Origin of the sequence: Cyanobium sp. Cruz CV13-4-11 (assembly GCF_024346055.1) — a bacterium.
Taxonomy (GTDB): domain Bacteria; phylum Cyanobacteriota; class Cyanobacteriia; order PCC-6307; family Cyanobiaceae; genus Cyanobium.
The window spans coordinates 1-51,930 of sequence record NZ_JAGQCH010000023.1; the positions used below are offsets into that span (position 1 = coordinate 1).

The 51,930-nt window shown below is 68.0% G+C and carries 60 protein-coding genes and 1 pseudogene; 22 read left to right on the forward strand and 39 right to left on the reverse strand.

What is annotated here, in order from left to right:
• Positions 1-197 precede the first annotated feature (197 nt).
• The 9 genes from cpcA to acsF form a co-directional block, all read right to left on the reverse strand.
• Entirely contained in the window at positions 198-689 is a 492-nt protein-coding gene (gene cpcA / locus KBZ12_RS14815; protein WP_254958755.1) for a phycocyanin subunit alpha, read from the reverse strand.
• Positions 690-727: 38 nt separating this feature from the next.
• On the reverse strand, positions 728-1,249 hold the full coding sequence (locus tag KBZ12_RS14820; RefSeq protein ID WP_254958756.1) for a phycocyanin subunit beta: 522 nt from the start codon (positions 1,247-1,249) through the stop codon (positions 728-730).
• A 329-nt stretch (positions 1,250-1,578) separates the two neighbouring features.
• Positions 1,579-3,009, reverse strand: a complete 1,431-nt coding sequence (locus KBZ12_RS14825; RefSeq protein ID WP_254958757.1) for a cysteine desulfurase — start codon at positions 3,007-3,009, stop codon at positions 1,579-1,581.
• 289 nt (positions 3,010-3,298) lie between these two features.
• Complete coding sequence (locus tag KBZ12_RS14830; RefSeq protein ID WP_254958758.1) at positions 3,299-4,228, reverse strand: family 2A encapsulin nanocompartment shell protein; 930 nt, start codon at positions 4,226-4,228, stop codon at positions 3,299-3,301.
• Positions 4,229-4,379: 151 nt separating this feature from the next.
• Positions 4,380-5,384, reverse strand: coding sequence for a serine O-acetyltransferase EpsC (gene epsC, locus KBZ12_RS14835; protein WP_254958759.1), 1,005 nt, complete (start codon positions 5,382-5,384; stop codon positions 4,380-4,382).
• Position 5,385: 1 nt separating this feature from the next.
• Positions 5,386-5,790, reverse strand: coding sequence for a rhodanese-like domain-containing protein (locus KBZ12_RS18730; RefSeq protein WP_396101324.1), 405 nt, complete (start codon positions 5,788-5,790; stop codon positions 5,386-5,388).
• 62 nt (positions 5,791-5,852) lie between these two features.
• Positions 5,853-6,866 carry a cysteine synthase A gene (cysK, locus tag KBZ12_RS14840; protein ID WP_254958760.1) on the reverse strand — a complete coding sequence of 338 codons (1,014 nt, stop codon included), beginning with the start codon at positions 6,864-6,866 and terminating at the stop codon, positions 5,853-5,855.
• A 59-nt stretch (positions 6,867-6,925) separates the two neighbouring features.
• Positions 6,926-7,600, reverse strand: coding sequence for a long-chain fatty aldehyde decarbonylase (locus KBZ12_RS14845; protein ID WP_254958761.1), 675 nt, complete (start codon positions 7,598-7,600; stop codon positions 6,926-6,928).
• Positions 7,597-8,649: a magnesium-protoporphyrin IX monomethyl ester (oxidative) cyclase gene (gene acsF, locus KBZ12_RS14850; protein ID WP_254958762.1), complete on the reverse strand. Its 1,053-nt coding sequence runs from the start codon at positions 8,647-8,649 to the stop codon at positions 7,597-7,599. Before acsF ends, KBZ12_RS14845 begins: the two co-directional genes overlap by 4 nt.
• A 146-nt stretch (positions 8,650-8,795) precedes the next feature.
• On the opposite strand from acsF, the gene KBZ12_RS14855 reads away from it, so the two are divergent.
• The 3 genes from KBZ12_RS14855 to gorA are packed head-to-tail and all read left to right on the forward strand — an operon-like array spanning position 8,796 to position 11,114.
• Positions 8,796-9,101, forward strand: a complete 306-nt coding sequence (locus tag KBZ12_RS14855; RefSeq protein WP_254958763.1) for a metalloregulator ArsR/SmtB family transcription factor — start codon at positions 8,796-8,798, stop codon at positions 9,099-9,101.
• The gene (locus KBZ12_RS18435) at positions 9,079-9,759 is read left to right on the forward strand and encodes a pentapeptide repeat-containing protein (RefSeq protein ID WP_261360081.1); all 681 of its coding nucleotides are present in this window, start codon (positions 9,079-9,081) and stop codon (positions 9,757-9,759) included. The genes KBZ12_RS14855 and KBZ12_RS18435 overlap by 23 nt, the downstream gene beginning before the upstream one ends.
• Positions 9,756-11,114, forward strand: a complete 1,359-nt coding sequence (gene gorA, locus KBZ12_RS14870; protein WP_254958764.1) for a glutathione-disulfide reductase — start codon at positions 9,756-9,758, stop codon at positions 11,112-11,114. Before KBZ12_RS18435 ends, gorA begins: the two co-directional genes overlap by 4 nt.
• A gap of 13 nt (positions 11,115-11,127) precedes the next feature.
• Here the strand turns inward: gorA and KBZ12_RS14875 are convergent, their stop codons facing one another.
• The 3 genes from KBZ12_RS14875 to cysK (KBZ12_RS14885) form a co-directional block, all read right to left on the reverse strand.
• Positions 11,128-11,409, reverse strand: a complete 282-nt coding sequence (locus KBZ12_RS14875) for a 2Fe-2S iron-sulfur cluster-binding protein (RefSeq protein WP_254958765.1) — start codon at positions 11,407-11,409, stop codon at positions 11,128-11,130.
• Between the two features lie 95 nt (positions 11,410-11,504).
• Complete coding sequence (locus KBZ12_RS14880; RefSeq protein ID WP_254958766.1) at positions 11,505-11,930, reverse strand: hypothetical protein; 426 nt, start codon at positions 11,928-11,930, stop codon at positions 11,505-11,507.
• A gap of 21 nt (positions 11,931-11,951) precedes the next feature.
• The gene (gene cysK / locus KBZ12_RS14885) at positions 11,952-12,932 is read right to left on the reverse strand and encodes a cysteine synthase A (protein WP_254958767.1); all 981 of its coding nucleotides are present in this window, start codon (positions 12,930-12,932) and stop codon (positions 11,952-11,954) included.
• Positions 12,933-13,066: 134 nt separating this feature from the next.
• Between cysK (KBZ12_RS14885) and KBZ12_RS14890 the strand changes: the two genes are divergently transcribed.
• From KBZ12_RS14890 to KBZ12_RS14905, 4 genes are read left to right on the forward strand one after another with little or no spacing between them, the layout of a single operon-like run.
• Complete coding sequence (locus KBZ12_RS14890; RefSeq protein WP_254958768.1) at positions 13,067-13,564, forward strand: MotA/TolQ/ExbB proton channel family protein; 498 nt, start codon at positions 13,067-13,069, stop codon at positions 13,562-13,564.
• Positions 13,561-13,914, forward strand: a complete 354-nt coding sequence (locus KBZ12_RS14895; protein WP_254958769.1) for a hypothetical protein — start codon at positions 13,561-13,563, stop codon at positions 13,912-13,914. Before KBZ12_RS14890 ends, KBZ12_RS14895 begins: the two co-directional genes overlap by 4 nt.
• Entirely contained in the window at positions 13,911-14,276 is a 366-nt protein-coding gene (locus KBZ12_RS14900) for a biopolymer transporter ExbD (protein ID WP_254958771.1), read from the forward strand. The genes KBZ12_RS14895 and KBZ12_RS14900 overlap by 4 nt, the downstream gene beginning before the upstream one ends.
• Positions 14,273-14,989 (forward strand): hypothetical protein, encoded by a 717-nt coding sequence (locus KBZ12_RS14905; RefSeq protein ID WP_254958772.1) that lies wholly within the window; start codon positions 14,273-14,275, stop codon positions 14,987-14,989. The genes KBZ12_RS14900 and KBZ12_RS14905 overlap by 4 nt, the downstream gene beginning before the upstream one ends.
• Here KBZ12_RS14905 and KBZ12_RS14910 read toward each other — a convergent pair.
• The 7 genes from KBZ12_RS14910 to corA all read right to left on the reverse strand — a co-directional run bounded on the left by KBZ12_RS14910 (position 14,973) and on the right by corA (position 21,971).
• A complete protein-coding gene (locus KBZ12_RS14910; protein WP_261360083.1) occupies positions 14,973-16,175 on the reverse strand; it encodes an aminotransferase class I/II-fold pyridoxal phosphate-dependent enzyme in 1,203 nt (400 codons plus the stop codon). The two genes, KBZ12_RS14905 and KBZ12_RS14910, sit on opposite strands and share 17 nt — an antisense overlap.
• 1 nt (position 16,176) lies before the next feature.
• On the reverse strand, positions 16,177-17,277 hold the full coding sequence (locus tag KBZ12_RS14915) for a cell wall metabolism sensor histidine kinase WalK (RefSeq protein ID WP_254958774.1): 1,101 nt from the start codon (positions 17,275-17,277) through the stop codon (positions 16,177-16,179).
• Positions 17,278-17,970: a response regulator transcription factor gene (locus tag KBZ12_RS14920; protein WP_254958775.1), complete on the reverse strand. Its 693-nt coding sequence runs from the start codon at positions 17,968-17,970 to the stop codon at positions 17,278-17,280.
• Positions 17,971-18,014: 44 nt separating this feature from the next.
• Complete coding sequence (locus KBZ12_RS14925) at positions 18,015-18,647, reverse strand: Crp/Fnr family transcriptional regulator (protein ID WP_254958777.1); 633 nt, start codon at positions 18,645-18,647, stop codon at positions 18,015-18,017.
• A 77-nt stretch (positions 18,648-18,724) separates the two neighbouring features.
• Positions 18,725-19,684, reverse strand: coding sequence for a CHAD domain-containing protein (locus KBZ12_RS14930; protein ID WP_254958778.1), 960 nt, complete (start codon positions 19,682-19,684; stop codon positions 18,725-18,727).
• 18 nt (positions 19,685-19,702) lie between these two features.
• Positions 19,703-20,737 (reverse strand): PstS family phosphate ABC transporter substrate-binding protein, encoded by a 1,035-nt coding sequence (locus KBZ12_RS14935; protein ID WP_254958779.1) that lies wholly within the window; start codon positions 20,735-20,737, stop codon positions 19,703-19,705.
• 136 nt (positions 20,738-20,873) lie between these two features.
• The gene (corA, locus tag KBZ12_RS14940; protein WP_254958780.1) at positions 20,874-21,971 is read right to left on the reverse strand and encodes a magnesium/cobalt transporter CorA; all 1,098 of its coding nucleotides are present in this window, start codon (positions 21,969-21,971) and stop codon (positions 20,874-20,876) included.
• A gap of 147 nt (positions 21,972-22,118) precedes the next feature.
• On the opposite strand from corA, the gene KBZ12_RS14945 reads away from it, so the two are divergent.
• Positions 22,119-22,406 (forward strand): hypothetical protein, encoded by a 288-nt coding sequence (locus tag KBZ12_RS14945; RefSeq protein ID WP_315859320.1) that lies wholly within the window; start codon positions 22,119-22,121, stop codon positions 22,404-22,406.
• A gap of 29 nt (positions 22,407-22,435) precedes the next feature.
• Here KBZ12_RS14945 and KBZ12_RS14950 read toward each other — a convergent pair whose 3' ends face one another.
• Together KBZ12_RS14950 and KBZ12_RS14955 are read right to left on the reverse strand one after the other, a co-directional pair.
• The gene (locus KBZ12_RS14950; protein ID WP_254958781.1) at positions 22,436-24,259 is read right to left on the reverse strand and encodes a pyruvate kinase; all 1,824 of its coding nucleotides are present in this window, start codon (positions 24,257-24,259) and stop codon (positions 22,436-22,438) included.
• Entirely contained in the window at positions 24,256-26,196 is a 1,941-nt protein-coding gene (locus KBZ12_RS14955) for an NAD-binding protein (RefSeq protein ID WP_254958782.1), read from the reverse strand. Before KBZ12_RS14955 ends, KBZ12_RS14950 begins: the two co-directional genes overlap by 4 nt.
• A gap of 134 nt (positions 26,197-26,330) precedes the next feature.
• On the opposite strand from KBZ12_RS14955, the gene KBZ12_RS14960 reads away from it, so the two are divergent.
• Positions 26,331-28,856 carry a glycogen/starch/alpha-glucan phosphorylase gene (locus KBZ12_RS14960; RefSeq protein ID WP_254958783.1) on the forward strand — a complete coding sequence of 842 codons (2,526 nt, stop codon included), beginning with the start codon at positions 26,331-26,333 and terminating at the stop codon, positions 28,854-28,856.
• Positions 28,857-28,901: 45 nt separating this feature from the next.
• On the forward strand, positions 28,902-29,318 hold the full coding sequence (locus tag KBZ12_RS14965) for a cyclic nucleotide-binding domain-containing protein (protein ID WP_254958784.1): 417 nt from the start codon (positions 28,902-28,904) through the stop codon (positions 29,316-29,318).
• On the opposite strand, the gene KBZ12_RS14970 is transcribed toward KBZ12_RS14965, so the two are convergent.
• Positions 29,296-30,528 (reverse strand): FAD/NAD(P)-binding oxidoreductase, encoded by a 1,233-nt coding sequence (locus KBZ12_RS14970; RefSeq protein ID WP_254958816.1) that lies wholly within the window; start codon positions 30,526-30,528, stop codon positions 29,296-29,298. The genes KBZ12_RS14965 and KBZ12_RS14970 overlap by 23 nt on opposite strands.
• Before the next feature lie 108 nt (positions 30,529-30,636).
• Between KBZ12_RS14970 and KBZ12_RS14975 the strand changes: the two genes are divergently transcribed.
• Complete coding sequence (locus tag KBZ12_RS14975; protein ID WP_315859321.1) at positions 30,637-30,855, forward strand: acetyltransferase; 219 nt, start codon at positions 30,637-30,639, stop codon at positions 30,853-30,855.
• 35 nt (positions 30,856-30,890) lie between these two features.
• Complete coding sequence (locus tag KBZ12_RS14980) at positions 30,891-31,868, forward strand: cation diffusion facilitator family transporter (RefSeq protein WP_254958785.1); 978 nt, start codon at positions 30,891-30,893, stop codon at positions 31,866-31,868.
• Here KBZ12_RS14980 and cysW read toward each other — a convergent pair.
• On the reverse strand, positions 31,801-32,706 hold the full coding sequence (gene cysW / locus KBZ12_RS14985; RefSeq protein ID WP_254958786.1) for a sulfate ABC transporter permease subunit CysW: 906 nt from the start codon (positions 32,704-32,706) through the stop codon (positions 31,801-31,803). The genes KBZ12_RS14980 and cysW overlap by 68 nt on opposite strands.
• 36 nt (positions 32,707-32,742) lie before the next feature.
• Positions 32,743-33,594 carry a sulfate ABC transporter permease subunit CysT gene (cysT, locus tag KBZ12_RS14990; RefSeq protein ID WP_254958787.1) on the reverse strand — a complete coding sequence of 284 codons (852 nt, stop codon included), beginning with the start codon at positions 33,592-33,594 and terminating at the stop codon, positions 32,743-32,745.
• Positions 33,595-33,710: 116 nt separating this feature from the next.
• Here cysT and KBZ12_RS14995 point away from each other — a divergent pair, with 116 nt between their 5' ends.
• Positions 33,711-34,733 carry a sulfate/molybdate ABC transporter ATP-binding protein gene (locus tag KBZ12_RS14995; protein WP_254958818.1) on the forward strand — a complete coding sequence of 341 codons (1,023 nt, stop codon included), beginning with the start codon at positions 33,711-33,713 and terminating at the stop codon, positions 34,731-34,733.
• Here the strand turns inward: KBZ12_RS14995 and KBZ12_RS15000 are convergent, their stop codons facing one another.
• The 3 genes from KBZ12_RS15000 to KBZ12_RS15010 all read right to left on the reverse strand — a co-directional run bounded on the left by KBZ12_RS15000 (position 34,734) and on the right by KBZ12_RS15010 (position 36,164).
• Positions 34,734-34,994, reverse strand: coding sequence for a hypothetical protein (locus tag KBZ12_RS15000; protein WP_254958788.1), 261 nt, complete (start codon positions 34,992-34,994; stop codon positions 34,734-34,736).
• An 8-nt stretch (positions 34,995-35,002) separates the two neighbouring features.
• Positions 35,003-35,554 carry a Crp/Fnr family transcriptional regulator gene (locus KBZ12_RS15005; protein ID WP_254958789.1) on the reverse strand — a complete coding sequence of 184 codons (552 nt, stop codon included), beginning with the start codon at positions 35,552-35,554 and terminating at the stop codon, positions 35,003-35,005.
• Between the two features lie 178 nt (positions 35,555-35,732).
• Positions 35,733-36,164: an Rrf2 family transcriptional regulator gene (locus KBZ12_RS15010; protein WP_254958790.1), complete on the reverse strand. Its 432-nt coding sequence runs from the start codon at positions 36,162-36,164 to the stop codon at positions 35,733-35,735.
• A 207-nt stretch (positions 36,165-36,371) separates the two neighbouring features.
• Here KBZ12_RS15010 and KBZ12_RS15015 point away from each other — a divergent pair, with 207 nt between their 5' ends.
• Genes KBZ12_RS15015 through KBZ12_RS15025 form a run of 3 tightly spaced genes read left to right on the forward strand, consistent with a single transcriptional unit; the run spans position 36,372 to position 39,357 of the window.
• Positions 36,372-37,388, forward strand: a complete 1,017-nt coding sequence (locus tag KBZ12_RS15015; protein WP_254958791.1) for a sulfate ABC transporter substrate-binding protein — start codon at positions 36,372-36,374, stop codon at positions 37,386-37,388.
• 52 nt (positions 37,389-37,440) lie between these two features.
• Positions 37,441-38,505 (forward strand): sulfate ABC transporter substrate-binding protein, encoded by a 1,065-nt coding sequence (locus tag KBZ12_RS15020; protein ID WP_254958792.1) that lies wholly within the window; start codon positions 37,441-37,443, stop codon positions 38,503-38,505.
• 48 nt (positions 38,506-38,553) lie between these two features.
• Complete coding sequence (locus KBZ12_RS15025) at positions 38,554-39,357, forward strand: class II glutamine amidotransferase (protein ID WP_254958794.1); 804 nt, start codon at positions 38,554-38,556, stop codon at positions 39,355-39,357.
• Here the strand turns inward: KBZ12_RS15025 and KBZ12_RS15030 are convergent.
• Complete coding sequence (locus tag KBZ12_RS15030) at positions 39,354-39,707, reverse strand: hypothetical protein (RefSeq protein ID WP_254958796.1); 354 nt, start codon at positions 39,705-39,707, stop codon at positions 39,354-39,356. The two genes, KBZ12_RS15025 and KBZ12_RS15030, sit on opposite strands and share 4 nt — an antisense overlap.
• A gap of 410 nt (positions 39,708-40,117) precedes the next feature.
• Between KBZ12_RS15030 and KBZ12_RS15035 the strand changes: the two genes are divergently transcribed.
• Positions 40,118-40,498, forward strand: coding sequence for a rhodanese-like domain-containing protein (locus KBZ12_RS15035; RefSeq protein WP_254958797.1), 381 nt, complete (start codon positions 40,118-40,120; stop codon positions 40,496-40,498).
• Between the two features lie 328 nt (positions 40,499-40,826).
• Here the strand turns inward: KBZ12_RS15035 and KBZ12_RS15040 are convergent, their stop codons facing one another.
• Positions 40,827-41,174 carry a hypothetical protein gene (locus KBZ12_RS15040; protein ID WP_254958798.1) on the reverse strand — a complete coding sequence of 116 codons (348 nt, stop codon included), beginning with the start codon at positions 41,172-41,174 and terminating at the stop codon, positions 40,827-40,829.
• Here KBZ12_RS15040 and KBZ12_RS15045 point away from each other — a divergent pair.
• Positions 41,163-41,408: a hypothetical protein gene (locus KBZ12_RS15045; protein WP_254958799.1), complete on the forward strand. Its 246-nt coding sequence runs from the start codon at positions 41,163-41,165 to the stop codon at positions 41,406-41,408. The genes KBZ12_RS15040 and KBZ12_RS15045 overlap by 12 nt on opposite strands.
• Here the strand turns inward: KBZ12_RS15045 and KBZ12_RS15050 are convergent.
• On the reverse strand, positions 41,372-41,629 hold the full coding sequence (locus tag KBZ12_RS15050) for a hypothetical protein (protein ID WP_254958800.1): 258 nt from the start codon (positions 41,627-41,629) through the stop codon (positions 41,372-41,374). The genes KBZ12_RS15045 and KBZ12_RS15050 overlap by 37 nt on opposite strands.
• A gap of 36 nt (positions 41,630-41,665) precedes the next feature.
• A complete protein-coding gene (locus KBZ12_RS15055) occupies positions 41,666-41,872 on the reverse strand; it encodes a hypothetical protein (protein ID WP_254958801.1) in 207 nt (68 codons plus the stop codon).
• 169 nt (positions 41,873-42,041) lie between these two features.
• Here KBZ12_RS15055 and chrA point away from each other — a divergent pair, with 169 nt between their 5' ends.
• Positions 42,042-43,367 carry a chromate efflux transporter gene (gene chrA / locus KBZ12_RS15060; protein WP_254958802.1) on the forward strand — a complete coding sequence of 442 codons (1,326 nt, stop codon included), beginning with the start codon at positions 42,042-42,044 and terminating at the stop codon, positions 43,365-43,367.
• Between the two features lie 35 nt (positions 43,368-43,402).
• Here the strand turns inward: chrA and KBZ12_RS15065 are convergent, their stop codons facing one another.
• Complete coding sequence (locus KBZ12_RS15065; RefSeq protein ID WP_254958803.1) at positions 43,403-43,690, reverse strand: hypothetical protein; 288 nt, start codon at positions 43,688-43,690, stop codon at positions 43,403-43,405.
• Positions 43,691-43,736: 46 nt separating this feature from the next.
• Positions 43,737-45,179, reverse strand: a complete 1,443-nt coding sequence (locus KBZ12_RS15070; RefSeq protein ID WP_261360089.1) for an FAD-linked oxidase C-terminal domain-containing protein — start codon at positions 45,177-45,179, stop codon at positions 43,737-43,739.
• Positions 45,180-45,296: 117 nt separating this feature from the next.
• Here KBZ12_RS15070 and hemL point away from each other — a divergent pair, with 117 nt between their 5' ends.
• Positions 45,297-46,652 carry a glutamate-1-semialdehyde 2,1-aminomutase gene (gene hemL, locus KBZ12_RS15075; RefSeq protein ID WP_254958805.1) on the forward strand — a complete coding sequence of 452 codons (1,356 nt, stop codon included), beginning with the start codon at positions 45,297-45,299 and terminating at the stop codon, positions 46,650-46,652.
• 30 nt (positions 46,653-46,682) lie between these two features.
• On the opposite strand, the gene KBZ12_RS15080 is transcribed toward hemL, so the two are convergent.
• Positions 46,683-47,267 carry a hypothetical protein gene (locus KBZ12_RS15080; protein ID WP_254958806.1) on the reverse strand — a complete coding sequence of 195 codons (585 nt, stop codon included), beginning with the start codon at positions 47,265-47,267 and terminating at the stop codon, positions 46,683-46,685.
• Between the two features lie 62 nt (positions 47,268-47,329).
• Between KBZ12_RS15080 and KBZ12_RS15085 the strand changes: the two genes are divergently transcribed.
• Complete coding sequence (locus tag KBZ12_RS15085) at positions 47,330-48,340, forward strand: HEAT repeat domain-containing protein (RefSeq protein ID WP_254958807.1); 1,011 nt, start codon at positions 47,330-47,332, stop codon at positions 48,338-48,340.
• Between the two features lie 19 nt (positions 48,341-48,359).
• Positions 48,360-49,214, forward strand: coding sequence for a hypothetical protein (locus KBZ12_RS15090; protein ID WP_254958808.1), 855 nt, complete (start codon positions 48,360-48,362; stop codon positions 49,212-49,214).
• A 66-nt stretch (positions 49,215-49,280) separates the two neighbouring features.
• On the opposite strand, the gene KBZ12_RS15095 is transcribed toward KBZ12_RS15090, so the two are convergent.
• From KBZ12_RS15095 to KBZ12_RS15115, 5 genes and pseudogenes are all read right to left on the reverse strand, one after another.
• Positions 49,281-49,745: a hypothetical protein gene (locus KBZ12_RS15095; RefSeq protein ID WP_254958809.1), complete on the reverse strand. Its 465-nt coding sequence runs from the start codon at positions 49,743-49,745 to the stop codon at positions 49,281-49,283.
• Positions 49,742-49,870, reverse strand: a complete 129-nt coding sequence (locus tag KBZ12_RS15100; RefSeq protein ID WP_254958810.1) for a hypothetical protein — start codon at positions 49,868-49,870, stop codon at positions 49,742-49,744. The genes KBZ12_RS15095 and KBZ12_RS15100 overlap by 4 nt, the downstream gene beginning before the upstream one ends.
• Positions 49,867-50,445 (reverse strand): hypothetical protein, encoded by a 579-nt coding sequence (locus tag KBZ12_RS15105; protein ID WP_254958811.1) that lies wholly within the window; start codon positions 50,443-50,445, stop codon positions 49,867-49,869. The genes KBZ12_RS15100 and KBZ12_RS15105 overlap by 4 nt, the downstream gene beginning before the upstream one ends.
• Before the next feature lie 100 nt (positions 50,446-50,545).
• Positions 50,546-51,043: a hypothetical protein gene (locus tag KBZ12_RS15110; protein ID WP_254958812.1), complete on the reverse strand. Its 498-nt coding sequence runs from the start codon at positions 51,041-51,043 to the stop codon at positions 50,546-50,548.
• Positions 51,044-51,352: 309 nt separating this feature from the next.
• Positions 51,353-51,930, reverse strand: a pseudogene (locus KBZ12_RS15115) (IS630 family transposase); the annotation flags it as partial.

Genomic DNA, 51,930 nt, shown 5'->3' on the forward strand with positions numbered 1-51,930 from the left:
TCCTTGATCCGCAACGACAGAGGGGCGGGCATCGCAGGGCTCCAGACCGGAATCGGAACCCTGTTGTCGCGTCTTGAGACCCGCCTATGTAGTTGCGCGGACCCGCCTACCTAATCGTCGCCGAACACTGCCGGCGGCAACGCGATAAAAAAGGGGCCCAGATAGGGCCCCCGGGGGTCTTCCGTGGGAGGTGATCGTCAGATCAGGGCGTTGATCGCGTAGTCGATGTAGTTGTTGGCAATGACACCGGGATCTCCGGAGATGCCGTGGTTGGCCTTGATGTGGTTCAGGGCTTCCACGTACCAGGAGGGGGAGAGTTCGAAGGCACGGTTGATTTCATCGAGACCGGCGATCAGGTACTCGTCGAGGGGGCCGGTGCCGCCGGCAACCAGGGAGTAGGTGATGTGACGCAGGTAGTAGCCGATGTCACGGGAGCACTTTGCCTTGCCGCGGGCATCGGAGGCGTAGTTGTTGCCCTGCAGCTGGGTGGTGTAGGGGAACTTGTTGTAGACAGCCTGGGCAGCGCCGTTCACAAGGGAATCAGCATTGGCGGTCAGGGCACGGGCGGCTTCAAGGGCGTTCTTGGCGCGCTCGTAGCGACCGAAGGCGGCGTTCAGCTCGGTGTTGCTGAGGTACCGGCCCTGGGAGTCGGCGGCTGCAACGGCTTCGGTGAGAGGAGTCTTGGACATGACGGGAGGAATTGCGGAGGTTAATGGGTAGAACGCCGTCAGCTGACGGCGGCAGCGGCGCGGTCGAAGTAGGTGCCGATCTCGGAGGCCAGCGCGGAGCAGTCCCCCTGGGTGATGCCACTGCGGTCGAGCACCAGATCGATCGCCGCGCCCTTGATCAGGCGAACGCCTTCGGCCACCGAAGCTCCGGGCACTCCCAGGGCCAGATAGGTTTCGCGCAGCCCGTTGAGGCAGCGGTCCTCGAGGACCGAAGCATCACCGAGATAGACCGCGTAAGTGACATAGCGAAGGATGATGTCGAGGTCGCGCAGGCAGGCGGCGACGCGACGATGGGTGTAGGCATTGCCGCCGGGGGCGATCAGGGCGGGCTGCTGGGCAAACAGCTCGCGGGCGGCATTGGTGACGAGGGTGGAGGCACTGGAGGTGATCCGATTCACGGCATCCAGACGCTTGAAACTGTCGGCGACGACGCCGGAGAGAGCATCCAGCTGGCCGGAATTGAGGAACTCGCCGCGGACATCTGCCTGGGCGATGAGCTTGGTGAAAGCGTCGTAGGTCATGACAGTGACTACTTCTCCCGATGTGGGGATGAGGTTGTTTGAAAAGCACGCGTACCACTCAGGCCGAAAGGTCCGGCTAGAAGGGTTCATCGCGTACAGACATTCTCATCACCAAGGGACTGATCTTCCCCCACTGACTTCACAAAAGGTCATCGCAATCGTGGTCATTGTAGCTTCAATTACAACGGCGAATATGTACCCCATAGACTGCGCCAAAGATGGTTGTATAAAGTGGCGCCCGGATGTAGTCCTGACCACTCCATCTTGAACCGACGCTTACAACGACCAACCCGGATCTCCTGGCAGGCCGATCTTGGAGGGACGGCAGCTCAGGCCGCCAGCCGCCGCAGCGCAGCCACCAGGGCATCCACGTCGCTGTGGGTGTTGTAGAGACCCAACGTCGCCCGCACGGTGCTCTCCACGCCGAAGCGACGCAGGATCGGCTGGGCACAGTGGTGGCCAGCGCGGACGGCGATTCCCTCCTGGTTGAGGGCCGAACCCACCGCCTCGGGAGCCTGCCCATCGAGCAGGAACGAGAGGACGCCGGCCTTGTGATCGGCACGGCCGAACAACCGCAGGCCGGGAATGGCGAGCAGCAGAGGCGTGGCATAGGCCAGCAGATCCTGCTCCGCCCTGTCGATCGTGTGCATGCCGATCCTCTCCACGTACTCCAGGGCCGTGGCCAGACCCACGGCGTCAGCGATGTTGCCGGTACCGGCCTTGAAGCGCTGGGGCGGATCCTGGTAGAGGGTGCGCTCAAAAGTGACGTCGCGGATCATGTTGCCGCCCCCCTGCCAGGGGGGCATCGAGCGCAGCAGATCCCGCTTGCCGTAGAGGACGCCGATTCCTGTGGGCCCATAGATTTTGTGGCCGGAGAACACGTAGAAATCCACGTCCAGGGCCTGCACATCCACCGGCGTGTGGGCGATGCCCTGGGCCCCGTCCAGCAGGACCAGGGCGCCATGCCAATGGGCGATCGCGATCATCTCCTCAACCGGAGGGATCGTGCCCAGGGCATTGGAGACCTGGGTGAAGGCGACCAACTTCGTGCGGGAGTTGAACAGATGCTCGTACGCCTCCAGGATCACCTGGCCGGTGTCATCCACCGGGGCGATCCGCAGCCGGGCTCCCTTCTCATGGGCCAACTGCTGCCAGGGAACGATGTTGGCGTGGTGCTCCAGGTGCGTGAGAACGATCTCATCGCCCGTCTCGATGTGACGCCGACCCCACGACTGCGCCACCAGATTGATGCCTTCGGTGGTGCCTCGCACGAACACGATCTCCTCGCTGCTGGCGGCATGCAGAAAGCGGGCACAGGTGGCGCGGGCCTGCTCATAGGCCTCGGTGGCGCGCGCCGCCAGCTCATGGGCCGCCCGGTGGATGTTGGAGTTTTCGCTTCGGTAAAAGCGCTCCAGGCGCTCGATCACCGCCCGTGGCTTCTGGGTGGTGGCGCCGTTGTCGAGCCACACCAGCTGCCGCCCGTGGATGCGCTCCTGCAGGATCGGAAAGTCGCGACGCAGGTAGGCCGGATCAAGGGGTTGTGCCGCGTGGGAAGCCTGCGGGGTCAGATCCAGCTGCGAGAGCCCCGCTGGTGCCCCGGCCATGGCCTCGGTTTGGGGCACCTCCGAGGTGGGGAGCCGAGAGGGGGATGGGGCGCGCTCTGCCATGAAGTAGGGCAGGTCCATGGCCACGGGGAACTGGCTGATCACCCCCTGCAACGAAGGAAAGGAATGGGGAATCTCAATGGCAAGGGGCGTCAATGTGCGTGAATCGGCCCGTTCAGGCACCGCCTGGGGAGACAAATGGGTTGCGGAGACGTCATCGCGCAGTTGACGATCCACATGGAGCTCGGATCCTCCCGAATCTGCCTGGCTCAGTGGTGAGTCTGAGGAAAGACCTTCCGATGCGGCGGGAAGCTGGACAACGGATGCAACGGGTGGGGATGGATGGCCAGATAACTGGGCCTGGATCAGGTGGGCCAGACGAGCCAATTCCGCCTCACTTGGGAAACCATGTGGAATGCCAGCCTCGTCACCGACCCCATGGTGATCAGCGGTAGTCATGCTGGTAGTTATGGAATTTGTCCACTTCAACGTTTTCGAGCACGGCGATGGCGTCTTCTGTGAGAACGGCCAGTGAGCAGTAGAGCGAGATCAGATAGGAGGCGATCGCCTTGCGTCCGATGCCCATGAATTTCACCGACAGCCCCATCCCCTGTTCGCCGGGAAGGCCTGGCTGGTACAGACCCACCACTCCCTGGCGAGCCTCGCCCGTGCGCAACAGCAGAATGCTGCTGCGGCCAGCTTCAATCTTCAGCTTGTCGCTGGGAATGATCGGCAAACCTCGCCAGGTGATGAAGGGTGAGCCGAAGAGAGTGAGCGTGGCCGGAGGCACACCCCGCCGGGTACATTCCCGACCGAAGGCGGCAATCGTGCGGGGGTGCGCCAGGAAGAAGGCCGGCTGCTTCCATACTTTGGTGATGAGTTGATCAAGATCATCAGGGGTGGGGACACCACTGAGGGGCTGAAGACGCTGGGAGGGAATAACGTTGTTGAGGAGGCCATACTCCTTGTTGTTGATCAGCTCGCTTTCCTGGCGCTCCTTGATCGTTTCAATCGCAAGCCGCAGCTGCTGCTGGATCTGATCGTGGGGGTTACTGTAGAGATCGGAAATGCGGGTGTGAATATCGACCGTTGTCGTAACGGCACTGAGGAAGTACTCTCGGGGCTCTTCTTCATAATCAACAAATGTTTCCGGAAGCTCGATCTCATCACGCTGCGAACAGGCCGTGAGCACTCGTGATTCATCCTTGACCTTGTTAACCCTGTAGATACCAGCCTCAACCCCAACCCAGGACAGCATCGGAACCAACCAACGCGGCGATATGCCGAGCAGCTGCGGGACCGTCTTGGTGGCATTCGCCAACTGGCGTGCCGCTGCATCACCTAAAGCGAGATGGGACGATTTGCTGGTTGCCATGGAGATTCGATCAAGAAGTGGAAAGAACTAAACTCAGAAACCCGATTGGGAATAAAGGCCTGGGAAAGAGATGACCTCGGTGGCCAGAGCCGCCATCACTCAGGGATAGGGAGGCTCTTCGCCATCACATGGATGAAGACGAAGGATGTTTTCAGATGCCGCCCCCCTCTCCAAAGGTCTCAGAGAGAGCCTTGGCCTGGGTGATGGTGGTGCCTGGCGGGACGCTGCTTGTCAACCAGACATTCCCACCAATCGTGGATCCTCTTCCGATGGTTACCCGGCCCAGGATCGTTGCTCCAGAATAGATAACGACATCGTCTTCAACGATCGGATGTCGGGGCTCACCCTTAACAAGATGTCCATGCTCATCGACGGGAAAGTGCTTGGCACCCAAGGTGACGGCCTGATAGAGGCGCACATTATTGCCAATGATGGACGTCCCCCCGATCACAACGCCCGAGCCATGATCGATGAAGAAGCTGTCACCGATGGCAGCGCCGGGATGAATATCCACGCCCGTGTCGGAATGGGACAGCTCAGCAATGATGCGAGCCACCACTGGTGCGCCGAGTCTGTGTAGGGCATGGGCAAAACGATGGTCGGTGATGGCCTTCATCCCTGGGTAGCAGACAAGCACCTCCTCGATGCTGCTGGCGGCAGGGTCGCCTCGGAACGCCGCATGGAGGTCGGAGTCGAGCTGGGAACGAATGCGCGGAAGCTGGTGAGCAAAAGCGTAAACAATGTCCGTGGCCTGCTGATCAAGAGTCGGATCCTGCCTGTCTCCATGGGGCAAGGATCGACGGGCCTCAAGCTCAATGCGGACCTGATGACGAAGTTCCCGAAGGCTGGTGTCGAGGGTATGGCCGACGAAGCAGTCCGTGGCCGTCGAAGAGCTTGGTACACCCATCCGATCGGGCTCCGGCAACCCGAGGCGATGGGGATAGAGGGAGGCTCTCAGGCCGACGAGCACCTTTTTGAGAGCATGGGTTGAAGGCAGGGGAACCAGGGTGTTCGGATGTTGCCAGAGGAGAGAAGACTGCACCCGAATAGCACGGAGAGAGTCGACTATTCCTGCCAGATTCAAGTCGTGATCTCCCATTCCTTCATGCTCATCGAGAAGGAAGATGGTGCGACCGTTTTGCACAGATGTGATCACGTCAGCATCCAGCGGGTACAGGACGCACCAACGCCTCCGGCCAGTCACGCAGTCCCGCCTGCAACGAGGCAACGGCTGTGTAACCGAGAGCCTGCAGTTCGAGGGCTGCAATGGCGCTTCGGTTGCCACCGGCGCAGACCACCACCAGCGGATGGGATCGATCCTTGAGAATCCTCGGGGCCTGCTGGGAAAGGATTGAAGCCCTCACATTGATGGCACCAGGGATGTGCCCAGCTTCAAACTCCTCTGGTTCACGGACATCGATCACTGTGGCTCCATCAGCGATCAGATGCTTCACGCCCATGGCATCAACCTCCCGGATCTGCAAGCGCGCCGCCGCCGCTGTCTGAAGGGAATCCGAGCCATGCAGAAGAGACATGTGGCCGCTGCGTGATCCATTGATCATCCCTTGATTGGTGTGCCTGACAACGTAGTTTCAGCCACATCGATGGGTACCTGCGACTTCAATCAAAGCGCCAGGCCATGCTCATTGAAGAGTCCTTCAAAAAGCGCTGAACTCAGATAGCGTTCGCCGGAATCCGGCAGCACCACCACGATCGTCCGACCGGCAAAGGCCTCCTCATGGGCCAGCCGCACCGCCGCTGCAGCGGCGGCACCACTGGAGATGCCTGACAGGATCCCCTCTTCGCGGGTGAGGCGCCGTGCAAAAGCCACAGCGTCTGCACTGCTGACCTGCTCAACCCTGTCGACAAGATCGAGATGCAGATTGGCTGGAACGAATCCAGCCCCGATCCCCTGGATCTTGTGGGGCCCAGGCTGAAGCGGCTGACCCGCCAGGGTCTGGCTGATCACCGGACTCTCCACGGGCTCCACCGCCACCGACACCAAGGGCTCGCCGAGCGTTCGCTTGATGTACTGGCTGACGCCGGTGATCGTGCCGCCGGTACCAACACCTGCCACCAGCGCCGCCACACGACCGCAGGTGGCGGCGCAGATCTCCGGACCCGTGGTGTCATGGTGAATGCGCGGGTTGGCGGCATTGGCGAACTGCTGCAGAAGCACGTAGCGCTGGGCATCCGAGGCGGCGATTTCCTGAGCCTTGGCAATCGCACCTGGCATCCCCTTTGACCCTTCGGTGAGCACCAGCTTCGCCCCGTAGGCGACGAGCAGTTTGCGCCGCTCCAGGCTCATGGTTTCCGGCATCGTGAGAGTGATCGGGATTCCCCGAGCCGCGGCCACAAAGGCGAGGGCGATGCCTGTGTTGCCGCTGGTGGGTTCAATGATCTCCTTGCCGGGCCCCAACAAACCGTCCTTTTCCGCCTGCCACACCATCGCGGCTCCGATCCGGCACTTCACCGAATAGGCAGGATTGCGTCCCTCGATCTTGGCGTAGACGATGCCCTTCGCCTCACCGACGACGCGATTGAGGCGAACCAGAGGTGTGTGGCCGATCGAGAGACTGTTGTCCTCAAAGGCGGGAAGGGCTGCCGTTGCTGTGGCAGCAAAGCCGGTGGAGGTCATGGCAGGGCAACCAAAATCCAGACCTAGCCACGGACCTCTCAACCCCGTCGTGGTGGCGATTACACCCCCACCGCCACCGCCTGGCCCGCCAATCGCGCCACCAGCCCCCGGGCCTGGCGCGGCTCGAAGCCGACCATCTCGATCGCCGCCTGGAAACAGCCCACGAACTCGCCCACCAGCTCGCCCGGGTCGATGCCGATGGCGGTGAGATCGGCACGCACGGCGTTGAGCATCGCCAGCACGATCGGGACGGCGCGCCCACAGCAGGCCTCGATCGGAGCCGCCACCTCGGGGAACCGGACGGCCAGCCAACGCTGGCCGTACTGGAGGTGCTGGGCCTCATCGTCCAGGACCATCTGGAGGATCGGGGCGGCGTAGGCATCGGCCACCGGCTGGTAGCAGCGGTAGGCCGCCACGGCGAAGCTCTCCACGATCAGGCACTGGATCACCAGGGCGCTGAGCCGATCCCCCGTGCGCACCGCCTCGCGGAACAGGCGATGCAGGGGCGCGAACAACCGCTGCGCCAGCGGCAGGTCCGGGCGGATCCCCAGCTCCCTGCCACAGCCGGCGAAGTCGCGGGCATGGCGGCCCTCCATGGCCGCGAGCCGCATCAGGTCGTCCCTGTCCTCCGGCAGCAGGCCGGCCAGCAGGCGGAAGTGGCTGTCCGCCAAGCCCTCTCCCACGATCACCAGGGCGTTGATGCGGCTGTAGGCGACGCGGTAGGCGCAGTTCATGCCGTTTCCACCCGCACCATCGGCTGGAAGAACTGGCGCCACAGCAGAGCGCCGAAGCGCAGCTTCAGGCCGAACTGGCGCAGCGGAGCGGCCCCTTCCCGGCGGGCGGCGCCCATCTCCTGGAAACAGGCCACGAGCCGATCGCGCAGGGCGATGAACTGGCCGTTCTCCAGATCGAACACCCAGGGGAAGGCCCGGCGGGCCGTGCGGTTGGTCTGGCGCATCACCTCCGCATCGAACCGTTCCGGATCCATGCCCAGGATCCGGTAGAACTCGCCGCGCTCACACACCGTGAGGCTGTGGGTGAGAAACACCGACCAGAGGAAGAAGCGACTCAGCAACTTGCCGCGAAAACCCTGCCGCAGGGCAGGCCAGCAGCGGATCAGCATGTTGAAGATGTCGCCATGGCGGTTCTCGTCCTGGCACCAGGGTTCGAAGAAATCGAACAGGGGCGCGACGTTGCTGTCGGGGTGGGCCTTGAGATGGCGGTCGATCAGGATGTAGCGCCAGTAGCCGATCTTTTCCGACAGGAAGACGCTGTAGAGCAACCAGCTCAGGGGGAACCAGGTGATCGGCCGCTTGGTGCTCAGGCTGGGCAGGTCGATCTCGATGCCTTCGGCCACCAGCGCCCGGTTGAGAAAGCCGGCATGGCGGGCCTCATCCCGGGCCATCAGCTGGAACAGCCGCCCCATCTCGGGACGCTGCGCCTGGAGGAGCCGGCGGGAGAGCTCCTTGAACAGCAGGAAGCCGGAGAACTCCGACACGCAGGAGCGCACCAGGTAGCTCTCGTAGGCCTGCTTCTCCTCCGGGCTGAGATCCCGGAGCCGGTCGAGCGGTGCCTTGCGATCGAAATGCTCCCGGTTGTAGTCGGCCTCCATTTCGGCCAGCATCGCGTCGAAGGCCGGCCGTTGCGGCTCCAGATCCGTGCGGGCCGCCTTGGCGATCTGGGTCGTGTAGAAGCGCGGCGTCAGCAGGTCCTCGCGCAGGTGCGGGGCGGCCGGCGCGGCAACGGACGGGGCCGCGGCACCGGAGGAGAGGGTGGCTGTCATCTGGCGGGCGACGTGCTTCACGTCATAACGACAACGTGATACTACATGACCCGTGTAACGCAGGAAGCTGCTTTAGTGATTCTGCATGACTGGCTTGAGACGACAGCGTGGTACCATCTAGACGATCCGAGGCTCTGGAGCGGTCGATGGAATCCCTCGCCGACTATTTCAAGGTGTTCTCCGAACCCAACCGCCTCACCGTGCTCGAGACCCTGCGTACGGGACCGCTGAATGTCACCGCCGTCGTCGAGAAGACCGGTCTCAGCCAGGCCCTGGTGTCCAAGCACCTCAAGCTGCTCACGATCGCCGGCGTGGTGCGCCGCCGTCCCGAAGGCAGCCTGGTGTTCTATGAAGTGATCGACAAAGGCGTCTTCCAGCTCCTGGCCCAGGCCAGAAAGCTGATGCTCGCCTCCCGCCGCCAGCAACTCGATGCCCTTGCGGCCATCCTCTGACCTTCCCGCCGACCTGCCGGGCGACCTCCCCGCCGGCCTGGAGGCCCTCAAACGTGCTCTGGCCGGGGGCCGACGGGACTTCGCCGGCCTGCGGCTGGGGGATCTCGATGGGGTCGCACTGGATCTCACCGGCTGCAACCTGAGCGGTGGCTGCTTCAAGGAAGGGCGCTTCGGCCATGCCCGGCTGGCGGAAGCCAACGTGGAGGGCGCCTGCTTCCAGCAGGCTCTGCTCTGGGGGGCCGACCTCTCCGGTCTCAAGGCCAGCAGTTCCTTCTGGCACGACGCCGACCTGTCGGCGGCCCGGCTGCAGGGGGCCGATTTCGGCGGCGCCCTGATGCACCGCTGTTGCCTGCGGGGGGTGCTGGGGGCCCACAGCCGCTGGCGGGCCGCCCGGCTGGTGGAGGCCGACTTCCGGGGGGGGCTCGACCAGCGCACCGACCTGGGCGGGGCCGATTTCCAGGGGGCCGACCTCAGCTTCGCCCTGCTGCAGGGGGCCCTGCTGCAGGGCAGTGACCTTCGCGGCGCCTGCCTCTACGGCACCAACATGGGAGGCGCAGATCTGCGCGACGCCGACCTGAGCGGCTGCGACCTGCGGGACACCGATCTCCGGGACGCCATGCTGGATGGCACCCTGCTCCACGACGCCCTGCTGCCATGAGCGACTGCTTCGATCTGATCGTGCTGGGGGCAGGCTCCGGTGGCCTGGCCGCCGCCAAGCGGGCGGCCTCCTACGGGGCTTCGGTGGCGATCGTGGAGGGCGACCGGGTGGGGGGCACCTGCGTGATCCGCGGCTGCGTTCCCAAGAAACTGCTCGTCTACGGCTCGGCCTACCGCCACCTGCTGGCCGATGCGGCCAGCTACGGCTGGCAGCTGGATGGCTTCCGGCCCGACGCCTCGGTGCTGCTCGCCAATGTCCGCCGCGAGGTGGACCGGCTCAACGAGCTCCACATCAGCCTGCTGGAGAAGGCGGGCGTCGCGCTGGTGCGGGGCTGGGGCCGGTTCGCCGATCCCCACCACATCGACGTGGTCCAGGGCTCCGAGGATACCCGTCGACTCCGGGGGGAACGGATCCTGATCGCCGCCGGCGGCCGCCCGCACCGGCCAGCGTTCCCCGGGGCCGAGCTGGGCTGGGTGAGCGACGACATGTTCCTGCAGGAGCGCTTCCCGGACCGGGTGGTGGTGGTGGGGGCGGGCTTCATCGCCTGCGAATTCGCCTGCATCCTGCATGGCCTGGGAGTGGCGGTGACCCTGCTGGTGCGGGGGGATCACCTGCTGCGGGGCTTCGATCGGGAGGCCTCCAGTGCGGTGCAGGAGGCCATGGAGGCTGAAGGCATCGAGATCCGCTTCGCCCACAGCCCCGCCGCCATCACCGGCAGGCCCGGAGCCCTGGAGCTCGTCACCCAGAGCGGTGAGGTGCTCCCCTGCGGCGGCGTGCTGCTGGCCACGGGCCGCCGGCCCTTCCTCGAGGGGCTGCAGCTGGAGTGCGCCGGGGTGGCGGTGGAAGGCCACCGCATCCCGGTGGATGCCGACCAGACCACCAACGTGCCCCACATCCATGCGGTCGGCGACGTGACCGACCGGGTCAACCTGACGCCGGTGGCGGTGGATGAAGGCCGCGCCTTCTCCGACACCGTCTACGGGAACAAGCCCCGCCAGGTGAACCACGACCTGGTCGCCAGTGCCGTGTTCAGCCAGCCGGAACTGGCCGGGGTGGGGCTGAGTGAGGAAGCGGCGATCGAACGCTTCGGAGCCGACGGCATTCGCGTCCACCGGGCCCGCTTCCGGCCCATGGCCCAGGCCCTGCCGGCCCGTGGCCCCCGGGTGCTGCTGAAACTGATCGTGGAGACCGCCACCAACAAGGTGGTGGGCTGCCACATGGTGGGCGAGCACAGCGCCGAAATCATTCAGATGGCGGCGATCGCCATCGGCATGGGGGCCACCAAGGCCGACTTCGACCGCACCATGGCGCTGCACCCCTCGGTGGCCGAGGAGTTCGTCACCATGCCCGGCTGATCAGCGGCGCGGCTCAGAGATCCTCTTCGACGCCCGGCTTGATGGTGCAGTCGGAGAGGGGGTAGCTGACGCAGAGCAGGGCGAAGCCTTCGCCGATCTGCTCATCGTCCAGGAAGCTCTGGTCGGACTGGTCGACGCTGCCGGAGAGGATCTTGCCGGCACAGGTGCTGCAGGCTCCGGCCCGGCAGGAGTAGGGCAGATCGATGCCCTGCTCCTCGGCCGCATCGAGGATGTAGGTGTCGTCAGGGCAGGTGAAGGTCTTGCCCCCTTCCAGACTGATCGTGAAGCTCGCCATGGCGCCGCAGCAGGAATCGCAGGAAATCCTTGGGGAGCCTGGACCTGGGGGGTGTATCGAGGCGCACAGCGTGCGCGAGCGGGCACAGTGCCGCCTCAGGCGGATGGTGGCTCCACGGGAAAACCCCACGCCCGCCGCAGGGCGGGATCGGTGAGTTCCCAGGCGTGCTCACTGGCCACGACGGCGGCCCGCACTCCATCGCCTCCCAACCCCCGCTGCCGCCGGCAGAGCTCGAGACGCTGGCGAAAGCACAGGCTTTCCTGCAGCAGCGCTTCGACCCGTTCGCCGCCACCGGCACTGGCCAGCATGGTGGGCTGGCTGCCACAGAGTTCGAGGGTTTCGATGTGCTGATCCAGCCAGGCAGCCTCGTACAGGAGCATGGCGTCGCTGCAGGCCTCAAGCCTTGCGCCGTAGAGGGCCAGATGCTCTTCAAGCCGGCCCTGGGACTCCCCCCGCTCCGCCGTCGGCAACGGGGTGGAGCGGTCGTGGAGCCGCTGCATGATCTGGCGCAGATAACTCATCGGCGATGGCCTCGAAAGGGGTCAAACGGCAGCCAGGCCCCGTTCGTTGAACATGCCCTCGAACAGAACCGAGCTGAGGTAGCGCTCACCGGAATCGGGCAGCACCACCACGATCGTGCGGCCCGCGAAGGCCTCCTCCCTGGCCAGCCGCAGGGCAGCCACGGTGGCGGCCCCGCAGGAGATGCCGGCCAGGATCCCCTCCTCCTTCATCAGGCGGCGGGCCATCGTCACCGCCTCCTCGTCGCTGACCGCCTCGACCCGATCGACCAGACTGAGATCCAGGTTGGCGGGCACGAATCCGGCGCCGATGCCCTGGATCTTGTGGGGGCCGGGCCTGAGGTCCTCGCCGGCGATGGTCTGGCGGATCACGGGGCTGTTGAGCGGCTCCACCGCCACCGACACCAGGGGCTTGCCGAGGGTGGTCTTGATGTAGCGGCTGACGCCGGTGATGGTGCCGCCGGTGCCCACGCCCGCGACCAAGGCATCCACAACACCATCGGTGTCCTGCCAGATTTCCGGCCCTGTGGTGTCGTGGTGGATGCGGGGATTGGCCGGGTTCATGAACTGCTGCAGCATCACCCAGCGGTCCGGATCGGATTCGGCCAGCTCCCGGGCCGCGCCGATCGCCCCGCCCATGCCGAGCCGACCGTCGGTGAGGACCAGGTTGGCGCCGTAGGCCGTGAGCAGCTTGCGCCGCTCCAGGCTCATCGTCTCCGGCATCGTGAGGGTGAGGGGGATGCCCCGGGAGGCCGCCACGAACGCCAGGGCGATGCCGGTGTTGCCGCTGGTGGGTTCGATCAGTTCCTTGCCGGGCCCCAGCAGTCCATCCTTTTCCGCCTGCCAGATCATCGCCGCGCCGATGCGGCACTTGACCGAATAGGCCGGGTTGCGGCCCTCGATCTTGGCGAGCACCCTCGCCCCGCATCCCTCCGTGACGCGATGCAACTCCACCAGCGGGGTCTGCCCGATGCTGAGGCTGTTATCGGCGTGGATGGGGCTCATGGTGCTCCCTGTGGATCCGGTCCATGGGCACCTTAGACAGCGTTCGCGCGCCGAAGACTGTCAAGCAGCTGGGGCACGTCGCGCCGGCGACACCGACCCATACGATCGGTTTCAGCCATGGAACGTCGCCAGGGGTGAAGACACCGATCCCCGGGATCAATGGGCCCGTCGCCCTGCTGCTGCTGCTGCTCTCCATCGCCGTGGTCACCGTGGCCCTCGACCGGGGCCGCTACTGGTGGCAGTGGTGGCGCAGCCGCGCCTCCCGCCGGCAGCAATGGGAGCGGCTGCTGGCGGAGCAGGGGGCGTCTGCCGCGGGGCGGAAGCTGGAGGATTGGGACCTGGAGATGCGCTTCGGGGAGCCGCTGCTGCAGGCCGCCGTCGTGCTGGCCCCGTTGCTGGGGCTGGTGGGTACCGTGCTCGGCCTGATGCAGGTGCTCGCCAGCCTCGGCCCCCAGTTGCTGCTGCCGGCGGGCGCCAACCTGGCCGGGTTCGGCCAGGTGCTGCTGAGCACGGCCATCGGGCTGATCGTCAGCCTGATCGCCAGCACGAGCCTGGTCGCCAACCAATGGCTGCGGCGTAGCCAGTGCCTGCGGCTGCAGCGCCTCGGCCATGCCTGGGCCCCCCCGGCATGACCTACGCCCTTGCCTCTCTGGTAGGGCTGACCCTACTGCTCTGCGGATCGGTCGCGGCCCTGGCGGACCTGGCCCGGGAACGCCAGCCGCGGCTGCGCCCCCAGGGCGGGGAGGCCCTCAGCGGGGCCCTGTGGATCGTGCAGGCGGCAGAGGATCGCTGGTTCGTCAATGGGGAGCCGGTGTCGCGCGGCCGGCTGGCGGACCTGCTGGCTTCGCAGCCGGACAGCACCGAGATCCGCTTCCTGCCGGCCGGCACGCTGCCGCTGGGGCAGGTGAGCCGCTCCCTGGCCCAGCTGCGCGCGCTCAGTCCCCGGCCGGTGGTGCTGGCCTTGCCGGGCAAGGCGCCATGAACACCGAAACCGACCCCAACGGGCCCTGGTTGCCATCGCTGGACGCCCTGGCCCTGGGGGCGATGGCCACGGGACTGGCCCTGCTGACCCTGGCGCTGATCCTGGTTCCCCAGCGGCTGGCCCAGCGGCCGGCCAGCCAGGGGATCGTCAGCCTGCACCTGGCCGCCGACGGGCAGGTGCGGCTGTGGAACCAGCCGGTCCCCAGCGGCCAGCTGGTCGGCGTGCTGCAACGGCTCAACGCCGGCCCGGGCCGTCCCACCCTGCGGTTGGTTCCCGACCGTGACGTGCCCTGGGGGCTGGTGCAGCGGCTGATGGGGCAGCTGGGCCGCTCGGAGCTGCCCCTGGAACTGCAACTGCCATGAAAGTCAGCCTGTCCTTCCCCCATTGGCGCCATCTCCAGCTGCCCCTGCTGGTGGCCCTGGCCCTGAACGGGCTGCTGCTGCTGCCGGCCCTGCGCCCCTCCCAGCGGCCGGTGGCCAGCAGAGCCGCCGTCCCGGCGGACGACACCCCCGAGCTGCTGCGCTTCAGCCGCCAGCAGGCCCGGGAGCCGTCCTTGCCCCTGCTGGCCCTGCCTTCCCTCAGCACCCTGCCGCCGCCACCGCCGACGGATCTGCCGGCCGAGCCCCGCGCCGGGGCGGCCAGCGGCCGGCGTGGCAACGACGCCCGCCCCACCAGGTCCCAGGACCGGATGGCGACGACCGCCACGGCGGCGGAGCGGGGGGCCGCCCAGGACCGTCCCCTCTCCAGGGCCGGCGCGGAACCCACTGCGGCCACCAGGTTGCTCGCCCTGGCCCTGCAGGCCCGGCCCGTCGAGCCGTCCGAAGCCACGGCCCTGGCGGGTCTGTGGGAGCAGGCCACGGCCACAGGGGAGTCTCCCGACGGGATGGCCGTGCCGGCGGACGGCCTGGAATGGCGGCGGTTGCCCCTGGCCAAGGCACGCGCCGCCGGGCTGCCCTTCAGTGATCCCCTCGCCGTCGTGTCCGCAGGCAAGCTGCTGCTGCTTTGGCCAGAGGGGACGGCCTTCTGGATGCTGGCCGCCGCGGGCAACAGCAAAACGGTCAGCGCGACCCCCTGAACGGCCCCAGAGCCTGGAACAGGCGCCGCAGGGCCTCCTCCAGATCCGGGGCTTCGAGCATGCCGTAGCTGAGCCGCAGCAGGCCCAGCCCGTTGGCCGGCGGCAGGCCGAAGCTATCGCCGGGCAGGGCCGCCACCCCGTGCTCCAGCACCAGGTGCCGCATCAGTGACTCCCCATCCAGGGCACAGGGGAAGCGCAGCAGGCCATAGAAGGCCCCATCCGGGGGACCCAGCAGCTCCACCGCCAGGCCGCCGTCCCGGGCCGCCGCCACCGCGGCGAGCAACTGCCGGCGCCGCTGGCCGAGGGCCTGGACATGGGGGCGGCTCCAGGCGGGTCCGGCCTCCAGGGCCGCCAGCGCCGCCCGCTGGCTCACCTGGGGCGGACAGATCAGCACCGTGTCCTGAACCTTGGCCAGGGCACCCATCAGCTGGCGGGGCACCGCCGCGTAGCCCACCCGCCAGCCCGCCATGCCGTAGGCCTTGGACAGAGAGAACAGGGACACCGTGTGGCCGCCGCTGCCCGGCAACCGGCCAGGACTTGCATGGGGCACCGACCCATGGACGAAATCGGCATAGGCCTCGTCGCTCACATGGACCAGCCCGTGGCGGTGGCACAGGGCGTTGATGGCCGCCAGCACCTCCGGCGGGGTCACCAGGCCGCTGGGGTTGCTGGGGGAGATCGTCACGATGGCGCGGCTGCGGGGGGTGATCGCCGCCGCCAGCCGGTCGGGATCGGGCACCAGCCCCGCCGCCACCGGCACGGGCACCCCACCGGCCAGGCGGATCGCCATGGCGTGGTTGAAATAGAACGGCAGCGGCAGCAGCACCTCGTCGCCGGGGTCGCAGAGCACCTGGGCGATGGCGTTGAAGGCCATGTTGCTGCCCGCCGTCACCAGCAGCTCGCTGCCCTCCAGATCCAGGCCGCGCCCCTCGCTGAGCTCCCGGCGCACGGCCTCCAGCAACTCCGGCTCCCCCTGCACCGGCCCATAGCGATCGAGGCGCCGATCCGTCTGGGCGAGGGCCAGGGTCACGGCCCGGCCCACCCCCGGCGGTGGCGCCCAGGCCACCATGCCCTGGGCCAGGGAGAGGGCTTGCGGGCGCTGGCGCATCAGGGCGCCCACCTGGGCGATGACCGGATCGGCCACCGCCGCCATCCGTCCTGCCGCCATGGGGAAAGCGTCCGCCATCTCAGGCGCTGGCCGGCAGCAGCAGTTCCATCACGGCGCCACCCTCTGGGTGGTTGGCGGCCTGGATGCGTCCGCCGTGGGTGACGGCGATCTGCTGGACGATTGCCAGACCCAGGCCGCTGCCGCCCCGGTCGCTGCGCACCCGGGAGGGATCACCGCGGTAGAAGCGCTCGAACATGTGCTCCAGGTCGTCCTCACTCAGGCCCGGGCCCTCGTCGCGGATGGTCAGCAGGCACCACCCCGCCGTCACTTCGATCTCCACCCGCAGCGTGCCCCCGTCCGGGCTGTAGCGCAGGGCGTTGTCGAGCAGGTTGAGGACGGCCCGGTGCAGCCGCGAGACATCGCCCATCACGCCCAGGGGGGACTCGGCCGCCAGCTCCAGGCGAATGCCGCGGCGCTCGGCCAGGGGGCGCAGACCCAGCCACACCTGTTGCACCAGCTGGGACAGATCGACGCGGCTGCGCAGGCGAATCCCTTCCGGCAGGGAGTTCTCCAGCCGGGACAGTTCCAACAGATCACCGACGAGCCGTTGCAGCCGCAGCAGTTCCCGCTGCAGCCGTTCGACCAGCACCGCATTGGCGTCATTGACGTGGGCCGACAGGCTGTCGCCCACCAGCAGCAGGGCCGTGAGGGGCGTCTTGAGTTCGTGGGCCACATCGCTCACCCAGCGCTCCTGCTGCTCCAGCTGGGCTTCGATCGACCGACGGCTCTGGAGCATCACCGCCACCCAGCCGCCATCGCCGGGCAGGACCACCACCGCCAGTTGCTGGTCGCCCGGCTCCCAGTCCAGCCGCTGGGGCCGCTCCCGTCGGCGGGCGTTGCGGATCCCTTCGAGCAGCTCGGTGGACTGGCAGAGATGTTCAAGCGGTTCCTGACGGCGCAATCCCGCCCCGGGGACATCCAGCAGCCGTTCAGCCCGCAGGTTGATCAACTGGATGCGATCGGCCTTATCGAGGATCAACCAGCCATCGGGCGCTTCGCCGATCCAGCGCAGCAGCTGGCGCAACGAAAGCCCGGAGAGGCCATGGCCGGGGCGGCGGCGGCGGCGTCCCAGCAGCCAACCCAGGGCAAGCCCGAGCAGCCCGGCCAGCAGCACCCCCATTCAGCCGAAGCGGTAGCCGAAGCCCCGGACGGTGATCAGATGCTCGGGGGCCGAAGGATTGGCCTCCAGCTTTTCGCGCAACCAGCGAATGTGCACATCGACGGTTTTGCTGTCACCGAAGTAGTCGTAACCCCAGACCCGCTCGAGCAACTTGTCGCGGCTCCAGACGCGGCGGGGGTTCTGCATGAACAGCTCCAGCAGCCGGTATTCCTTGGGGGAAAGATTCACCTCGAGGCCATCGCGGGTGACCCGGCATTCCTCAGGGAAGAGGCTGAGGTTGGCATGGTGGAACACCTTGGCGGTGACCTCCACGGAGCGGCTGCGGCGCATCAGGGCGCGGCAGCGGGCCACCAGTTCCCGCAGGCCAAAGGGCTTGATCAGGTAGTCGTCGGCGCCCACCTCCAACCCCAGCACCCGGTCGGTCTCGCTGTCGCGGGCGCTGACCACCAGGATGGGGGTCTGGTTGCCAGCCAAGCGCAGCTGGCGGCAAAGATCGAGGCCGCCCAGGCCCGGCAGCATCAGATCCAGCACCACCAGGGAAAACTCCTCACCCGGCGGGCATTCCTGCAGGGTGCGCAGGGCTTCTCGGCCATTGCCGCAGGCTGTGACCGCGAACCCCTCCAAGACAAGGACGTCCCGGATGGTCTCGCGGATCGTGTCGTCGTCCTCGACAACCAGGAGGGGGGGATGCATCCCGGCATTATCAGGGTCTGCGGGGGGCAGACCCCAGAACTGTCTCAACGACGTGGGAGATAGCTGACCACCAGGCGGCGTTGGCCGTCGAGCTGCAACCAGCCCTCATCGCGCAGGGCGCCGATCACGCGGGTGACGGTGACGCGGGTGGTGGCCAGGGCGCTGGCCACCTCCTGGTGGGTCAGGCGCAGGTTGAGGCGCAGGCCCGACTCGCAGGGTTGGCCGTACTCGCTGGCCAGGAGTTCGAGAAACCCACGCACACGCTCATCGACGCGCTTGAGCCCCATCAGGGCCAGCAGGGCCTGGCTCTGCTGAATGCGCTGGCCGAGGGCCTCCAGCATGGCCACGGCCAGGGTCCCGTCCTGGCGGATCTCGGTGCAGCTCAGGCAAAGCAGGTCGGTGTCGACCAGGGTGGTGGCGGCATAGGCCTCGACACCGTTGAGGGGATCGCCGAAGGGTTCGTTGGGGCCGGCCAGCCCAAGCAGCATGTCGTCACCGTGAATCGTGATGGCACTGAGTTTCACCATGCCGCGAACAACGAGCCAGACGTTGTTCTTCAGCAGCGGCACATTGCTGCCGGCACTGACATGAACCAGGCTGCGTTTCTGGTAATTGGCCTCAAGCAGGTCGCGGAATCCATCCTTGCTGCCGGATTCACGGGAGGGCGTGAATACCATTGAGAAAAGCGCGTCGGATGCATGCAACTGTATGCAGCAACACGCTGCAAACGAGCAAAGAGCTGGTAGTGCTTTGGTTAAGGGCTAGGTAAGGCCAGGGCCGGCTGGGCCGCGTCAAGGTGGCTGTCGGAGCGTCGCTCGAGCCACAGGGCCATCGACAGGCTGCGGCGCCGTTCGGGGAGCATGAGCGCCTCGGCCCGCTGCCGCCACTGCTCCCAGCAGCCCTGGGCCCTGCGGCGCAGCAGGGCCTCCAGGGCCGGCAGGCTTCCGGCCAGTCCGGACGGCAACTGGTCATCGATCGCCCTTTCCAGAACATGGAGATCGTTGAGTTCCCCCAGCAGCTCCTGCAGGTCCCTCAGTTCCACCACCCACTGCCGGCAGCGCGAGCCGGTGACGGCCCCGAGGTTCTCCAGTCCGTAACGGGCCGTCTTGAGCCGCTTGCGCAGGTCGTGGACCCGTTCCATGTCCCCCTCCTGCTCGAGGATGAACCAGCCGGGGTGCAGGAACAGCCCGGCGATCATCGGGGCCTGCCACTCCAGGGTCCAGCCCAGCAGCGGCAATTCCCCCAGCGGCGTGAGATCGGGATGGCGCAGCCAACCCTGCAGCTGGGACAGCAGCTTCAGATAGCCGCCGCTCTGCAGGGTGGAGACCACCTGCTCATAGGCCAGGGCCCGCTCGCGCCGCAGCTGTTTCAACACCGGCTTGAGGGCCTTCCGCTCCGCCTCGGGCAGCTCGGGCATCAGATCCTTCTCCAGCCGCTCCCTGAGCACATCCAGGTCCCGCGCCATGCCGAGCCGCCGCACCGTCTTGGCCAGTCGGGGGTCCGCGACGGCCCTGGGCAACTGCAGGGCGGGGGCGAACTGGTGCAGGCAGGTGCGCAACCGCCGCAGCGCCACCCGCATCTGATGCAGGGGTTCGGGGTCGCTGTCGGCCAGCACCGGCCCCTGAAGGGACACCAGCTTGTCGGTGAACCGAGCGATCAGATCGACGGCGAACGCTCCGTTGCTGAACGGGTGGTCATCGTGCGGGCTGGCCATGGGAGGGGCCCGGAGGCCTCAGCGGGGGGATTTCGAACGGATCTGCTCGAAGCTGCGCCGGATCGCTTCGTTGATCGAGAGCCCGATGGGCAGGTCACCCCCGAAGGAGGTGCCGATCAAGTGGCGGTAAAGCTTGGATTCCACAACACGATAGGTGTCCGGAGGCAGGGGGATCACGCCAGCCCTCTCACTGAATCGCAACCCGCCCTGGACCGTAAAGGTGATAAAACTACGCACCTCGGGCCGGTTCCTGAGATCCTTGTCGTTGATGTAGACGAACAAGGGTCTCGAGAGGGGCACGTAGCGCTCCTGCTGCACGTTCTCGATGGTTGGGGGCCAGGTGCCCTTCGGACCTGTGACGGCGAGCGCCTTCAGCTTGCCGGCCTGGCCGCGGTAGTAGGAAAAGCCGAAATAGCCCAGCGCCAGAGGGTTTTTCTCAACACAACGTACAAGAACGTTATCGTCTTCACTGGCGGTGTAATCGGTGCGGGAATTTCGAGCATCCCCATTGATCGCCTTGTTGAAGTAATCAAACGTTCCTGAGTCGGCCCCCGGGCCACACAGATTGATCGGCCGATCCGGCCAGGCCGCGTTCACCTGCTTCCAGCGCTTGATGCGTCCCTGCGCCTGGCGGTTCCACAGGGTGGAGAGCTCGGCGGTGCTGATGCGGCTGGCCCAGCTGTTGCTGGGGTGGACCACCACCGAAATGGCGTCGAAGGCCAGCGGCAGTTCAATGAAGGTGACCCCCTTGGCGGCGCAGGCCTTCAGCTCCTTGGAGCTGATTGGACGGGAGGAGTTGCTGATCGGAATCTCGCCGCGGCAGAAGCTGCGCATGCCGGCCGAGCTGCCCGTCTCCTTCAGGGCAATGCTGACCGGCCGATCTCCCTGGCGCTTCTGGAAGGCCCTGGCGGCCTCTTCCATGATCGGGAACACCGTGCTGGAGCCTTCGATGCGCACCACCGGAGCCGTCCCCGCCTGGGCCAGGGCTGGCAGCGGTGCCAGCGACGGCGCCAGCCAGGCCCCAAGCAGGACACCAAGACAGCTGCAGGCCATCACGCCCCTCGACTGGACTGTCGCAGACAGCTTCAGGACCATGTTTCGAGACCAGCGAAGGAGGAACGCTGCGTCGATCCTGCACCAGCAAGCCGAGGGGTTGGGTTAAGGACAGATTGTGGGCTCCAGCTCCAGCTCAGCCCTGCCCGGTCCAGTCCTGGAACCAGCCCCGCCGCCAGAGCCACCAGGCCTGGAGCACGGCGATCATGAGCATCAGCAGCATGACAAGGGCGTAACCGTAATGCCACTTCAGCTCGGGCATGTTCTCGAAGTTCATGCCGTAGACGCCAACGATGAACGTGAGCGGCGCGAAGATGCTGGTGAGGATGGTGAGGGTCTTCATCACCTGGTTCATCCTGTTGCCGACGCTGGCCGCATAGGACTGGGTGATGGCATCGCACTGACCCCGCAGCGACCCGCAGGCCTCGAACAGCTGGTCGACGAGCTCGGCCATGTCCCGGAAGCCTTCCAGCGCCTCGGCCCCCAGCAGCCGTTGCCGTTGACGCAGCAGCAGACCGATCTGGTGCCGCAGGGGCCAGATCAGGGTGCGAATGATGCGCAGATTGCTCCTGAATTCGTAGGAGCGGCGCAGGATCAGGGGGCGGGGGTTGCGCAGGGAGGATTCCTCCAGCGCATCGAGCCGCTGGGACATCGCCTCCAGCATCGGAAACAGATCATCCAGCAGGTCATCGATGACGAAGTGCAGGATGTCGTCCAGGTCCCGGTCGGCCAGGGACCCCGATTTGGACAGCAGCCACTCGGTGAGATCCGGGAAGGGATCCCCGCCGCAGCCCTCCTCCAGGGTGATCAGCAAGCCGGGCAGCAGCACCAGGCCCACCTGCTCGCTGACCAGATGGGCCGGATCCTTGGCGAAGCTGAGCCGGTGCAGCACGACCAGCAGCACATCCTCCAGTCCGTTCACCTGGGGGCGCTGGGGCACCTCCAGCAGGGGGGCCAGCAACACCGCCGGCACCTCGAGGCGATCGAGCAGCTGCTGGATGTAGCGGCGATCGCCCAGCCCCTGCAGGCGCAGCCACAGGGGGGTGCCGGCCTGGCGCAGGCTGGCCAGCCGCTCGATGGCGGGGGCAGGGGTCCGCACCGGCCCGGAATCCAGGAACAGCACCGCATCGGCCCGGGTGGGCCCGAGCCCGCCATGGACGTAAAGGTGGGTGGGAAGGCCCGCCGGACGCTGCTCCAGGCGCTGGGAACTCAGCGCCCCTGGGGTGAGTCGCACCACGGGACTTCCGGTTGTTGCCACGATTCAACCGCAACGGCTCGATGGTGGGTATGGCAGGCGTGGCGGGGGTTTTGGCGGCACCCCTGGTCTTTACGGGCTCTTAAGGCTGGCTGGCTAACCTTATCTACTCCTCTTCACGATTCGTTGACCAACCCGCCCACCACGGGACCGCTGAATCCCGAACTCGGCCGGCCGGAAAGGGATGTCCAATCGCCCATGGAGGCCCACAGCAGCTATCGGGGCAGCGACTGGAGCCCGGAGCGGCTGATGTTTCACCAGAACCTGGAATCCTTCGCCGACCAGGTGGGGTTGATCGTCGGCCTGCAGGCCAACGGCAAGATGAGCCAGGACGAGGCCTACGAGAAAATCAAGAAGATCTGGAAAGGCCTCAAATTCACCCGCAGTTCCCTCTTCGACGACTCCACGGGCTGAAGCGTTTGCCCTGATTCCCCTGGGCGGGCTCACGGCAGCGGGTCGTCGGGTTCACAGTTGCTCCGGAACGACAGGCAGGTGATCAGAGGCACGTTGCGATCGCTCCGGTCGCTGGCGCTGCGGGCCACGATCGCCTCCAGCACCTTCACGGTGGCCGTGATGTTGGGTCCCTTGTTGAGCATCACCGCGTCGGCCCGGGCCCCCATGGCCGCATCGGTGATCTCGGCGCGGGTGGGATGGCCGTGCTGGGCCAGGGTGTCGAGCACCTCGGTGGCCCAGATGCAGGGCACATGCGCTGCGGCGCAGATGCGCAGAATCTCCTCCTGAATCGGTGCCAGGGCCTCCCAGCCGCACTCGATCGCCAGATCGCCCCGGGCGATCATCACGCCCACCGGGGCGCCGTGGGCCATGGCCGCCAGCAGCAGCCCGGGCAGGTTCAGAAAGGCCTGGCGGGTTTCGATCTTCAGCACCACCGCCAGATCGCCCCGGCCCCGGTCCTCCAGGCACTGGCGCAGGGTCTGGATGTCGGACTCCCGGTGCACGAAGGAATAACTGACCATGTCGGCGTGCTGCGTCACGAACCCCAGGTCCTCGATGTCCTTGGCGGTCAGGGCCGGCGTGCGCAGGCCGCTGTCGGGGAAATTGATCCCCTTGTCGGAGCGGAGCTTGCTGCCCCTGGCCTGGGCCGTGGTGACCTCCACCACCACCTCCTGGGCGGACACCCCACGGATCACGGCACCGATGCGGCCATCGTCGAAGAGCACCCGTTCGCCGAGGCAAAGATCGACGAAGACATCCGGCAGGGTGCAGGGGAGCGTGGCGCCGCCCTGGTCCGGCTCCGGCGTCAGGCGGAGGACGTCACCCGGACGCAGCAGCCGTTCGCCACTCACCGGCGCCAGCGGACCCACGCGCAGCCGGGCTTTGCCGTGCCGCTGGCGGAACACCAGGCCGGCCGTGAAATGGCAGGTCCTGTCGGCCTGCAGCATCAGAACCCCATCGGGGCCACGTCGAACCACCTGGAGGCTGCGGCGGCGGCCGGAGGCATCCCGCCCCTGCAGGCGATCCCCCTGCTTCAGCCGCTTCGCCCTCGACAGTCGCGCCGGCAGCAGCACGGCGTCCGTGTCCTGCGGCCGGGGCAAGGATCCCGGCGACACCGCCAGGATCCGCACCGGTTGGGTGGGCCGCCCCATCCGGTCGCGGGGGGGACGGGCGCGGATCACCGCGGGCTGGGGGGCCAGCTGGCCGGTGCGCAGCTTCGGGCCCGCCAGGTCCATGGCGATCGCACAGGGGCGGCCGGTGGCCACCCGGGCCGCTCTGAGCGCCTCCACCATCCGGCCCCAGACCTCGGGGTCGTCATGGGCGCAATTGATGCGGGCGATGGTCATCCCCGCCGTCAGCAGATCCGCGACCAGGGCGGGGCGCTCGGCCGCCTCCGCCGGCAGCGTGACCATGATTCCGGCGACCCCCGCGGCGGCCAGGGCTCCGAACAACCGGTCGCAATGCTGCTCCAGCACCTCGGGGCCGCCCGGCTGTGACTGCGTCGGCGCCGCCGAGGGGCCCAGACCTTCGAGCGCCTCAAGGGCGGTGATCACCGCCTCCAGACTGGCCAGCAGGTGGGCATCGCAATCGGTGAGCGCGCAGAGCCCCCGTTGCCGCAGCGCCTTCGGCAGGCCCGGATGGGCATGGCGGTGGAAGGAAATGAAATGCAGCAGGTTGCGGGCACTGGCCCGGTAGTCGGGGTGAATGGCCTTCAGGCAGGCCGCTTCCTCCACCTCGATGCGCTCCAGGGTGGCCCTGAGGGCCCGCAAGGTGTCGAGCAGCCAGAGGGCCGGGGCAGGTGTGGGTTCCTTCATGGCCGCGGGCCCTCGGTGGCTACAGCTTCACCCACGGCCACGGCTTCCACTGTGCAGTGGAGGCCCTGCCGGCGCAACTCCTCCGCCAGCTGCTCGGCCAGTTCGCGGTCGAGGGCCGGGGTGAGGTGCTCCGCCCCATCGAGCAGGGGGGCCATCGTCCCGGGGGCGCCGCCCAGATGCCGGGCCAGGGACTGCAGCGCCTCGAAGCGACCTTCCTCCCTGGGGGAGCCCTGCAGGCGCAGGCGCCAGGCGGGCGGAACGGGACAGCCCAGTTCGATCCGGCGCAGCTGGGCCAGGGTGGCCAGCACCACCAGTTGATCCCCCGCCGCCAGCACCAGATCCAGGGAGGGCAACACCAGGGGGGAACTCCGTCCGGGACGCAGCAGGTGGATGGTGGTGACTCCGTAGCCCTGCTCCACCCTGGAGAGGTTCAGACCCCACAGGGCATCGCCCTGCTGAATCCGGTAGCGCACCAGCAGATGGTTGGCCCCATCGATGCGGCAGATCTCCTCCACCCGTTCGCCGAAGGCCGTGGCCACGACCGCATCCGCCACCAGATCCATGCTGGAGATCACCGCCATGCCGCCGAGCAGGTCGCCCAGTTGTTCGGCCGCCTCGACGGCATGGGAAAGGATCACGTAACGGGCCTCGGGCCACGACTTCTGCAGCTGGAAGGTCTCCTGCAGGTTGGCGAGCAGATCGACGGAGAGCAGGCCGATCCCCTCCAGCCGGCAGTGCTGCAGGGCGGCGAGGGCGGCTTCCCAGCGATGGAAGACCACCATCCCCGAGCGGTGCAGCGGCTGCACCGGGCGCGTATCGATCCGCAGCACCTGCAGGCCATCCCTGACCAGATTGTCGGCGACCCGCACGGCGAGTTCGTCCCCTTCGGCCAGCAGGATCCAGCGGCTGCCACGCCGGAAACGGCCGGGATGGCCCAGTCCGAAACGCTCCCGCAGCAACCGTTCCAGGATCACCGCCACCAGGGCGGAGGTGAGCAGCGTCCCCACCAGGGAATACAGCAGGGTGACGCCGATCAGCCAGGGGGCCGCCGCCGCGATGCCGTCCCCCGGGGGCAGCAGCACATTCACCGGATCGACGAACTCCCCGAGCAGCAGCGCCAGGGTGACGAACACCCCCTGCCTCCAGCCGCCACCGGCGGAGAACAGGGCCAGACCCAGGGCCAGCAACGCCAGGATCGCCAGCAACCCGGCCTGCTGCAGCCGGCTGCAATGGCGCCACAGGCGCAGCGGAGCCCCCAGGCCGCGACGCAGGGCCAGCCACCGGCCCCTGGCCGTCGTGGCGGGGACAGCGTCCGCCGAACGGTGGTGGTGCGAGCCCATCGGCACCACCTGCAGGGGCCGGGCCAGACCCGGGCCGTCCTGGCGCAGGCTGCGTTGCTGCCGGCGGGCCGGGTCGTTTCCCTCCACCACCAGGTAGGACTGGCCATCCACCCGGAAGCAGGCCTCCTGGTCACCGGGCCGCAGGGCCTCGGTGATCGCCCCGGCCGTGAGCAGCAGGGGATCGACGACGGCCACCCCGGGCAGGCGCTCCTCGAGCAGGGCCCCCAGGCTGGCCAGCTGGCCGGAGGAGCGCACCACCAGGTCGGCCGAGGGATTGAGCAACCGCACCTGCAGGGCCGCCTCCACGTTCACCGTGCTCTCGGTGCTGAGCAGCAGCACGGCGCGGGCCGTCTCGACCCCGGCCTGGGAGAGCACATGGGGCAGGCGCATGTCCCCGAGCACCAGCGTGGATCCGAAGCGCTCCTCCAGGCGGGGATCGCGCCAGTCCGGCCGCTCCCGATCCAGACAGCGCAGCGGCACGTCGAAGGGCAGCAGGCGCAGCAGGCAGGCCTGGCCCAGGGATCCGAGGCCACAGATCAGCACCGAGCCCTCCCGCGGGCAGGACGCCCCGGGGCTGGAGGACGGAGTGCTGGCCACCCCGGGCTGGGCTTCAGGGTCGGGAATGGATCGCCGGCAAGCCCTTCCATCTTCCCAAGCCAACGTTGATGCCGCTTCCCCCGGGTCTTAACCATTGCTGGTGAGGGTGAGTCTGTGCCCATGACCGTCCAGCCATGACCAGCACCCTCGCCCCCGTGATGGGCCTCCCCGAGCCCGGCACCTATGCCGATCCCCAGCGCAACGGCCTGGCGGCGAAGGATCTGCTCGACGGCCTCATCGAGCACCTCTTCTATTCCCTGGGCCGGCGGGTGCAGGAAGCCGACCGCCACGACCTCTACATGGCGCTCAGCTACGCCGTGCGTGACCGGCTGATGACCCGCTACCTGGCGGGTCTCGACGCCATCCTGGCCAGCCCGACCCGGGTGGTGGCCTACCTCTCGGCCGAGTTCCTGATCGGCCCCCAGCTCGGCAACAACCTGCTGATGCTCGGCATCCAGGAGGAGGCCGCCGAGGCCCTGCGGCTGTTCGGCATCAATGACATCGAGGAAATCCTCGACGTGGAGGAGGAGCCGGGCCTGGGCAACGGCGGTCTGGGTCGCCTGGCCGCCTGCTTCCTCGAATCCCTCGCCTCGCTCGAGATCCCCGCCACCGGCTACGGCATCCGCTACGAATTCGGCATCTTCGACCAGCTCATCCGCGACGGCTGGCAGGTGGAGATCACCGACAAATGGCTCAAGGGCGGCTGGCCCTGGGAAATCGTTCAACCGGAGAAGGCCTGTGTGGTGGGCTTCGGCGGCCACACCGAGAGCTACCGCGACGACCACGGCACCTACCGGGTGCGCTGGGTCCCGGGCGAACAGGCCATCGGCATTCCCCACGACGTGCCGGTGCTGGGCTACCGGGTCAACACCTGCGACCGGCTGCGGCTCTGGCGAGCCGAGGCCTGCGAATCCTTCGACTTCCAGACCTTCAACAGCGGCGATTTCTACGGCGCCGTCGAAAGGAAGGTGGGCTCGGAGACCCTCTCCAAGGTGCTCTATCCCAACGACGGCACCGATGCCGGACGGCGCCTGCGCCTGATGCAGCAGCACTTCTTCGTCAGCTGCTCGCTGCAGGACATGGTCCGCAGCCTCGAGGCCCGCGGCCTTCCCATCCAGGAGTTTCCCCAGCACTGGGCCGTCCAGCTCAACGACACCCACCCCTCGATCGCCGTCGCCGAACTGATGCGGCTGCTGCTCGACGACAAGCACCTGGAGTGGGACGCCGCCTGGGCCATCACCACCGCCTGCCTCTCCTACACCAACCACACCCTGCTGCCGGAAGCCCTCGAGACGTGGGGCCTCGATCTCTTCGGCTCCCTGCTGCCCCGCCACCTGGAGCTGATCTTCGAGATCAACCACCGCTTTCTGCAGCAGGTGCGCCTCAGGCACCCCGGCAACGACGCCGTGCTGCGCCGCCTGTCGATCATCGATGAAGCCGGGGACAAGGCCGTGCGCATGGCCCACCTCGCCACCGTCGGCTCCCACCACGTCAACGGCGTCGCCGCCCTGCACAGCGCCCTGGTCAAGCAGGACCTGTTCCCCGAGTTCGCCGCCCTCTGGCCCGAGAAGTTCACCAACGTCACCAATGGCGTCACCCCCAGGCGCTGGCTGGCCCTGGCCAATCCGGCCCTGCATGCCCTGCTCTGCGACAGCATCGGCGCCGACTGGCTGGCCCAACCCCAGAGCCTCCGCCGCCTGGAGGAGTTCCAGCGGGACGGGGCCTTCCTGGAACGCTGGGCCCAGTGCAAGCGGACCGCCAAGCAACGCCTGGCCGGCTACATCCACCGGCAGCAGGCCTTGAGCGTCGACCCCGAAAGCCTCTTCGACGTGCAGGTGAAGCGCATCCACGAGTACAAGCGCCAGCACCTCAACGCCCTCCAGGTGATTGCCCAGTACCTGCGCATCAAGAACGGACGCGCCGATGGCCTCGCCCCCCGCACCGTGATCTTCGGCGGCAAGGCCGCCCCGGGCTATGCCATGGCCAAGCTGATCATCCGTTTCATCAACGGCATCGCCGATGTGGTGAACGCCGACCCCGACATGGACGGACGCCTGCGTGTCATCTTCCTGGCCGATTACAACGTCAAGCTCGGTGAGCGCGTCTACCCCGCCGCCGACCTCTCCGAGCAGATCTCCACCGCCGGCCTGGAAGCCTCCGGCACCGGCAACATGAAATTCATGATGAACGGCGCCCTCACCATCGGCACCCTCGATGGGGCGAACGTGGAAATCCGCGAGCAGGTGGGGGCCGACAACTTCTTCCTCTTCGGCCGCACCACCGAGGAGATCGGCCAACTGCGCGGTCACTATCGGCCCTGGGAGTGGCTGGGTGGCGATCCGCTGCTGGCGGAGGTGTTCGAGCTGATCGATCGGGGACACTTCAGCCAGGGGGACAGCGACCGGTTCCGGCCCCTGACGGACCAGCTGCGGGGGGGCGATCCGTTCTTCGTGCTGGCTGATTTCAGCGATTACCTCCGGGCCCAGGACGCCATCAACGCCACCTGGGCCGACCGCAACCGCTGGAATCTGATGGCCCTGCTGAACACCGCCCGCAGCGGCTTCTTCTCCTCCGATCGGGCCATCGGGGAGTACGCCGAACGGATCTGGGACGTGACGCCCTCCCCGGTGGCCATGACAGGCAGCCCCTTGACCACCTGATCCTTAACCGTGCGTCAGCATGGTGGTCGCATCCAGGAGTCCCCCATGACCTCCCCCTCCCCAGCGGCAGCCCTGACCACGATGCGGCTCCTGGCGCAGAAGCAGAACCTGCGCAGCTTCGCAGCCGGGGAGGTGATCTTCCGTACGGGTGATGAGGGGGCGTCCGTCTTCGGGATCGTCGATGGCGAGGTGGAGATCGACTGGGGCCAGGAGCACCACGGCGAAATCCTCGGCCCTGGCAGCAGCTTCGGGGTGGGGGCGCTGGTGGACAACCAGCATCGACGCGTCGGCACGGCCACCGCCCTGCGGGACACCCAACTGCTGGAGATGAACCGGGAGGAATTCCTGTTCGCCCTACAGGAACTGCCGATGTTCGCCCTGGAGATGCTCCACGGCCTGGAAGATCGCCTGGGCCACATCAAGCAGCCCAGCGGCGATCTCAGCCAGCCACCCCAGGCATGAAGCGCCGCTCGTGGGGGGCTCCCTTGAGCATGCGGTTCCAGTAGATCCAGGGCAGCACATCCTTCTTCACCACCCACATGCTCCAGCGCTCCTGGGTGGGGTCGAGGGGGAAGGAGGGTACGGGCTGGGCGTCGTAGTTGAACTCGGCCATGATCACGCGCCCATAGCCGGTGATCAGCGGACAGCAGGCATAACCGTCGTAGCGGGCGGCCAGGGGCTGGCCATCGAGGTGGGCCAGCAGGTTGGCCACCAGCACCGGCGCCTGGCCCCGCACGGCGGCAGCGGTCTTGGAGTTGGGCAGCGAGGAAACATCACCGAGGGAGAAGACGTTGGGATGGCGCACGTGCTGGGTGGTGAACTTGTCCACGTCCACCCAGCCGCCCGGGCCCGCCACCGCCAGGGGGCTGGTGGCCACCACCTCCGGGGCCGCCATCGGCGGGGTGACATGCAGCATCCCGAAGGGGAGCACCTCCTCCCGCACCGTGTCGCCGTCCTTGACGGCGAAGACCGCCTCCTTGCTGGCGGCGCGCACTTCCTTGAGGGTGTGCTGGTAGTGGGGCTCGATGCCGCGGCGGGCCACCACCTGGCGCAGGGGTTCGGCGAAGGTGGGAATGGCGAAGATCCCCGGTGTGGCGGTGGCGTAGATCACCCGGGTGGTCGCCGCGACCGCAGGCGAGCGCTTGAAGACGTCGTCGGCCAGGTACATGATCTTCTGGGGCGCCCCGGCGCACTTGATCGGCGTGTCCGGGAAGGTGAAGATCGCGTTGCCGCCGGAGAAGGACTGGATCGTGGTCCAGGTGTAATCGACCAGATCCTTGGAATAGTTGCTGGTGATGCCGTTCGTGCCGAGGGCCTCCGGCAGACCCTTGATCCGGTCCCAGCAGAGCTTGATGCCGGTGGCCACCACCAGGGCGTCGTAGTGGAGCGTTTCGCCGTCGGTGCTGGTCACGGTGCCGGCCACGGGATCGAAACCGGCGGCGGCGGCGCGGATCCAACGCACCCCCTCGGGAATCAGGTCGGCCTCGGAGCGGCGGGTCTGCTCCAGGGTGAAGACGCCAGCGCCCACCAGGGTCCAGCCCGGTTGGTAGTAGTGGTCGGAGGAGGGCTCGAGGATGGCGATCTCCAGGCCCGGCCGCGCCCGCTTGAGCTGGCTGGCCACGGTGAGGCCCGCTGCCCCTCCGCCGACGATCAGGATCTGGTGATGGGCCATGGAACGGGAATGCAACGCAGGGTGCCAGGCAGCGGGGAGGCAGAAATGTCACGCTCGCTACCTTTACCGGCGCCGTGGCACCAGACTGAAGGTATCGAGAACCGGAGCATGGCGATGTTCCTGAAAGTACGCCACAACGATGACGCCAGCCTCGTGGAGGTGTTGAACGTCAAGCAGTTGTTCAACCCGTTCGACACCCGGGTCGAGGCCCGGCTCCATGGCGGCGAGGAGATGCAGGATCCCCATGAGTACGCCAAGGTCGACCTGTTCTTTCCCTCCGGGGAGGCCCTGCCCCGGTGCTGGCTCGATTCCCACTACCAGAGCTGAAGGCCAGCCGAGGCCAGCGCTGCTAAGAGGCCTCCATGGCGTCCCATTCCCACCAACACAAGCAAGCCCACGAGCACGGCCATCAGCACCCCCAGGGTTCGCCCCGGGCCTTCTTCTGGGGGGTGCTTCTGAACAGCGCCCTGTCCGGGCTGCAGCTGGCGATCGGCATCGGCTTCGGCTCCCTGGCCCTGATCGGTGATGCCATTCACAACCTCGGTGACGTGGGCGGGCTGCTGTTCGGCTGGGGGGCCGAAAAGCTCAGCTCAAGGCCGGCCACGGCCCGCTTCACCTACGGCTACGGCCGCAGCACCCAGCTGGCCTCGCTGATGAACGCAGCCCTGATCCTGATGGCGGCCGGGGTGGTGATCGTCGAGGGGGTGCAGCGGCTGCTGGATCCGGTGCCGGTGGTGAGCGGCCCGGTGGCCTGGGCGGCGGCGGCCGGCATCGTGGTGAACCTGCTCTCGGCCCGGCTGTTCGGCGCCGGCCATCATCACGATCTGAACCGGCGGGCAGCGGTGGTGCACCTGCTCACCGATGCCGCCGTCTCGGCCGCGGTGCTGGTCAGCGCCCTGTTGATGACGCTGTTGGGCTGGCCGTGGCTGGATGCCGCCACCGCCATCGGCGTGGGGCTGGCCGTGGCCTGGAGCGGCTGGGAGCTGCTGGGTGAGGCCCTCAGTGCCTCCCTCGATGCCGTGCCCCGGGGCATCGACCTGGCCGCGGTGGAGGCGGCCCTGCGCAGCCTGCCCGGCGTGGAGAACGTCCACCATCTGCATGTCTGGGGCATGAGCACCTCCCGCACGGCGCTCACGGCCCACCTGGGCCGGCCCACCGCCGGCGGGGATGGGGGGGAGCTGCTGCAGCTGGCCCAGCAGCGGCTGGCGGACCTTGGCATCACCCACAGCACGATCCAGATCGAACCGCCCGGGGGCTGCTCGCAGGCCCCGATCAGCCGTCCAGAGGCATTCGGCTTGCCTTCTTGTCCTGCTCCAGAACCTGCTCCACCAGGATCTTGAGCAGCAGCGACACGATCGCCACGCCCCCCAGCACCATTGCCGCGCCGAAGGCCAGCTCGGTCTGGTAGTTCTTGTAGGCGTCCTCCACGAACAGGGGCAGGGTTTGGGTGAGGCCCTCAATGTTGCCGCTGACCACCGCCACGGCTCCGAACTCGCCCAGGGCCCGGGCCGTGGTGAGAATCAGGCCGTAGAGGGCGGCCCAGCGCACCGAGGGGAGCGTCACCTTCCAGAACACCTGCCAGTTGGTGGCGCCCAGGGTGCGGGCGGCCTCCTCCTGCTCCCAGCCCTCCTCCTCCAGCAACGGGATCACCTCCCGGGCCATGAAGGGGAAGGTGACGATGATGGTGGCCAGCACAATCCCAGGCCAGGAGAAAATGATCTTCCAGCCCAGGCTCTCGATGACACCCCCCAGCAGGCCATGGGTGGGGCTGTAGAGCAGCACCAGCATCAGGCCCACCACCACCGGCGAGATCGAGAAGGGCAGGTCGATGACGCTAAGCAGCAGCGCCTTGCCGCGGAACTCACGGCGGGCAATGGCGGTGGCCGCCGCCAGGCCGAAGATGACGTTGCAGGGCACGGCCACGGCGGTGGCGAACAGGGTGAGCCGCAGGGCGGACAGCAGTTCGTGGGACTGGAAGTTCTCCAGGAAGGGGCCCACCCCCTTGGCGAAGGCCGAGGCCACCACGCTCAGGGCCGGCAGCAGGATCACCACCCCGACGTAGAGGCAGGCGATCAGCGGGATCAGGATGGCCGGCAGGTCCAGGCCCTGGCGGCGCGATCGCTTGGCTGGAGTGGGCGTGGGCCTGGGGGTCTCCAGGGTGGGAACAACGATGCTCATGGGAAATGAATCAACGCAAGGGAAGCTGGAGGGACATCAGGCCGAATCACCCTGGTAGCGCTGGCCCCAGACCTGCAGCAGGTTGATCACCAGCAGGCTGAACAGGGAAAAGATCAGCATCACCGAACCGATCACGGTGGCGGCCTCGAAGTCGTACTCCTCGAGTTTCTGGATGATCAGGGTGGGTGTGATCAGGTCCTTGAAGGGCACGTTGCTGGAGATCATCACCACCGAGCCGTATTCGCCCACAGCCCGGCTGTAGCCCTGGGCCACCCCGCCGAGGATCGCCGGCAGCAACTGGGGCAGCACCACCCGCACGGTGGTCTGCAGGGGCGAGGCCCCCAGGCACCAGGAGGCTTCCTCCTGCTCCCTCTCCAGGGAACGCAGCACCGGCTCCACGGTCCGCACCACGAAGGGCAGCGAGATGAACACCATCGCCACCGTCACCCCGGGGGCGGCAAAGGCCACCTTGAGGCCGAAGGCCTCGTTCAGCGGTTGCCCCAGCCAGCCGTTGGTGCTGTACACGGCCGTGAGCGCCAACCCGGCCACGGCGGTGGGCAGGGCGAAGGGCAGATCGATCAGGGCATCCAGCACCCGCTGGCCGGGAAAGCGGCAGCGCACCAGCGCCCAGGCCACCACCAGACCGAAGACGCCGTTGATCACACTGGCCACCAGGGCCAGGCCGAAGCTCACCCGGTAGGTGGCGAGGGCCTCCGGGGTGGTGGCCATCTCCCAGAAACCGACGGGCCCCACTTCTGCGGCCCTGAGCAGCATGGCCCCCAGGGGCAGGAAGAGGATCAGGCCCAGGTAGGTCCAGGTGATGCGCCAGGGCCAGCTGGGCAGGCTCAGGGAAGGGGGGCGCCAGCGGCGCAGCGGGGCGGGGGTCATCGGGGCGCCGGATCGGCGTGGTGGCGCTGACCGTATCACTGTAGCCGGTTTAAAGCGCGGTTCAGCGGTGTGTTTACCGGTATAGTCGACACTCCACTGCCACCATGGCCGTTCCGATGGGCATTCGCGTCGCCAACGTCAGCAAGAGCTTCGGCGATTTCCGCGCCGTGGACGACGTCAGCGTCGACGTGGAAAGCGGCTCCCTGGTGGCCCTGCTGGGGCCGTCCGGATCGGGCAAGAGCACCCTGCTGCGCCTGATCGCCGGGCTGGAGGAGGCCGATGCCGGCCGCATCTGGATCACCGGCGAGGAGGCCACCCAACGCTCGGTGCAGGAGCGCCAGGTGGGCTTCGTGTTCCAGCACTTCGCCCTGTTCAAGCACCGCAACGTGCGCCGCAATGTGGCCTTCGGCCTCGAGCTGCGCCGCTGGAAGCCCGAGGCGATCCGCCGCCGGGTGGACGAGCTGCTCGACCTGGTCCACCTGCGGGGCTATGGCAGCCGCTTCCCCTCCCAGCTCTCCGGCGGCCAGCGTCAGCGGGTGGCCCTGGCCCGGGCCCTGGCGGTGCAGCCCCAGGTGCTGCTGCTCGATGAACCCTTCAGCGCCCTCGATGCCAAGGTGCGCAAGGAGCTGCGCGCCTGGCTGCGCAACCTCCACGACGAGATGCACGTCACCACCGTGATCGTGACCCACGACCAGGAGGAGGCCATGGAGGTGGCCGATCGGATCGTGGTGATGAACGAAGGGAGGGTGGAGCAGATCGGCTCTCCGGCGGAGATCTACGACCATCCCGCCTCCCCCTTCGTGATGAGCTTCGTGGGGGCCGTCAACGAACTGCCCAGCGGCGCCCTGCCCGTGCACCGGGGAGCCGTACCGCCGCTGCCGGCGGAAGGAAGGATCTTCGTGCGCCCCCACCACGTGCAGGTGCATGCCACCCCCCAGCCGGGCACCGTGCCGGCACGCCTGCGGCGCCTCACCCACATGGGCCGCGACCTGCAGGCGGAACTGGTGCTCGATACCGAAGAGGTGGTGGTGGCCCAGTTCCCCCGGGAAGAGGTGGACTACGCCAACCTGAAGCCCGGCGACCGACTGCATGTGATCAGTCGCCAGGCCCACGCCTTCCAGCCGGACTATTCGATCTGATCAGTCGATCTGGGCGGCAGCGGCGCGGTGCCGCGGAGGTTCGGAATGAACCTCCGCCAGGCGGGCATCGGCGAGGTACTGGGCCACGGCCAGGGGATCCTGGTGGCGCAGCAGCTCACCGTTACGGAAGACGAGGGTGAAGCGTTGGGGCTGGGGCTCATTGAGCCTGGAGCGGAAGTACTGGGCGGCCATGTCGGTGGGTGTTGATGCGTGGGTGTTGATGAACAGAAAGAACGCTGAGAATTCGGCGCTGAGACGCATCGGCGCGCTCAGGGGATGCTGACCATCAGGTCGGTGTCACTCACCTGATGCAGCAGGCCGAGGCGCTTGAAATGGTTGAGGGTCTTGGTGACCGTCACCCGGGTGAGGCCGCAGATCTCCGCCAGGGCCTGATGGGTGAGGTTCATGTCCCGCAGGGACAGCCGGTAGCCCCGGCTGCTGACCTGGCCGAAGCGGATGCCGATCCAGCGCAGCAGGCTCAGCAGCCGGGACTCGGCGCCGCGGACCCGGTTGATCTCGAACAGTTCTTCGGTGTTGCGGATCTGGTGGTGCAGGAAGGCCAGGATCTCGGCCTCGCTGGGATGGCCCTGCTCCACCACGACGGTGGACAGGCACTGGATCTCCACCGGCCGCAGGGCTGAGTAGGCATTGGTCACCCAGTCGCCCGGGCCCCAGAGGCCCAGGGTGAAGGATTCGCCTTCCTCGTCGTGGGACGCGGTGCGGATGTAGCCGTCCTGGATTCTCCAGTGCAGCCCATCGGGCAGGACGTCATGGGGCAGGAGCGTGAGGCGGAGAGCCTGGGGTGGGCGTGAGGTGGTCATGGCCGCAGGAAAGAAGGGATAGGTACGGGGTCATCTGGGCAGAGCAAACGGCCAGCGATCGGCTGGCAACAGGCATTCGCCGACAACAGCACATGGGGAGCCTGCGGGGACCCCCAAACCATACCTCACATTCCCCATCGGCAATGTGGTCTATTTAACGATCCTGGACGTCCCAGCCTCAGATGAAGTACATCGCCTGGGCCTGGGCCAGGTGATCCCGCTGGTCGAGCAGGTCCTGCAGCGTGGTGCCCGAGAGGATCCCCAGGCGGGCCTCCTCCAGCCGTTGCTCCAGCCGGCCCAGCACCTCGAATTCGGGGGTGGCGCCCTCGCCAGCGGAGCGGGGGGCCACGTCCCCCTCCAGGCAGCTGACGATGGCATCGACGCGGATGTCCGCCGGCGGCCGGGCCAGCTGGTAGCCCCCCTTCGGGCCCCGGGTGCTGCGCAGAATCTGGCCCCGCCGCAGGCTGGCCAGCATCTGCTCGAGGTAGCGATCGGGGATGCCCTGGCGCTGGGCGATCTCCGCCACCTGGAGCACCCCGCCGCGGGAATGGATGGCGGCCAGCTCCATGAGCGAGACGAGGCCGTAGCCGGTTTTCGCGCTGAAGGCCAAGGGAATCCACGGTTGTCTTACGGGGATTGTGGCAGCCCCACAGCATTGGGGAACCACCCCCCAGGCTCCCCATCGGTGTAATCCGCCCTACATCAGCGGAGCCAGGCGAGGAATAACTTTCAACAGTTCACCCATCGGATATCTGTGCTTCATTCGTTCTCCTCGCCGGCCGCCCCAGCCGGCCGCCGCCCGTGGCATCCCGGCCTGGTGGCCGCCCCCCTGGCCGTCGCCGTCGCCCTGGGGGGGTCCGGCACCCTGCTGCCCCTGCAGGTCCAGGCCCAGCAACCGGCGAACAATCAGGAACTGCTGCTGGTGTCCTACGCCGTCACCAAGGCGGCCTACGACAAGATCATTCCCGGCTTCACGGCCGACTGGAAGAAGCGGACCGGCCAGAGCGTGGTGATCCGGACCAGCTACGGCGGCTCCGGCTCCCAGACCCGGGCCGTGATCGACGGTCTGGCTGCCGATGTGGTGGGTTTGGCCCTGGCGGCCGACACCATCAAGCTCGAGGAGGCGGGGCTGATCCGTCCGGGCTGGGAGAAGGAGAACCCCAACAACAGCATCATCACCAACTCGGTGGTCGCCTTCTTCGTGAGACCCGGCAACCCCAAGAAGGTCCGCACCTGGAACGATCTCGACAACAAGAACGTTGAGGTGATCACCGCCAATCCTAAAACCTCCGGCGGCGCCCGCTGGAACTTCCTGGGCCTCTGGGGCTCGGTGACCGAGACCGGCGGCAATGAAGCCAAGGCCCGCGCCTTCGTGACGAACGTCTATCGCAACGTGGACACCCTCCCCAAGGATGCCCGTGAGGCCACCGACGTCTTCGTGAAACGCAACCAGGGCGATGTGCTGCTCAACTATGAAAACGAAGCGATCCTGGCCAGGAAGAGCGGCACCTGGAAAACCCCCTACATCGTGCCCACCACGAACATCCTGATCGAAGGTCCGATCGCCGTGGTTGACAAGAACGTGGACCGCAAGGGAACCCGAAAGGTGGCTGAAGCCTTCGCCCGGTATCTCTACTCCGATACGGCCCAGCGGGCCTTCGCCGAGGAGGGCTTCCGGTCCGTCACCGCCAAGGTCAAGGCCGAGACGCGATCCCGATTCGCTCCGGTCACGAAGCTGTTCACCGCCAAGGACTTCGGCGGCTGGGACACCATCAACAAGCGTTTCTTCGGCAAGGGAGGGCTCTGGGATTCGATCTTCTCCAAATCCCGCTGATGCCGTAGAGGGTGACCGGTGTAGGCTCTGGCCGATTGTCGATCAGAGAACCGTGGTTTATCGCTCCGGACCTGCCACCGCCCCCCGCGCGGCCGCCCCGCTCGCCCTGACCGCTGTCCTGGTGGGCGGTCTGGCCCTGACGGGCTGCAGCCCGCGGCCCGAGGGTGTTGCCGGTGCAGGCGGTGCTCCCCAGGAGCTGCTGCTGGTGAGCTACGCCGTCACCAAGGGGGCCTATGACCGGATCCTGCCCACGTTCGAAGCCGACTGGAAAGCCCGAACCGGCCAGGCCATTGCCGTGAAGACCAGCTACGGCGGTTCCGGCTCCCAGACCCGGGCGATCATCGACGGCCTCGATGCCGACGTGGCCACCCTGGCCCTCTCGGGTGACGTGCTGAAGCTCCAGGAGGCGGGCCTGGTTGAGCCTGGTTGGGAGAAGGATCTGCCCGGCGGCTCGATCATCACCAACTCGGTGGTGGCCTTCATCACACGGGACGGCAACCCCAAAGGCGTCCGGACCTGGGCGGATCTGGCCAAGCCCGGCATCACCGTGGTGACGGCCAATCCCAAGACCTCCGGCGGCGCACGCTGGAACTTCCTGGGCCTCTGGGGCTCCGTCAGTCAGACCGGGGGCAGCGAGGCCCAGGCCAAGGCCTACGTGGGCTCCGTCTACCGCAACGTGGAAAACCTGCCCAAGGACGCGCGCGAGGCCAGCGACGTGTTCCTCAACCGCGGCCAGGGTGACGTGCTGTTGAACTATGAGAACGAGGCGATCCTGGCGAAACGGACCGGTGATCTCAAGGCCCCCTTCATCGTGCCTGAGGTCAACATCCGCATCGAGGGCCCGGTGACCGTCATCGACCGCAACGTGGACCGCAAGGGCACCCGCAAGGCCGCCGAAGCCCTGGCCACCTACCTGCAGAGCGAGCCAGCCCAGGAGATCTTTGCCGAGGAGGGCTTCCGCCCGGTCAGTCCCGGTGTGTGGAGCCGGGTGAAGGATCGTTTCGCCCCCGTGAAGCAGCTGTTCTCGGCCGGCGACTTCGGCGGCTGGGGCAAGATCAATACCACCTTCTTCGGCAAGGACGGGGTCTGGGACCAGCTGTTCAGCCGCTCACGCTGATCCGGGCGCCCCTGCGGAGACAATGGGGGCGACGGTGGCTGCCAGACGATGTGCGAACTGCTGGCCCTCAGTGCCAACACCCCCACCGACATGCGCTTCTCGTTCCATGGCCTCACCCGCCGGGGCGGCGCCACCGGAGTCCACGCCGATGGTTGGGGGGTGGCCAGCTTCGACCCCGACGGCCGCGGCGTGCAGTTGTACCGGGAAGACGCACCGGCGGCCTTCTCGCCCATCGCCGCCAAGGTGGCCCGCCTGGATCTGCGCTCCCGTTGCTCGATCGCCCACATCCGCAAGGCCACCCAGGGGGTGGTGGCCCTGGAGAACTGCCACCCTTTCCATCGCCGCTGGCGCGGGCGGGAGTGGGTGTTCGCCCATAACGGCAACCTGCTGGGGCCCCTGCCGGGCACGCACCTGTTTCGGCCGGAGGGATCCACCGACAGCGAAATCGCCTTCTGCTGGATCCTCGAGCAGTTGAACGCCGCCGATGGGGATCCGGAGGATCTGGAGACCACGTTCGCCACCCTGGTCGAAGCCTCGCGGCGGCTGGAGCATCAGGGCACGTTCAACTGCCTGATCAGCAACGGCAGCTGGCTGTTCGCCCATGCCAGCAGCCGGCTGCACCGGATCACACGCCGGTCCCCCTTCGGCCGCGCCACCCTGGCCGATGACGACCTCTGCGTCGACTTCTCCGAGCTGGCCGGCGTCGACGACGTCGTGACGATCGTCAGCACCGAACCACTCACAACGGACGAGGAATGGCTGCCGTTGCAGGCGGGAGAAGCCGTTCTGCTGGTGGACGGAGAGGTGGTGCACCGCCAGCCACCCGATCCCCTCGCCTCCCGAATCGCCTAGACCAGGCAGAAGACATGGCGGTAGCCCAGGTCGAGCAGGTCCTCCGCCAGCTGCACGGCCGAAGACTGGATCGCCCCCCCACGGCCCCGTCCGACACAGAGCAGGGGGCAGGCCAGGTCGGGCAGCAGGGCGCGGATCCGATCCGCCCCCATCTCCGCCTCCAGCTGGACGGCTCCCTCAAGGGAGTCGCCGAGCGGATGCTTCCGCTGCACCAGGGTGGCTCCCTCCCAGAGCAGGCGGCGGACCTCCAGCGGCTGGAGGTCCTGGCGCTCGGCCCGCGTCAGAAATTCCTGATCGCAGAGGGAGTCCTGACGGTCCCGGAGCCCATCGTGGTCGTGGTGGTAGCCCATGCGGAACGGATGGAGAGTCCTTGTGCCATTCAGCCTGGCCGGACATCAGGGGATCAGCCTGTGCGTTCAGGCCTTCGGCCGTGTGCTCACAACCACGACCGGCTCACAAGGAAAGGAGCACCGTGTGGGGGTGCTCCGAAGGAGTGCGCGTAAGGGAATTCAAGGATCCTGTCGAACAGCAGGATCCTTTTTCATGGGTGGCGCCTGGGAACGACTTCTGGATGCAATCGGTGCACGGTCCCGGCAGAAAGATCATTTTCAACGGTTTGTTGCCCGGATTACCGTAGTTAAGACCATCGGGCCTGAAGATTGGGGCACCGCAGCAAAGGACCTCCATGACTCCGGCCTTTCAAAATCCAGAATCCACTGCTCTTCCCAGTGATCTCCTCTCCCCCCGGCAACTCCTGCGCTTGCTGGCCGGCCCAGGCCCGAATGGCCCCGGTTCAGCTGAGCTGATCATTGATCTTCGCTCAAGGGGCCGCTATCGCCGCAGCCATGTTCCAGGGAGTCACAACATTCCCAGCGGCTGGCTGATCAGCGGCGAGCTCCCCGATGGGGACCTGATCCTGGTGGGCGAGAGCAGCCAGCATTCAGCCACAACGATCGAACAACTCCAGACCCAGGGCCATGTCCGCAGAATCCGCCATCTCGCCGGCGGATTCGGGGCCTGGCAACAACAGGACCTGCCCGTGGTCGGACGGCAACGCCATGGATGGTCCCAGCTCTTGCGGGGGATCCCGGGGCTCCGGGCGGACCGCCGCCTGAGCCCGGCGTCGCCGCAGGAGGCCTGACCTTGGCGACCACCCGGACGAACCCTCGCGCCGGCCATCGGCACGTCCTCGAGCTGTTCGGCGCGCAGCCGTTGCAGCTGGAATCCGGGGACACGCTGGGGCCGATCACCATCGCCCATGAGTGCTGGGGGCAGCCCAATGCCTCCCGCAGCAACGGGGTGCTGCTCCTGCATGGATTCAGCGGCGACAGCCACGCCGCCGGTCCGGCCGGTCCCGGCCACCCCACCGGGGGCTGGTGGGATGGGCTGATCGCCCCCCGACGGCAGGCCCTGGGGGAGCCGATTCCCCGCGCTCACGATCCGCGACCAGGTGGAGGCGGAGGTGGCCTTCAGCGACAGGCTCCAGATCCAGCGATGGCAGGCGGTGATCGGGGGCTCCATGGGCGGCATGCGCGCCATGGAGTGGGCGATCGGCCATCCCGGGCGGCTGCTCCGCCCAGACCAACGCCTGCCACCACGGCCAGATCGAGGCCATCCGCCAGGATCCGGCCTTCCTGGGCGGCGACTTCTACGACCATGCCGGCGGTGGCCCCCGGGCGGGGCTGGCCCGGGCCCGGACCATCGCCCAACGCACCTACGGGGGCGGCGAGGACGGGGGCATCGAGGAAGTCGGTGGATTCCTGGAGCGCTTCGATGCCAACAGCTACCTCGTCCTCACCCAGGCCATGGCCGGCCATGACGTGGGCCGCGGGCGTGGCGGCGTGGCTGCCGCCCTGGCCCGGATCTGCGTCCCCACGCGCGTGGTGTCGGTGAACTCCGACCAGCTTTTCCCGCCCCACAGCCAGCGGGAGCTGGCGCGGGGGATCGGTGGGCCCGTCCATTTCACCGCGATCGACAGCCAGCACGGCCACGACGGGTTTCTGGCGGAACAGGGTCAGCTGGCATCGATCCTGCGGCAGTCGCTGGCCTGACGCCAGCGGGCCAGGGAACGGGAGAGGGAGGGCAGCGCCGGGGTTCCATCGGCCGAGCGCAGCAGGGCAAGGCCCAGGACAAGCAGCGGCACCCCGATCAGGAGGGGGGCCATCAAGAACCCGACGGCCAGCAGCAAGGTCGGGCCGAGGTTGTTCGGCACGGGCCGCAGGGCCGGGGCATGGGCCACGGACGATGGAGCGGAATCAACGGACAGGCGCATGGTTGGCCTCAGAAATGAAAAGACTTTGGGTACCGATCAACGCCCGAAGAACCAGCCGCAAGCCAGACACACCATCGCCAGCAGGATGAACAACTGGGGAGAAAAACCGATGGCATAACCGATGACGACGCCACCAAGAATCACGACCCAGGCCCGCCAATTCGTCCAGGGACTGAAACAGGCTCGGTCTGTGGATGCCCACGGTGGCTCGGACAGGTCATCGGCCTGGGGTTGGCGTCGCATCGGCTTCAGGCCAGGAGAATGAACCTCTGTACCAAACAAATCCTGCTGCCACTTTGGCCGGAACGGTGTAGGTGAAAGCACATCATTTCCCGGGCACGGTGATGGCCTTTCTGGGCTGGCTTCGACGACCTCCAGGCTGATTAAGGTGTGCACCGGGCAGAGCTGAACGATGACAACGGATCCCTACAGCCTCGCCACCGCGGCCCGCTTCTGGCTGCGGCTGGGGCTGGTCAGCTTTGGCGGGCCGGCCGGCCAGATCGCGCTGCTGCACGCCGAACTGGTGGAGCGCCGGCGCTGGCTGTCGGAGCGGCGCTTCCTGCACGCGCTCAACTACTGCATGCTGCTGCCGGGGCCGGAAGCCACCCAGCTGGCCACCTACCTGGGCTGGCTGATGCACGGCCTGGGCGGCGCCCTGATCGCCGGAGGCCTGTTCCTGCTGCCCTCGGTGGTGGTGCTGCTGAGCCTCTCGGCGATCTATGCCATCTGGGGCCAGCTGCCGGTGCTGGCGGCAGTGTTCTGGGCCCTCAAACCGGCGGTGCTGGGGATCGTGCTCCAGGCCGCCTGGCGGCTGGGGCGGCGCACCCTGCACAACCCCGCCCTGGTGCTGATCGCGGCGGCGGCCTGCCTGGCCCTGGCGGTGGGGCGGGTGCCCTACCCGGCCCTGATCATCGCCACGGCCCTGGTGGGCTGGATCGGCGGTCGGCTGCGGCCGGCCCTGTTCCAGGCCCCAGCGCGAGCCGTCGCCAGCGCCACGGCCGATGCGACTGGCGATGCCACACCCGGCGCCGCCCTGCACGGCGACGCCACACCCACCCCCCACCACGCCCGCTTCCACTGGCGTCGCCTCGCCCTCACCCTGCTGGGGGGTGGGGTGGCCCTCGGCCTGCCCCTGGCCCTGCTGAGCCTGGCGGGAGGCTGGAACGGCCAGCTGGCCACCATGGCCCGCTTCTTCACCAAGGTGGCCCTGGTCAGCTTCGGGGGCGCCTACGCCGTGCTGCCCTACGTGGCCCAGGGGGCGGTGGACACCTACGGCTGGCTGGACGCCGCCCAGATGGTGGACGGCCTGGCCCTGGGGGAGACCACACCGGGGCCGCTGATCATGGTGGTGGCGTTCGTGGGCTTCATGGGCGGCTGGAACGGCAGCGGCACCCTCTCGGCCGGCGTGGTCGCCGCCCTGGTGGTGGTGTGGTTCACCTTCCTGCCCTCCTTCCTGTTCATCCTGGCCGGCGGCCCCCTGGTGGAGGCGAGCCGGGAGGACCTGCGCGTCGGCGCCCCCCTCACCGCCATCACCGCCGCGGTGGTGGGGGTGATCCTGAGCCTGGCGCTCTACCTGGCCGGACCGGCCCTGGCCCCCAGCGGCGGCCTCGACGGCGGCGCCGTACTGGTGCTGCTGGCGGCGGTGGTGCTGCTGGGCCGCGGCCTCGGGGCCCTGCCCGTGATCGGCGCCGCCACCGCGGTGGGCCTGGGGCGCTGGTGGCTCACTGCGGCGGGCTGAGGTGGCGGGCTGAGGCGGCGAGCTGAGGCGGCTGTTCAGGGGATCATCCCGCAGACGAACAGCTTGTTCATCACCGGACCGGCGACCTGGTCGATGAAGGCCTGACGCAGCTGGGGTTCGTCGTTGAGCATGTCGAGCACGCGCTGCTCCTGGGACCCACGCCGCTCGCTGCGGGCGGCCCAGAGCTGGTCACAGGTGGATTTCTGGAAGCGCTCGATCACCTTCTTGGCCACCAGGTTGACGACCGGCGACTGGGCCTGGGCGGGGGTTGCCACAGCCAGCACGGCCGCCACACCCAGGCTGGCCATCCGACGGAACTTCATGGTGCGCAGGTGGTGGAGGCCCTTCAACGTAGGTCCGACGCCCCGCTCAGAAGACCTCCAGGGGCTCCAGCCGCACGGTGAGGGACGACGCCTGGCGCCGCGCCGATTCGCCGCAGCTGCGCGGGGTGGGGAAGATCTTGCCGGGGTTGGCCAGGCCCGCCGGATCGAACGCCTCGCGCACCAGGCGCATCGTGGCCAGATCGTCGGGGGCGAACATCCAGTCGAGGTAGCAGCGTTTGTCGCTGCCCACGCCGTGCTCGCCGGTGATGCTGCCGCCGGCCTCGATGCAGAGGCGCAGGATGTCGGCACCCAGCTCCTGCACCCGGTCGATCACGCCGGGCTCGTCGGCCCGGTAGAGGATCAGGGGGTGGAGATTGCCGTCGCCGGCATGGAACACGTTGGCCACCGGCAGCTCGTAGCGGCGGCTGAGTTCCTCGATCGCCGCCAGCACGGCGGGCAGGGCGCTGCGGGGCACGACGCCGTCCTGCACGTAATAGGTGGGGGTGATGCGGCCGACGGCGGCGAAGGCGGACTTGCGGCCCTTCCACAGCAGGGCCCGGTCAGCCTCACTGGAGGCCCGCCGGATCGTGCGGGCACCGGCCTGGCGGCAGAGCTCGCCGGCGATCTCCACGGCGGCCGTCACCTCGCGCTCCTGCCCGTCCAGTTCGATCAGCAGCACCGCGGCCGCGTCGCGGGGGTACTCGTCGCGGCCGAAGAGATCGTCGACGGCGTTGATCGTGAAGTTGTCCATGATCTCCATCCCCGCCGGCAGCACGCCGGCCGCCGTCACCAGACGCACCGCCTCACCGGCCGCCTCCATGGCGGTGAAATCGGCCAGCAGCACCGCCACGCTCTGGGGCGCCCGCAGCAGCCGCAGGGTGATGGCGGTGGCAATGCCCAGGGTGCCTTCACTGCCGATGAACACCCCACGCAGATCCAGCTCGGGGGATTCGGCCAGGCCGCTGCCCAGGGTGGTGACCGTGCCGTCGGGCAGCACCACCTCCAGCTCCAGCACGTGGTTGCTGGTGACGCCGTACTTGAGGCAGTGCACCCCACCGGAGTTCTCAGCCACGTTGCCGCCGATGCTGCACACCACCTGGCTGGAGGGGTCCGGGGCGTAATAGAAGCCGTCGCCGGCCACCGCCCGGGTGACCCAGCCGTTGATCACCCCCGTCTGCACGGTGATGCGGCGGTTGGCCAGATCCACGTCCAGGATCGAGCGCATGCGGGTGGTGGCGATCACCAGCGCCTCGCTCTCGGCCAGGGCGCCGCCGGACAGACCGGTGCCGCTGCCCCGGGCCACGAAGGGCACCCCCCGGGTGTGGCAGAGCCGCAGCAGGGCCGCCACCTGCTCGGTGGTTTCCGGCAGCACCACCAGACGGGGCTGGGACCGGTGCAGGGTGAGACCGTCGCAGTCGTAGGCCAGCAGCTCCTGGGGCGCCGCCACCACCGCCCGTGACGGCAGCAGGGCGCGGCAGTGGCGCTCCATCGCGGCCCAGTCGATCGTCACGCAGGGGCTCCTGTGGGCCGGGGGAGGGGGGGCATTGCTTCCGAACTTACTGAGGCCAGGCACCCCGGCACCCTTCTGGGTCAGGATGGGAAACGAATGCCTCCACCTTCCGCGGATCCCGCCTTGAGTTCGGCCACCCCTTCAGCGCCCACCTCGGCCCCTGCTCTCCTCACCACCCGATCCGAGGAGATCTTCGCCGCCGCCCAGACACTCATGCCCGGCGGCGTCAGTTCCCCGGTGCGGGCCTTCAAGTCGGTGGGCGGCCAGCCGATCGTCTTCGACCGGGTCAAGGGCGCCTACGCCTGGGACGTGGACGGCAACCGCTACATCGATTACGTGGGCAGCTGGGGCCCCGCCATCTGCGGCCACAGCCATCCGGAGGTGATCGCCGCCCTGCACGAGGCCCTGGAGAAGGGCACCAGCTTCGGGGCGCCCTGCGTGCTGGAGAACGAGCTGGCCGAGCTGGTGATCGCCGCCGTGCCGTCGGTGGAGATGGTGCGCTTCGTGAACTCCGGCACCGAGGCCTGCATGGCGGTGCTGCGGCTGATGCGCGCCTTCACCGGCCGGGAGAAGGTGATCAAGTTCGAGGGCTGCTACCACGGCCACGCCGACATGTTCCTGGTCAAGGCGGGTTCCGGGGTGGCCACCCTCGGCCTGCCCGATTCCCCCGGGGTGCCGCGGGCGGTCACCGCCGGCACCCTCACCGCCCCCTACAACTGTCTGGAATCGGTCAAGGAGCTGTTCGCCAACAACCCGGGTGAGATCGCCGGGGTGATCCTGGAGCCGGTGGTGGGCAATGCGGGCTTCATCACCCCCGAGCCCGGCTTCCTCGAGGGCCTGCGGGAGCTCACCAAGGAGAACGGCGCCCTGCTGGTGTTCGACGAAGTCATGACCGGCTTCCGCATCGCCTACGGCGGCGCCCAGGCCCGCTTCGGGGTCACCCCTGACCTCACCACCATGGGCAAGGTGATCGGCGGCGGCCTGCCGGTGGGGGCCTACGGCGGCCGGGCCGACATCATGGCGATGGTGGCGCCGGCCGGGCCGATGTACCAGGCCGGCACCCTGAGCGGCAATCCCCTGGCCATGACCGCCGGCATCAAGACCCTGCAGCTGCTGAAACAACCCGGCAGCTACGAGCGGCTGGAAACCATCACCCGCCGGCTCAGCGACGGCATCCAGGCCGCCGCCGCCGAGGCGGGCGTGCCCTGCTGCGGCGGCAACATCAGCGCCATGTTCGGCTTCTTCCTCTGCGAGGGGCCGGTGCGCAACTTCGAGCAGGCCAAGGCCGCCGACACGGCCCGCTTCGGCCGCCTGCACCGCGCCATGCTCGAGCGCGGCGTTTACCTGGCACCGAGCGCCTTCGAGGCCGGCTTCACCTCCCTGGCCCACAGCGACGCCGACATCGACGCCACGATCGAGGCCTTCCGCGACGCCTTCGCTGCGATTGCATGAGCGGGGGCCTGACGGCCACGGCCAGCCTGCTCAGTAGTTGCTGCTGACGCGGATCGTCAGGGTGCGCTCCTCCGGATCCAGCACGGCGAGCATGAAGTCGTTCACGTCGTCCCGCAGGGGGCCGATGATCCGCTTGGGTGCCCCCATGATGTTGTCGCCGGCGGTTCGGATCTGATAGAGCCCAGCCCGCGGCAGCGGCGGCAGCGAGGCCTGGAAGCGCTCCAGCGGGGTGCCCGTGTGCTGCGCCGCGTCGGGCCGCGATGTGATCGCCGTGCGGATGCCCGCCAGGTGCCGGAGTTCGGCCGCGGGGATCGGCAGCGGCCGCCAGCGGCCTGAACGCAGGGCGCCGCGGCTGAAGGTTTCGGCAGCAGCCGGGCTCAGCCGGAACACCATCGTGATCTTGAGCCCCTCCCGGCCAAACCAGCCGGGTTCTTCGGGCGAGGCGGCGTAGAGCACCACGCTGGCGCCCCAGGGCACGGCGAACTCCCGCCGCAGGGCCAGCTCATCGGACTGGCGGGTGCTGCAGCCCGCCAGGGTGGCGCAGCCCACCGCCAGCAGCAGGACCGGCGCCAGCAAAGGCAACGGGCAAGGCCGGGCTGCGGGGGTGCGAGGCATCGGCAAGCTCTGCATCATGGAAATTGTGTGGCGCCACAGGACGCCCAGCACCGGAGGTCACCATGGGCAGCGCAGGGATCGGTTTGCGGCCATGGCTGGCCGTTCCGGCCGTCCTGATCGCTCTGGTGGGGTGTCAGGGCGCGCCCGAACGGCTCTCGATGCAGGGGCTGGTGCGGCAGCTCGAGGGAGGGCCGTTCCAGTTCCGCGCTGAGGGCGACCGCTGCAGCCTGCGCCGGCCCGCAGCGTTTCCCGCCAGCCTGTTCACCTGGCTCCTGGAAGGCGATGACGACCTCATCAGCCCTGCGGATGCGGCCCGGTGTCTCGGCCAGCTGGGTCCGGCCGCCCGCGCCGCCGTGCCTGCGCTGCTGCAGGCCCTCAACTCCGGGCCCGAGGATCGCGACACCGGCCATGGCACCACAGGGGTCGGCGTCATCTCCGTCAGGAGCGCGGTGATCGAGGCCCTCGGGCGCATCGGCGACGGGCGAGCCCTGGGGCCCCTCGCCAGGGTTCTGGCCACCCAGCCGGCCTATGCCCGGGTCACCCTGGAGGCCATGCAGGCGCTGGGTCCGTTGGCCAGCGGCCAGGCCGGCCTGATTGCCGAGGTGCTGGAGGCGCGGATCGCCGACCGGGCGGGGCGCGCCCGGGCCTGCCTACAGGCCGTGCTGGCCCTGGACCAGGACCTGGCGAGACGGGCGGTGGTGGAACGTCTGGAGCGGCAACACCCCAACCGCACTCGGCACGTGTTTCAGGAAGCGGAGGTGGCAGCCGCCTTGCGCAGCCTCGACCGCCGCTCGCCTGAGTACCGCAAAAACCGTGAGGGAGTGTGCCGCGATCAGGTGGCGGAAGCCGCCCTTCGGGCCCTGGCGGCGATTCGCTGCGCAACCTGTCTTCCCCCGATCGTTTCGGCCCTGAGGGAGCCCTGGCTGGCGACCGCCGCCGCCTGGGAACTGGGGCGGATCCGGCCCCTCCCGCCCGCCGCCGTGCCTGCCCTGCGGGCCGTGATCACCTCACCCAGCCATGGTGCCCTGGCCCGGGAGGGCGCCAGGACGGCCCTGCTGGATTCGGATCAATGAGACTGGAGCGATGGATGCGATGCCACCGACCGCGCTCCTCGCCACAGCCAGCGGCCTCCAGGGGCCCTGGGCCTGGATGGCGCGGGTCACGGCCCGGCGGCGCCACCGGCTGCGCGGCACGCCGCAGCGCCGGCTTCTGGCCTATCCCCTCTGGATAACAGGACTGGGCCTGGGCTGCATCCTGCTGTTCTCCCTGTGCGCCTGGTTCGCCTGGCATTCGCCGCCCGCCCGCGGCGGTCCCAGGGCGGCCCTTGTTTTCCTGATCTTCGTGCTGCTCGGGGTGGTGCTGGTGGTGTCCTCCCTGGCGGACACGTTCGTGCTCGATGGGGCGGGCCTGGAGCGCCTGCGTTTCGGCCGCTCGCGGCGCATCGCCTGGGGCGAGGTCGTGCGGGTGGCGCTGCCCTGGGGCGGTCAGGGGATCCGGCTCGAGGCCAGCGATGGGCGCAGCCTGGAGCTGGCCGAGCTGCTGGATGGCTTCGGTCTGCTCTGCGATGCCCTGCTGCTGCGGGTGCCAGCGGAACTGCGGGTGGATCCCGAGGCCTCCCTGCTGGTGCTGCGGGGCGCTTCGCTGGAGCCCGAGGCCCTGCAGCTCGCCTATGCCCGCTGGTTCGAGGCCGAGGAGGCCGAGCCCCCCGAGGGGATGGGCCCCGCCGAGGGCGTGCTGGCCATGGGCCGCGCCTTCGGCGCGCGCCTGCTCTGGCACCAGGGCTCCTTCCTGCCGTTTGAGGCCCGCTGGACGGTGGACGGCAGGCCCCGGCTCAGCCATGGCGAGCCCCGGGGCGAGGATCCCGGTTATGCGAGCTTTCGGATGGAGGGCCGCGAGGTGGTGATTGTGAGCGATGAGGGCACCAGGCGCGAGAGCCTGGATGCCTGAGCAGGGCGGCAATGGGGGGCTGGTGATCGCCCGGTGATTGGAAGGCCCGGTTACTGGAAGGTCTGGTTACTGGAAGGCGTTGATGGGAGGCTTGCCGGGATCGCTGAGGAAGCGCCCACCGAACACGCACTTGCCCCAGCGGCCGGTGTCGCAGCATGTGAACGAGGCCCGTTTCTCCACCGTGGAGCCCGGCCTGAAACCCCTGCAGGGATCGGCAGCCTGGCTGGGAGCCATCCAGCGGTCGCCACGGTTGTCGGTGACCAGGGCACCGGTGTAGAGGCGCCGGATTGTGGGTGCACCCACGAGTACCCCGGGCCCGTCCAGGCGGACAGGGGTGCGCACCTCCGGGTCGCTGTCGGCCTGGATGGCCGTACAGGAGCGCACCGCGATCCGCACCGTGGTCCCCGCCTCCGGCAGCAGGCAATCCGCCAGACCCCTGGCCGGGAGGATCAGGCCCAGGGCGACCGCCATGATCGCGCTGGACGCAGCAGGGCCGCGGCGGGCCGAGTTGGGGTTGGGGTTGGTGATCATGGCGCTGGGGGAAAGGACAGCGTTCTGGGGATCAGCTGGCGGATCTCGGCCAGCCGGGTGATGCCTTCGTAGGCGTCCTCGCTGGCCAGCAGCAACCACGGCAGCGCGGCGACGGGCCTGTTCATGCCGAAGGAGGCGGCAGCGGATCTGGATCCCCACCCTCGCTGCCAGCCCGGAAGATGGCGAGAACGTCCTCCCGGAGCCGGCCGAGGCTCTCCACGCACAGCGGCAGGGTTGCCCGGCCCTGCAGGGCGATCGGCTCGTCGGCCCCCTCTCCGTACCAGTGCAGGAGCAGGCCAACGGTCGCGGTGTGGCGCTCCCTGAGCATGTCGGTGAGCAGGCGTTCCCAGTCTGTGACCCCGGCCTGCGGATGAAGCCCCGAACGGTGGCTCTGCTGTTGTTCTCGCCAGCGCTGGATCCTGGCTTCACTCCAGCCCCTGCGGCGCAGGGTCGCCTCCTTCCGCTCGCTCGACCTGCGGCGGCGCTCCAGGCGGGCCGCGTTGCGCTCGAGGGCCCCCAGGGCCGTGCCGCAGTCGCAGTGGCCGGCGGTGGTGAGCAGGAGCTGTTCACCGGCCTGCAGTTGGGCTCCAAGAACGGGATTGCTCTGGGGCTTCAGCGCACGGCCGTGATGGGCCATGACCCCGGCCAGGGCGCTGAGATCGGCGGAACTCGGTAGGACGGCGCTGATGAAGTGGCACATGCCATGGCCGGCTGCGCTCAGCTGCGGCCGGGTCGTGAAGTTGACCCAGCAGTCTGATGCGGGCCAACAGGAGCTGGCGTGCGCGGCCACCACGAAGGCGTCAGCCTGGCTGGTGCAGGGCCTGGATCAGCTGCCCATAGGCTTCCCGTTCACCGGCCGCGTGCTCCACAAAGGCCCTGATCGCGGCGGCCTGGCGCCGGAGGGGGCGCGGGCCGGCGTCAGTGTCGGCGAGGACCCACACCGCGAGCACCCCTTCGCTCAGCCTGAAGGCGGCGGTGCAGAGCCCGTTGCCGTCCGGCGCGCAGTGCAGGGCGGGCGCCTGGCCCACAGGGCGCAGGCGCTGCACCACCTCTCGCACGTCTTCCTCCTGACCACCGATGCTGCCCAGGCCGTTCGTCGGGATGAGGGCGCTGGGCACGATCAGGGTGAAGCGCCTGAGGTTGTCTGGGAACAGGTCGGAGCCGCTGCACTGCCGGCGCGCCCAGCGCTGCTGGAGCTTGCCGCACAGCTGCGGGATGGCGACCGATTCATCACGGGCGCTGTCCTGGAACGTGCTGTATCCCGTGAGGGTCACCGTGAGGCTGGAGACCGGCAGCACCTGGCCCCGGCTCGCCGAGCCGCGAGCTCGTGCTGCCCATAGGAACAGGGCCAGAACGATGGTTTCGCACAGGGCCGCTCCACCCGATCGATTGCCACCACCGGCAGCTGGAGTCGATGGGGGCCGATCCGCAGGCGCGCCGTCCGGGCCAGGGTGTCAATCGGCGGTGGCTCTCGCCCAGGCCCGCTGCAGCCGGGCAGGCAGGCCACCACGGCGAGGGCGCCGAGAGGGAGGAGGCTTCGCATCAGACCCCGCAGAGCTCGGCATGACAACTCCTAAGTGTCCCTGGCTCTGGAAAGAAGTAGCCTGGTGTCTCGTCCCGGAGATTTGCGAGCAAAGTCGCTGGAGCTTCTCCAGGATTGATTCCGCCGTCGCCGTCCAGTTGAACCGGCCCTTGGTCTTGTTGTAAGCCGCCACGAACTGCTCAATCTTGGCGATCAGCTCTCACCGCTGCGCGGAAGCCTGCGGCTAGGACGCTGGAGAAGCTGCCGCGCCGGATGGCCCGTTGCGTGATGATCCCAAACCAGCGCTCCACCTGGTTCAGCCAGGAGGCGTAGGTGGGGGTGTAGTGGACGTGGAAGCGGGGCCGCTGCGCCAGCCAGGCCCGGACCTACCGCTGCGCGGAAGACCTTCGGTCTAGGGCGTGCTTGTGGGTGCAGTAGTTGTCGACGATCAGGTGGACATCGAGGTCCTCGGGGACGGACTTCTCGATCTGGCGCAGGAATCCCAGGAACGCCTGGTGCCGGTGGCGGGGCCTGCGCTGGGTCAGAACCTCACCGGTGGCCACGTCCAGGGCGGCGAACAGGGTGGTAGTGCCGTGACGGATGTAGTCGTGGGTGACGCCCTCCACGTAGCCCAGGCCCATGGGCAGTAGCGGCTGGGTGCGG

Coding starts and splice junctions, on each gene's coding strand:
- cpcA (WP_254958755.1), bottom strand. CDS start 689: ATGTCCAAGACTCCTCTCACCGAAGCCGTTGCAGCCGCCGACTCCCAG.
- KBZ12_RS14820 (WP_254958756.1), bottom strand. CDS start 1,249: ATGACCTACGACGCTTTCACCAAGCTCATCGCCCAGGCAGATGTCCGC.
- KBZ12_RS14830 (WP_254958758.1), bottom strand. CDS start 4,228: ATGGCAACCAGCAAATCGTCCCATCTCGCTTTAGGTGATGCAGCGGCA.
- KBZ12_RS18730 (WP_396101324.1), bottom strand. CDS start 5,790: ATGATCAATGGATCACGCAGCGGCCACATGTCTCTTCTGCATGGCTCG.
- cysK (WP_254958760.1), bottom strand. CDS start 6,866: ATGACCTCCACCGGCTTTGCTGCCACAGCAACGGCAGCCCTTCCCGCC.
- KBZ12_RS14845 (WP_254958761.1), bottom strand. CDS start 7,600: ATGAACTGCGCCTACCGCGTCGCCTACAGCCGCATCAACGCCCTGGTG.
- acsF (WP_254958762.1), bottom strand. CDS start 8,649: ATGACAGCCACCCTCTCCTCCGGTGCCGCGGCCCCGTCCGTTGCCGCG.
- KBZ12_RS14855 (WP_254958763.1), top strand. CDS start 8,796: ATGGAATCCCTCGCCGACTATTTCAAGGTGTTCTCCGAACCCAACCGC.
- KBZ12_RS18435 (WP_261360081.1), top strand. CDS start 9,079: ATGCCCTTGCGGCCATCCTCTGACCTTCCCGCCGACCTGCCGGGCGAC.
- gorA (WP_254958764.1), top strand. CDS start 9,756: ATGAGCGACTGCTTCGATCTGATCGTGCTGGGGGCAGGCTCCGGTGGC.
- KBZ12_RS14875 (WP_254958765.1), bottom strand. CDS start 11,409: ATGGCGAGCTTCACGATCAGTCTGGAAGGGGGCAAGACCTTCACCTGC.
- KBZ12_RS14880 (WP_254958766.1), bottom strand. CDS start 11,930: ATGAGTTATCTGCGCCAGATCATGCAGCGGCTCCACGACCGCTCCACC.
- cysK (WP_254958767.1), bottom strand. CDS start 12,932: ATGAGCCCCATCCACGCCGATAACAGCCTCAGCATCGGGCAGACCCCG.
- KBZ12_RS14895 (WP_254958769.1), top strand. CDS start 13,561: ATGACCTACGCCCTTGCCTCTCTGGTAGGGCTGACCCTACTGCTCTGC.
- KBZ12_RS14900 (WP_254958771.1), top strand. CDS start 13,911: ATGAACACCGAAACCGACCCCAACGGGCCCTGGTTGCCATCGCTGGAC.
- KBZ12_RS14905 (WP_254958772.1), top strand. CDS start 14,273: ATGAAAGTCAGCCTGTCCTTCCCCCATTGGCGCCATCTCCAGCTGCCC.
- KBZ12_RS14910 (WP_261360083.1), bottom strand. CDS start 16,175: ATGGCGGACGCTTTCCCCATGGCGGCAGGACGGATGGCGGCGGTGGCC.
- KBZ12_RS14915 (WP_254958774.1), bottom strand. CDS start 17,277: ATGGGGGTGCTGCTGGCCGGGCTGCTCGGGCTTGCCCTGGGTTGGCTG.
- KBZ12_RS14920 (WP_254958775.1), bottom strand. CDS start 17,970: ATGCATCCCCCCCTCCTGGTTGTCGAGGACGACGACACGATCCGCGAG.
- KBZ12_RS14925 (WP_254958777.1), bottom strand. CDS start 18,647: ATGGTATTCACGCCCTCCCGTGAATCCGGCAGCAAGGATGGATTCCGC.
- KBZ12_RS14930 (WP_254958778.1), bottom strand. CDS start 19,684: ATGGCCAGCCCGCACGATGACCACCCGTTCAGCAACGGAGCGTTCGCC.
- KBZ12_RS14935 (WP_254958779.1), bottom strand. CDS start 20,737: ATGGCCTGCAGCTGTCTTGGTGTCCTGCTTGGGGCCTGGCTGGCGCCG.
- KBZ12_RS14950 (WP_254958781.1), bottom strand. CDS start 24,259: ATGAAGGAACCCACACCTGCCCCGGCCCTCTGGCTGCTCGACACCTTG.
- KBZ12_RS14960 (WP_254958783.1), top strand. CDS start 26,331: ATGACCAGCACCCTCGCCCCCGTGATGGGCCTCCCCGAGCCCGGCACC.
- KBZ12_RS14965 (WP_254958784.1), top strand. CDS start 28,902: ATGACCTCCCCCTCCCCAGCGGCAGCCCTGACCACGATGCGGCTCCTG.
- KBZ12_RS14970 (WP_254958816.1), bottom strand. CDS start 30,528: ATGGCCCATCACCAGATCCTGATCGTCGGCGGAGGGGCAGCGGGCCTC.
- KBZ12_RS14975 (WP_315859321.1), top strand. CDS start 30,637: ATGGCGATGTTCCTGAAAGTACGCCACAACGATGACGCCAGCCTCGTG.
- KBZ12_RS14980 (WP_254958785.1), top strand. CDS start 30,891: ATGGCGTCCCATTCCCACCAACACAAGCAAGCCCACGAGCACGGCCAT.
- cysW (WP_254958786.1), bottom strand. CDS start 32,706: ATGAGCATCGTTGTTCCCACCCTGGAGACCCCCAGGCCCACGCCCACT.
- cysT (WP_254958787.1), bottom strand. CDS start 33,594: ATGACCCCCGCCCCGCTGCGCCGCTGGCGCCCCCCTTCCCTGAGCCTG.
- KBZ12_RS14995 (WP_254958818.1), top strand. CDS start 33,711: ATGGGCATTCGCGTCGCCAACGTCAGCAAGAGCTTCGGCGATTTCCGC.
- KBZ12_RS15000 (WP_254958788.1), bottom strand. CDS start 34,994: ATGCGTCTCAGCGCCGAATTCTCAGCGTTCTTTCTGTTCATCAACACC.
- KBZ12_RS15005 (WP_254958789.1), bottom strand. CDS start 35,554: ATGACCACCTCACGCCCACCCCAGGCTCTCCGCCTCACGCTCCTGCCC.
- KBZ12_RS15025 (WP_254958794.1), top strand. CDS start 38,554: ATGTGCGAACTGCTGGCCCTCAGTGCCAACACCCCCACCGACATGCGC.
- KBZ12_RS15030 (WP_254958796.1), bottom strand. CDS start 39,707: ATGGGCTACCACCACGACCACGATGGGCTCCGGGACCGTCAGGACTCC.
- KBZ12_RS15045 (WP_254958799.1), top strand. CDS start 41,163: ATGGCCGGCCATGACGTGGGCCGCGGGCGTGGCGGCGTGGCTGCCGCC.
- KBZ12_RS15040 (WP_254958798.1), bottom strand. CDS start 41,174: ATGGCCGGCCATGGCCTGGGTGAGGACGAGGTAGCTGTTGGCATCGAA.
- KBZ12_RS15050 (WP_254958800.1), bottom strand. CDS start 41,629: ATGCGCCTGTCCGTTGATTCCGCTCCATCGTCCGTGGCCCATGCCCCG.
- KBZ12_RS15055 (WP_254958801.1), bottom strand. CDS start 41,872: ATGCGACGCCAACCCCAGGCCGATGACCTGTCCGAGCCACCGTGGGCA.
- chrA (WP_254958802.1), top strand. CDS start 42,042: ATGACAACGGATCCCTACAGCCTCGCCACCGCGGCCCGCTTCTGGCTG.
- KBZ12_RS15065 (WP_254958803.1), bottom strand. CDS start 43,690: ATGAAGTTCCGTCGGATGGCCAGCCTGGGTGTGGCGGCCGTGCTGGCT.
- KBZ12_RS15070 (WP_261360089.1), bottom strand. CDS start 45,179: ATGGAGCGCCACTGCCGCGCCCTGCTGCCGTCACGGGCGGTGGTGGCG.
- hemL (WP_254958805.1), top strand. CDS start 45,297: ATGCCTCCACCTTCCGCGGATCCCGCCTTGAGTTCGGCCACCCCTTCA.
- KBZ12_RS15080 (WP_254958806.1), bottom strand. CDS start 47,267: ATGCCTCGCACCCCCGCAGCCCGGCCTTGCCCGTTGCCTTTGCTGGCG.
- KBZ12_RS15085 (WP_254958807.1), top strand. CDS start 47,330: ATGGGCAGCGCAGGGATCGGTTTGCGGCCATGGCTGGCCGTTCCGGCC.
- KBZ12_RS15090 (WP_254958808.1), top strand. CDS start 48,360: ATGCCACCGACCGCGCTCCTCGCCACAGCCAGCGGCCTCCAGGGGCCC.
- KBZ12_RS15095 (WP_254958809.1), bottom strand. CDS start 49,745: ATGATCACCAACCCCAACCCCAACTCGGCCCGCCGCGGCCCTGCTGCG.
- KBZ12_RS15100 (WP_254958810.1), bottom strand. CDS start 49,870: ATGAACAGGCCCGTCGCCGCGCTGCCGTGGTTGCTGCTGGCCAGCGAG.
- KBZ12_RS15105 (WP_254958811.1), bottom strand. CDS start 50,445: ATGTGCCACTTCATCAGCGCCGTCCTACCGAGTTCCGCCGATCTCAGC.